Source organism: Bradyrhizobium sp. P3_C3 (assembly GCF_056402655.1).
Genome location: NZ_JBFUGY010000012.1, coordinates 1 through 54,090 on the forward strand (window position 1 = coordinate 1; position 54,090 = coordinate 54,090).

At 64.8% G+C, this 54,090-nt stretch carries 57 protein-coding genes, 2 tRNA genes and 1 pseudogene (1 of these 60 only partly in view); 37 read left to right on the plus strand and 23 right to left on the minus strand.

Annotated elements, in window-relative coordinates; translation table 11 throughout:
* Positions 1-183 (minus strand): annotated as a pseudogene (locus tag AC1DW2_RS15295) (hypothetical protein); the annotation flags it as partial.
* A gap of 350 nt (positions 184-533) precedes the next feature.
* On the opposite strand from AC1DW2_RS15295, the gene AC1DW2_RS15300 reads away from it, so the two are divergent.
* Positions 534-830 carry an HU family DNA-binding protein gene (locus tag AC1DW2_RS15300; RefSeq protein WP_007591377.1) on the plus strand — a complete coding sequence of 99 codons (297 nt, stop codon included), beginning with the start codon at positions 534-536 and terminating at the stop codon, positions 828-830.
* 128 nt (positions 831-958) lie between these two features.
* The gene (locus AC1DW2_RS15305; protein WP_084795141.1) at positions 959-1,135 is read left to right on the plus strand and encodes a DUF2934 domain-containing protein; all 177 of its coding nucleotides are present in this window, start codon (positions 959-961) and stop codon (positions 1,133-1,135) included.
* Positions 1,136-1,430: 295 nt separating this feature from the next.
* On the opposite strand, the gene AC1DW2_RS15310 is transcribed toward AC1DW2_RS15305, so the two are convergent.
* Positions 1,431-1,658: a hypothetical protein gene (locus AC1DW2_RS15310; RefSeq protein WP_354097796.1), complete on the minus strand. Its 228-nt coding sequence runs from the start codon at positions 1,656-1,658 to the stop codon at positions 1,431-1,433.
* A gap of 344 nt (positions 1,659-2,002) precedes the next feature.
* On the opposite strand from AC1DW2_RS15310, the gene AC1DW2_RS15315 reads away from it, so the two are divergent.
* The 3 genes from AC1DW2_RS15315 (at position 2,003) to AC1DW2_RS15325 (ending at position 3,108) form a co-directional block, all read left to right on the plus strand.
* Positions 2,003-2,140: a hypothetical protein gene (locus tag AC1DW2_RS15315; protein ID WP_166096469.1), complete on the plus strand. Its 138-nt coding sequence runs from the start codon at positions 2,003-2,005 to the stop codon at positions 2,138-2,140.
* Positions 2,141-2,428: 288 nt separating this feature from the next.
* Positions 2,429-2,557 (plus strand): hypothetical protein, encoded by a 129-nt coding sequence (locus tag AC1DW2_RS15320; RefSeq protein WP_477006480.1) that lies wholly within the window; start codon positions 2,429-2,431, stop codon positions 2,555-2,557.
* Between the two features lie 353 nt (positions 2,558-2,910).
* Complete coding sequence (locus AC1DW2_RS15325; protein WP_477006481.1) at positions 2,911-3,108, plus strand: hypothetical protein; 198 nt, start codon at positions 2,911-2,913, stop codon at positions 3,106-3,108.
* Here the strand turns inward: AC1DW2_RS15325 and AC1DW2_RS15330 are convergent.
* A complete protein-coding gene (locus AC1DW2_RS15330) occupies positions 3,105-3,230 on the minus strand; it encodes a hypothetical protein (RefSeq protein WP_085965803.1) in 126 nt (41 codons plus the stop codon). The two genes, AC1DW2_RS15325 and AC1DW2_RS15330, sit on opposite strands and share 4 nt — an antisense overlap.
* Positions 3,231-3,308: 78 nt before the next feature.
* Positions 3,309-3,647: a hypothetical protein gene (locus tag AC1DW2_RS15335; protein WP_245344071.1), complete on the minus strand. Its 339-nt coding sequence runs from the start codon at positions 3,645-3,647 to the stop codon at positions 3,309-3,311.
* Between the two features lie 174 nt (positions 3,648-3,821).
* Here AC1DW2_RS15335 and AC1DW2_RS15340 point away from each other — a divergent pair, with 174 nt between their 5' ends.
* Positions 3,822-4,106, plus strand: coding sequence for a hypothetical protein (locus AC1DW2_RS15340; protein ID WP_477006482.1), 285 nt, complete (start codon positions 3,822-3,824; stop codon positions 4,104-4,106).
* 69 nt (positions 4,107-4,175) lie between these two features.
* On the opposite strand, the gene AC1DW2_RS15345 is transcribed toward AC1DW2_RS15340, so the two are convergent.
* On the minus strand, positions 4,176-4,340 hold the full coding sequence (locus AC1DW2_RS15345; protein WP_166096472.1) for a hypothetical protein: 165 nt from the start codon (positions 4,338-4,340) through the stop codon (positions 4,176-4,178).
* A gap of 284 nt (positions 4,341-4,624) precedes the next feature.
* Between AC1DW2_RS15345 and AC1DW2_RS15350 the strand changes: the two genes are divergently transcribed.
* The 4 genes from AC1DW2_RS15350 (at position 4,625) to AC1DW2_RS15365 (ending at position 6,993) form a co-directional block, all read left to right on the plus strand.
* The gene (locus tag AC1DW2_RS15350) at positions 4,625-5,386 is read left to right on the plus strand and encodes an SIR2 family NAD-dependent protein deacylase (RefSeq protein WP_477006483.1); all 762 of its coding nucleotides are present in this window, start codon (positions 4,625-4,627) and stop codon (positions 5,384-5,386) included.
* A 199-nt stretch (positions 5,387-5,585) separates the two neighbouring features.
* Positions 5,586-6,218 (plus strand): cold-shock protein, encoded by a 633-nt coding sequence (locus AC1DW2_RS15355; protein ID WP_028150990.1) that lies wholly within the window; start codon positions 5,586-5,588, stop codon positions 6,216-6,218.
* A gap of 123 nt (positions 6,219-6,341) precedes the next feature.
* The gene (locus AC1DW2_RS15360; protein ID WP_038959501.1) at positions 6,342-6,824 is read left to right on the plus strand and encodes a DUF192 domain-containing protein; all 483 of its coding nucleotides are present in this window, start codon (positions 6,342-6,344) and stop codon (positions 6,822-6,824) included.
* A 92-nt stretch (positions 6,825-6,916) separates the two neighbouring features.
* A tRNA-Pro gene (locus AC1DW2_RS15365) sits at positions 6,917-6,993 on the plus strand.
* 155 nt (positions 6,994-7,148) lie between these two features.
* Here the strand turns inward: AC1DW2_RS15365 and AC1DW2_RS15370 are convergent.
* Entirely contained in the window at positions 7,149-7,370 is a 222-nt protein-coding gene (locus AC1DW2_RS15370; protein ID WP_063983451.1) for a hypothetical protein, read from the minus strand.
* A 988-nt stretch (positions 7,371-8,358) separates the two neighbouring features.
* On the opposite strand from AC1DW2_RS15370, the gene AC1DW2_RS15375 reads away from it, so the two are divergent.
* Positions 8,359-8,550, plus strand: a complete 192-nt coding sequence (locus AC1DW2_RS15375) for a hypothetical protein (RefSeq protein WP_028150987.1) — start codon at positions 8,359-8,361, stop codon at positions 8,548-8,550.
* A gap of 65 nt (positions 8,551-8,615) precedes the next feature.
* Here AC1DW2_RS15375 and AC1DW2_RS15380 read toward each other — a convergent pair whose 3' ends face one another.
* Positions 8,616-9,794 (minus strand): OpgC domain-containing protein, encoded by a 1,179-nt coding sequence (locus AC1DW2_RS15380; RefSeq protein WP_477006484.1) that lies wholly within the window; start codon positions 9,792-9,794, stop codon positions 8,616-8,618.
* 259 nt (positions 9,795-10,053) lie between these two features.
* Between AC1DW2_RS15380 and AC1DW2_RS15385 the strand changes: the two genes are divergently transcribed.
* The 3 genes from AC1DW2_RS15385 (at position 10,054) to AC1DW2_RS15395 (ending at position 11,691) form a co-directional block, all read left to right on the plus strand.
* On the plus strand, positions 10,054-10,359 hold the full coding sequence (locus AC1DW2_RS15385) for an ETC complex I subunit (protein WP_477006485.1): 306 nt from the start codon (positions 10,054-10,056) through the stop codon (positions 10,357-10,359).
* 312 nt (positions 10,360-10,671) lie between these two features.
* Positions 10,672-11,163 (plus strand): Lrp/AsnC family transcriptional regulator, encoded by a 492-nt coding sequence (locus tag AC1DW2_RS15390; protein WP_063983448.1) that lies wholly within the window; start codon positions 10,672-10,674, stop codon positions 11,161-11,163.
* Between the two features lie 240 nt (positions 11,164-11,403).
* Positions 11,404-11,691 carry a DUF3551 domain-containing protein gene (locus tag AC1DW2_RS15395; protein ID WP_063983447.1) on the plus strand — a complete coding sequence of 96 codons (288 nt, stop codon included), beginning with the start codon at positions 11,404-11,406 and terminating at the stop codon, positions 11,689-11,691.
* Positions 11,692-11,782: 91 nt separating this feature from the next.
* Here the strand turns inward: AC1DW2_RS15395 and AC1DW2_RS15400 are convergent, their stop codons facing one another.
* On the minus strand, positions 11,783-12,811 hold the full coding sequence (locus AC1DW2_RS15400; protein WP_477006486.1) for an AraC family transcriptional regulator: 1,029 nt from the start codon (positions 12,809-12,811) through the stop codon (positions 11,783-11,785).
* A gap of 147 nt (positions 12,812-12,958) precedes the next feature.
* Between AC1DW2_RS15400 and AC1DW2_RS15405 the strand changes: the two genes are divergently transcribed.
* The 4 genes from AC1DW2_RS15405 to AC1DW2_RS15420 are packed head-to-tail and all read left to right on the plus strand — an operon-like array spanning position 12,959 to position 18,636.
* Positions 12,959-14,086, plus strand: coding sequence for an isovaleryl-CoA dehydrogenase (locus tag AC1DW2_RS15405; RefSeq protein ID WP_477006574.1), 1,128 nt, complete (start codon positions 12,959-12,961; stop codon positions 14,084-14,086).
* Positions 14,087-14,110: 24 nt separating this feature from the next.
* A complete protein-coding gene (locus AC1DW2_RS15410; protein ID WP_071914169.1) occupies positions 14,111-15,715 on the plus strand; it encodes a carboxyl transferase domain-containing protein in 1,605 nt (534 codons plus the stop codon).
* A 4-nt stretch (positions 15,716-15,719) separates the two neighbouring features.
* The gene (locus AC1DW2_RS15415; RefSeq protein WP_477006487.1) at positions 15,720-17,723 is read left to right on the plus strand and encodes an acetyl/propionyl/methylcrotonyl-CoA carboxylase subunit alpha; all 2,004 of its coding nucleotides are present in this window, start codon (positions 15,720-15,722) and stop codon (positions 17,721-17,723) included.
* Between the two features lies 1 nt (position 17,724).
* Positions 17,725-18,636, plus strand: coding sequence for a hydroxymethylglutaryl-CoA lyase (locus AC1DW2_RS15420; protein ID WP_477006488.1), 912 nt, complete (start codon positions 17,725-17,727; stop codon positions 18,634-18,636).
* A 106-nt stretch (positions 18,637-18,742) separates the two neighbouring features.
* Here AC1DW2_RS15420 and AC1DW2_RS15425 read toward each other — a convergent pair whose 3' ends face one another.
* The 4 genes from AC1DW2_RS15425 to AC1DW2_RS15440 form a co-directional block, all read right to left on the minus strand.
* Entirely contained in the window at positions 18,743-19,669 is a 927-nt protein-coding gene (locus AC1DW2_RS15425) for a dihydrodipicolinate synthase family protein (RefSeq protein WP_477006489.1), read from the minus strand.
* Between the two features lie 73 nt (positions 19,670-19,742).
* Positions 19,743-20,726 carry a TRAP transporter substrate-binding protein gene (locus AC1DW2_RS15430; protein ID WP_354096302.1) on the minus strand — a complete coding sequence of 328 codons (984 nt, stop codon included), beginning with the start codon at positions 20,724-20,726 and terminating at the stop codon, positions 19,743-19,745.
* Positions 20,727-20,750: 24 nt separating this feature from the next.
* On the minus strand, positions 20,751-22,016 hold the full coding sequence (locus AC1DW2_RS15435; protein ID WP_028161334.1) for a TRAP transporter large permease: 1,266 nt from the start codon (positions 22,014-22,016) through the stop codon (positions 20,751-20,753).
* Positions 22,016-22,624, minus strand: coding sequence for a TRAP transporter small permease (locus tag AC1DW2_RS15440; RefSeq protein WP_283018865.1), 609 nt, complete (start codon positions 22,622-22,624; stop codon positions 22,016-22,018). The genes AC1DW2_RS15435 and AC1DW2_RS15440 overlap by 1 nt, the downstream gene beginning before the upstream one ends.
* A 231-nt stretch (positions 22,625-22,855) precedes the next feature.
* Here AC1DW2_RS15440 and AC1DW2_RS15445 point away from each other — a divergent pair, with 231 nt between their 5' ends.
* Complete coding sequence (locus tag AC1DW2_RS15445; RefSeq protein ID WP_477006490.1) at positions 22,856-23,548, plus strand: GntR family transcriptional regulator; 693 nt, start codon at positions 22,856-22,858, stop codon at positions 23,546-23,548.
* Positions 23,549-23,674: 126 nt separating this feature from the next.
* Here the strand turns inward: AC1DW2_RS15445 and AC1DW2_RS15450 are convergent, their stop codons facing one another.
* The 3 genes from AC1DW2_RS15450 to AC1DW2_RS15460 are packed head-to-tail and all read right to left on the minus strand — an operon-like array spanning position 23,675 to position 26,603.
* Positions 23,675-25,033, minus strand: a complete 1,359-nt coding sequence (locus AC1DW2_RS15450; RefSeq protein WP_063983437.1) for a TRAP transporter large permease — start codon at positions 25,031-25,033, stop codon at positions 23,675-23,677.
* Positions 25,030-25,584 (minus strand): TRAP transporter small permease, encoded by a 555-nt coding sequence (locus tag AC1DW2_RS15455; RefSeq protein ID WP_063983436.1) that lies wholly within the window; start codon positions 25,582-25,584, stop codon positions 25,030-25,032. Before AC1DW2_RS15455 ends, AC1DW2_RS15450 begins: the two co-directional genes overlap by 4 nt.
* Positions 25,581-26,603 (minus strand): TRAP transporter substrate-binding protein, encoded by a 1,023-nt coding sequence (locus AC1DW2_RS15460; protein WP_063983435.1) that lies wholly within the window; start codon positions 26,601-26,603, stop codon positions 25,581-25,583. Before AC1DW2_RS15460 ends, AC1DW2_RS15455 begins: the two co-directional genes overlap by 4 nt.
* Positions 26,604-26,900: 297 nt before the next feature.
* On the opposite strand from AC1DW2_RS15460, the gene AC1DW2_RS15465 reads away from it, so the two are divergent.
* Positions 26,901-27,143 carry a pentapeptide MXKDX repeat protein gene (locus AC1DW2_RS15465; protein WP_028150975.1) on the plus strand — a complete coding sequence of 81 codons (243 nt, stop codon included), beginning with the start codon at positions 26,901-26,903 and terminating at the stop codon, positions 27,141-27,143.
* A 137-nt stretch (positions 27,144-27,280) separates the two neighbouring features.
* Here AC1DW2_RS15465 and AC1DW2_RS15470 read toward each other — a convergent pair whose 3' ends face one another.
* Positions 27,281-27,628, minus strand: a complete 348-nt coding sequence (locus tag AC1DW2_RS15470) for a DUF6481 family protein (protein WP_071914157.1) — start codon at positions 27,626-27,628, stop codon at positions 27,281-27,283.
* Positions 27,629-27,891: 263 nt separating this feature from the next.
* Here AC1DW2_RS15470 and AC1DW2_RS15475 point away from each other — a divergent pair, with 263 nt between their 5' ends.
* The 3 genes from AC1DW2_RS15475 to AC1DW2_RS15485 all read left to right on the plus strand — a co-directional run bounded on the left by AC1DW2_RS15475 (position 27,892) and on the right by AC1DW2_RS15485 (position 29,381).
* Positions 27,892-28,119 (plus strand): hypothetical protein, encoded by a 228-nt coding sequence (locus AC1DW2_RS15475; RefSeq protein ID WP_028150973.1) that lies wholly within the window; start codon positions 27,892-27,894, stop codon positions 28,117-28,119.
* 70 nt (positions 28,120-28,189) lie between these two features.
* The gene (locus AC1DW2_RS15480) at positions 28,190-28,426 is read left to right on the plus strand and encodes a hypothetical protein (protein ID WP_085401256.1); all 237 of its coding nucleotides are present in this window, start codon (positions 28,190-28,192) and stop codon (positions 28,424-28,426) included.
* A 172-nt stretch (positions 28,427-28,598) separates the two neighbouring features.
* Positions 28,599-29,381 (plus strand): hypothetical protein, encoded by a 783-nt coding sequence (locus AC1DW2_RS15485; protein WP_247310434.1) that lies wholly within the window; start codon positions 28,599-28,601, stop codon positions 29,379-29,381.
* 100 nt (positions 29,382-29,481) lie between these two features.
* On the opposite strand, the gene AC1DW2_RS15490 is transcribed toward AC1DW2_RS15485, so the two are convergent.
* Positions 29,482-29,640, minus strand: a complete 159-nt coding sequence (locus tag AC1DW2_RS15490; protein ID WP_028161343.1) for a hypothetical protein — start codon at positions 29,638-29,640, stop codon at positions 29,482-29,484.
* A gap of 188 nt (positions 29,641-29,828) precedes the next feature.
* Between AC1DW2_RS15490 and AC1DW2_RS15495 the strand changes: the two genes are divergently transcribed.
* Both AC1DW2_RS15495 and AC1DW2_RS15500 read left to right on the plus strand, forming a co-directional pair.
* Positions 29,829-29,981 (plus strand): hypothetical protein, encoded by a 153-nt coding sequence (locus tag AC1DW2_RS15495; protein ID WP_014495428.1) that lies wholly within the window; start codon positions 29,829-29,831, stop codon positions 29,979-29,981.
* A gap of 267 nt (positions 29,982-30,248) precedes the next feature.
* Entirely contained in the window at positions 30,249-30,467 is a 219-nt protein-coding gene (locus AC1DW2_RS15500; RefSeq protein WP_063983431.1) for a hypothetical protein, read from the plus strand.
* A gap of 147 nt (positions 30,468-30,614) precedes the next feature.
* On the opposite strand, the gene AC1DW2_RS15505 is transcribed toward AC1DW2_RS15500, so the two are convergent.
* The gene (locus AC1DW2_RS15505) at positions 30,615-30,845 is read right to left on the minus strand and encodes a hypothetical protein (RefSeq protein WP_354075498.1); all 231 of its coding nucleotides are present in this window, start codon (positions 30,843-30,845) and stop codon (positions 30,615-30,617) included.
* Positions 30,846-31,144: 299 nt separating this feature from the next.
* Positions 31,145-31,221 (minus strand) — tRNA-Arg (locus tag AC1DW2_RS15510).
* Positions 31,222-31,384: 163 nt separating this feature from the next.
* Here AC1DW2_RS15510 and AC1DW2_RS15515 point away from each other — a divergent pair.
* The 7 genes from AC1DW2_RS15515 (at position 31,385) to AC1DW2_RS15545 (ending at position 42,809) form a co-directional block, all read left to right on the plus strand.
* Entirely contained in the window at positions 31,385-31,627 is a 243-nt protein-coding gene (locus tag AC1DW2_RS15515) for a hypothetical protein (RefSeq protein WP_166341529.1), read from the plus strand.
* On the plus strand, positions 31,624-36,828 hold the full coding sequence (locus AC1DW2_RS15520; RefSeq protein WP_477006491.1) for an alpha-2-macroglobulin family protein: 5,205 nt from the start codon (positions 31,624-31,626) through the stop codon (positions 36,826-36,828). Before AC1DW2_RS15515 ends, AC1DW2_RS15520 begins: the two co-directional genes overlap by 4 nt.
* A 95-nt stretch (positions 36,829-36,923) precedes the next feature.
* Positions 36,924-39,032, plus strand: a complete 2,109-nt coding sequence (gene pbpC, locus AC1DW2_RS15525; protein WP_477006492.1) for a penicillin-binding protein 1C — start codon at positions 36,924-36,926, stop codon at positions 39,030-39,032.
* A 50-nt stretch (positions 39,033-39,082) separates the two neighbouring features.
* Complete coding sequence (locus tag AC1DW2_RS15530) at positions 39,083-40,825, plus strand: ArnT family glycosyltransferase (protein ID WP_028151725.1); 1,743 nt, start codon at positions 39,083-39,085, stop codon at positions 40,823-40,825.
* The gene (locus AC1DW2_RS15535; protein ID WP_477006493.1) at positions 40,826-41,671 is read left to right on the plus strand and encodes a phosphatase PAP2 family protein; all 846 of its coding nucleotides are present in this window, start codon (positions 40,826-40,828) and stop codon (positions 41,669-41,671) included.
* A gap of 65 nt (positions 41,672-41,736) precedes the next feature.
* Complete coding sequence (locus AC1DW2_RS15540) at positions 41,737-42,474, plus strand: glycosyltransferase family 2 protein (RefSeq protein ID WP_354075493.1); 738 nt, start codon at positions 41,737-41,739, stop codon at positions 42,472-42,474.
* On the plus strand, positions 42,471-42,809 hold the full coding sequence (locus tag AC1DW2_RS15545) for a lipid-A-disaccharide synthase N-terminal domain-containing protein (RefSeq protein WP_071914138.1): 339 nt from the start codon (positions 42,471-42,473) through the stop codon (positions 42,807-42,809). The genes AC1DW2_RS15540 and AC1DW2_RS15545 overlap by 4 nt, the downstream gene beginning before the upstream one ends.
* Before the next feature lie 9 nt (positions 42,810-42,818).
* Here AC1DW2_RS15545 and AC1DW2_RS15550 read toward each other — a convergent pair whose 3' ends face one another.
* Together AC1DW2_RS15550 and metC are read right to left on the minus strand one after the other, a co-directional pair.
* Positions 42,819-44,507: a Na/Pi cotransporter family protein gene (locus tag AC1DW2_RS15550; protein ID WP_477006494.1), complete on the minus strand. Its 1,689-nt coding sequence runs from the start codon at positions 44,505-44,507 to the stop codon at positions 42,819-42,821.
* A gap of 156 nt (positions 44,508-44,663) precedes the next feature.
* A complete protein-coding gene (gene metC / locus AC1DW2_RS15555; protein WP_477006495.1) occupies positions 44,664-45,848 on the minus strand; it encodes a cystathionine beta-lyase in 1,185 nt (394 codons plus the stop codon).
* A 394-nt stretch (positions 45,849-46,242) separates the two neighbouring features.
* Here metC and AC1DW2_RS15560 point away from each other — a divergent pair, with 394 nt between their 5' ends.
* The 4 genes from AC1DW2_RS15560 to AC1DW2_RS15575 are packed head-to-tail and all read left to right on the plus strand — an operon-like array spanning position 46,243 to position 50,750.
* Positions 46,243-47,259, plus strand: coding sequence for an amino acid ABC transporter substrate-binding protein (locus tag AC1DW2_RS15560; RefSeq protein ID WP_085401451.1), 1,017 nt, complete (start codon positions 46,243-46,245; stop codon positions 47,257-47,259).
* Between the two features lie 19 nt (positions 47,260-47,278).
* On the plus strand, positions 47,279-48,484 hold the full coding sequence (locus AC1DW2_RS15565; RefSeq protein WP_477006496.1) for an amino acid ABC transporter permease: 1,206 nt from the start codon (positions 47,279-47,281) through the stop codon (positions 48,482-48,484).
* Positions 48,481-50,001, plus strand: coding sequence for an amino acid ABC transporter permease (locus AC1DW2_RS15570; RefSeq protein ID WP_477006497.1), 1,521 nt, complete (start codon positions 48,481-48,483; stop codon positions 49,999-50,001). The genes AC1DW2_RS15565 and AC1DW2_RS15570 overlap by 4 nt, the downstream gene beginning before the upstream one ends.
* Positions 50,002-50,012: 11 nt before the next feature.
* Positions 50,013-50,750: an amino acid ABC transporter ATP-binding protein gene (locus tag AC1DW2_RS15575; RefSeq protein WP_063983419.1), complete on the plus strand. Its 738-nt coding sequence runs from the start codon at positions 50,013-50,015 to the stop codon at positions 50,748-50,750.
* Positions 50,751-50,978: 228 nt separating this feature from the next.
* Here AC1DW2_RS15575 and AC1DW2_RS15580 read toward each other — a convergent pair whose 3' ends face one another.
* Both AC1DW2_RS15580 and AC1DW2_RS15585 read right to left on the minus strand, forming a co-directional pair.
* The gene (locus AC1DW2_RS15580; protein WP_477006498.1) at positions 50,979-52,013 is read right to left on the minus strand and encodes a cysteine synthase A; all 1,035 of its coding nucleotides are present in this window, start codon (positions 52,011-52,013) and stop codon (positions 50,979-50,981) included.
* Between the two features lie 96 nt (positions 52,014-52,109).
* Complete coding sequence (locus tag AC1DW2_RS15585) at positions 52,110-53,339, minus strand: SAM-dependent methyltransferase (RefSeq protein ID WP_085401477.1); 1,230 nt, start codon at positions 53,337-53,339, stop codon at positions 52,110-52,112.
* Positions 53,340-53,980: 641 nt separating this feature from the next.
* Here AC1DW2_RS15585 and AC1DW2_RS15590 point away from each other — a divergent pair.
* A protein-coding gene (locus AC1DW2_RS15590) for an efflux transporter outer membrane subunit (RefSeq protein WP_175618078.1) crosses the window boundary here: on the plus strand, positions 53,981-54,090 show its start. It continues 1,342 nt past the right edge of the window; only the first 110 of its 1,452 coding nucleotides appear in the window; its start codon is at positions 53,981-53,983; the stop codon falls past the right edge of the window.

The following is a 54,090-nucleotide window of genomic DNA, read 5'->3' on the forward strand; positions in this document are numbered from 1 at the left end:
GCCGTAGTGACGTTGCGTGACGAGCTTGTTGGTCTCCTCGAATGTCATCCCGGGTGAGAAGCCGAAGATGTCGGATTTCTTGACCTGTGCCAGAGACGCAGGCTTCAAGAACTCCGGCTGGATGGCGACCAGGGCGGCGACCGCAACGACGATCAGGCCGGCGATAACAATGGCAATCTTCATCAGCCCCTCACGAGAAACATCCGACCATATAACAGCCGGCGCGCTCCACCAGGCCTCCAAAAGCGAAAGCCCCGCCTGGGGGAAGCGGGGCTCTCTGATGGGGGTGAAGCTTGGGGACTTCAATTAGTTAGACGCGCCAGCGGCAGAATGGTTCAAAGCCAACGTGGCGCATGCTGCGACACTTTCGCGGGACAGGCTGGAACCCCGGCCGAAGCCATGCTTGTGTTTTGGGCCTCAATGGGTTCTAAGCCCCGTGACTTCATGACCTCCGGCGTGAATCGGCATCACACTTGCGTGGTTCAGCCGCGTCCTGAGCAGGCTCTGCTCACCCGCACAAAAGGAATTCAGACATGGCGAAGATGACGAAAACTCAATTGATTGATGCAATTGCCGAGGGCACGCAGCTGTCGAAGAACGACGTGAAGTCGGTCATCGAGTACATGGCGACGGTCGGTTACAAGGAGCTCAACGAGTCCGGCGAGTTCGTCATTCCCGGCTTCGTCAAGATGTCGGTCGTGAACAAGCCGGCGACCGAAGCCCGCATGGGCGTCAATCCCTTCACCAAGGAGCCGATGCAGTTCGCGGCGAAGCCGGCGAGCAAGTCGGTGAAGGCTTCGCCGCTGAAGGTGGCCAAGGACTCGGTCTAAGCGACCCGCGACGTCGTCGCGGCGGCTCCCAGTCGCGGAGCGCCGCAACGACCGCCGGCTGGTGTGTCGGACACGGACAAGGAACTCTCGGGCATTGTCACGCTTTGCTTCCCAAAGGGAGACGTCACATGGCCAGTCTGAGCGAGGAACAGATCCGGGACCGCGCCTATCATCTCTGGCGGGAAGCCGGCGAGCCCGCGGGGAGAATGGACACCTTCTGGTATGAGGCCGAAAAGTTGCTCCTCGCCGAGAGGGCCGCGCAAGGCGAAGTCCCGCCGGGGCTGAACGACAATCTGCCGGTCTGACGGTCAACAAAGGCCGCACGAAAATTTGCCGTACGCCGGAACGTTGTCCGGCGTTCGGCGGTTGAGATGACGGCGACGGAATCTTGCGCGAAGCTGACAGTCGTCAAAGCAGCCACCCGGTGTAACGCCCGTGTGGCTGCTTTGTTATTTGCTGCTCTGTTGTTCGAGCGCGCGGCAAAGAAAAACCCCGGCGTTGGGGACCGGGGCTTCTCAAAGCTGGACGGCCGCGTCGCACAGCCGCCAGCACCACTGAATTCGACCTGACAACGCGGGGCGGGGACATTCGTTCCGGCCGCTACTCCGTCGGCACYGACACATCGATGATCGCCGGCGGATCGATCTGGCGCTCGCGCCAGACGATGAATTCGCATTTGGGATTGAGCCACTGATATTCGGAGCCGCGCGCCTTGAGGTGCGCAAGCGCCGCATCGTGCGCCGTGGTCTCGTCCGGGGCCTCGACCATGATCTCCACGGTCTCCTCGATCTGACGAACCACCTCGACGGCGTAAAATTTCCTGGTCACGGTCCCTCGCTCCGGAATGGCTAACGGCGAGGGCGACGGCGCGTTCCCAAAAGAAAAACCCCGCGCTTGCGCACGGGGCTCTCTTGGCCGGCGGCGTTGGGATTTCAGCGCCTGGCCGCCAGCGCCTCGAACTTAAGGTTGAAAACCCAAAAAGCAACCCGCCGTGGCGACGGAACATGTTCGTCAGGCCGCGCGGCCAGTGGCCGGGCGCGGAAATCCCCAGCTTTCAGGGGGCCGCGCAGCGCGAGCAAGGCTTGAGGCGATGTGCGTGGGAAATCGCGCGCGAGGGGCTGGACTTTTTGTTCTCAGTTTGTTCTAGTTGGTCATCACGTTGGAGGTGACTCATGACCGTCGAGAAACAGCGCGAAGTGATCAGGCTCTGGAATCAGCTGAGGAAAGTCGAGGGGCCGGCCGCTGAAGAGCTCCGCATCCAGATCCTCGAATGTTTTTCCGAGAAGGCCAACGCCAAGCGAGCGGCGTGAGGACGGCGGCGAGTCACGGCGGCCACCCAGTAAGTGCGATCTCGTCTGCCGTTGAAAATCTTGCCGATGAAGTCGTGACGGCGCGCGCCTTCATCGATCGTTAGGAGTCGCGCCGCGCTGATTTACTCGACTCCGATTCGTTCTTTGCGAACGAAATGGAGTCGGATGCAGAACAAGGCGTGCCTTCTGTGTCGATGCGGGACAGTCCTTCGCGCCGCGCGTGAGCGTGATGCTTCGCACGGTCTCGCCCTCGTGTCCTCGTTACGGAATGAGGCGAGGGAGAGCGACATGGATGCGTGCTGGTTTCTCGTCGAGATCGTCAAAGTGTTCTGGTCCGACAGGCACAAGCGGCTGCGCAAAGGCAGGCCCTCGGTGCCGCAGGTGCCGCCGCCACTGAAGCGAGACGACACGGAGTGATCGGTCCTTCGCTGCGATCGCACGTTCGCTTCGCGACGATCCGCACCACTTGTTAAGAGTTGCTCCGCGCCGATTTTTTCGATTCCGATTCGTTCTTCGAGAACGAAATGCAGGCGAAGCTGGAACAAAGCCGTACCCGCGGCTCCGCCGGAGCGTTTACGAGTTTTGGTGCGGACGTTGTCTGAAGCGGCGTGCCGGGATCTCGAGGCTTGCGCAAACTCCTAACGAAGATTTGCGGGAAAGCCGATAACCCTATTCGGTTAGGTTAAAACCCCAATCGCGTTGCGCTTGCCGCTGCTTGGGATAGGTGTCTGGCAAGGACAAGAAACGACTTTGCCAACGAGCAACTTTGCATGACACCTTTTTCAGAACCATCCTTCTTTCAGGGCGACCGCCACACCTACCGGCGCGTCGCCGTCGTCGGCTCGCTGTTCTGCCTCGCCTTCGTGGTGATCAGCTTCTCGCTGCGGCCGCAGCTCGAGGACACGCACGTCGCGATCAAAGCCGACCGGCTGGTGCGCACGGCAGGCCAGGCGCCCCACACCAATTAGCGCTCGTCACCATAGGTGCGGTCGTCGGCGGAATGGCCCGGGCACGCGGTGCCGCGGCGCGCAAGCGCGACGAAGCCGGCATAGCCGGACAGGTTGAGCAGAACTTCAAGCCACGCGGGCATGTCGGGTCCCTTCTTGCGTGAAGGGGACTCAACGTGCGCGGGAAACATTTGTTCCGTGCTCGCCGGAAACAAACCCGCTTACAGCGGAGAGGAGGGGTCCAGCCGCCGGCCGAGGGTCGCAACGGACGCGCTCGACGGCTGCTCCTTGAGAAACTCGGCGATGGCCCGCGCCAGCTCGCCGTCGCTCATCGGCGTCGGCGGCGGGCGCAGCGCGCCGACACCGAAGTTGCGGACGATCTCGTCGTAATGCTGGTCGCGGGATTTGGGAACGAGCCTGCGGATGCGCCCCAGCAAAGCGGATAGCGGCAATGTGTCCTCCTCGGCATCCGTCCCATTGGCAGCCATTGATGTCTGCCGCCATTTTCTGTCCGCGAAACCAAAAACCCCGCCAGCATCGCGGAGATGCTGACGGGGCATCGTGCTGTCGCCTCAACCGGATAGCGGAGGCTTCCGCACTCGCAGATGCAATTCGCCCGAACCGGCTTTCGTTCCGCTCGTGCCGATATTTTTCTGCCGCCCGGGTTCCACTCCTCGCGCGCAACCATCGCGGGCCGGCGACGTTGTCCCCGCGAGACGCGAAGGAGGAGAGTCATGAAGAAGACACTGGCAGTTCTGGCCACCATTGCGGCCGTCGGCGTGACCGCGGTCGCGGCGCCTGTGCCTGCAGAGGCGCGCGGTCGCGGCATTGGCCCGGGCCTCGCATTCGGCCTCGCCGCCGGCGCGATCACAGCAGGCGCGATCGCTGCGTCCCATCCGTACGGCTATGGTCCGGGCTACGGCTATTATGGCGGGCCCGCCTATTACAGCCCCGGCCCGTATGCCTATTACGGCGATGGGCCGTACTACCCTCGGCGCCACTACTACCGCGGCTGGTAACGGCTGACCAAGTGAAAAGCCCGGAGCGATGCTCCGGGCTTTTTTCATGCGTGGCGATCGGAGGTGCCTTTATGGCCAGAGCGAGGGCCGCTCCACCTTGCGCGCATTGTCGAGCGTCGACACGAAATACTCTTCGCGCTCGCGCTGGAATCTTTCCTGGGTGGCACGGAAGGCGGCGACACGGGCGGCGATCTCTTCGCGTTCGCGGATTTTGCGTTGTTCGTCTTCGGTCATGTCAAATCCCCTCTACACGTCAGTATCTGTGCACTCCAATATGTGTGCACGGCCGAACTCACGCACTGCCGCCGCAATCACGTTGAGTCGCGTTAACACATGCATTGGCGCTTCTGATTGGGGCGTCAATGGGGAGGAGGCATTGCAGGATTGTGATAAGCGAAGGTCGGAAAAAATTGCCGACCGCGCTTGCGCGATTCTCACGCGGCAGTGGATAACAGCGTCAACGGTCTTGTCGCTTGCGCATGGTGCGGCCAGCGCAAGGCCAACACGGGAGGCCGCGAGTGATTGCATCGGATCTTCGCAGCGGCGTCGAACGACTCGGCGACATGATCGCCGAGTCGAGGACCATCGTGCCGTTCACCGGCGCGGGCATCTCCACCGAATGCGGCATCCCGGACTTCCGCTCACCGGGGGGAATTTGGACGCGCAACCGTCCGATCCCGTTCGACGAATTCGTCGCCAGCCAGGAAGCTCGCGACGAATCCTGGCGCCGCCGCTTTGCGATGGAATCTGTCTTTGCCGCGGCCAGGCCCGGGCGCGGTCATCTCGCGCTCGCCTCGCTCTACCGCGCCGGCAAGGTTCCCGCCGTCATCACCCAGAACATCGACAATCTGCACCAGGCTTCGGGCTTTGCCGCCGAGCACGTCATCGAGCTTCACGGCAATACCACTTATGCACGCTGCATCGGATGCGGGCAGGCCTATCAGCTCGACTGGGTGAAGCGCCGCTTCGACGAAGACGGCGGCGCACCCAACTGCACCGCATGCGACGAGCCGGTGAAGACCGCGACGATCTCGTTCGGCCAGATGATGCCCGACGACGAAATGCAGCGCGCGACCGTGCTGTCGCAAGCCTGCGACCTCTTCATCGCGATCGGCTCCTCGCTCGTGGTGTGGCCGGCGGCGGGCTTTCCGATGATGGCGAAGAACGCCGGTGCACGTCTGGTGATCATCAATCGCGAGCCGACCGATCAGGACGACATCGCCGACCTCGTTATCCGCCACGACATCGGCGAGACTCTCGGGCCCTTTGTCGGAAATTGAGGCATCAATTTGATTCGCGGCTGTGCAAGCTGTTCATAGGTTCCGGCGAATCATTTTTTTATCTATGCGCCGCAACCGGGAGTGTTATCTTTTGAGTCGAAAGATTCGCATCGCGTCGAATTGAGAACATTCTCTTAAGACGCGTGATTCGACGCCGCCGCTGAGGCGGGTTGCAATGGGCAGTGTGGGGTCCGGGGTTATGGGGTCGTCGGACGGATTTGAGTCCAAGAAGATCGGAGTTCCCGCTGTGGGCGAGCACGGCGGCGGTCGCGATAACGCGCTAAGCCCGTTCAGCGGACTTGGTGAAGGCAGTGCCAACCTCGTCGAGGTTCACGGCGTCATCAAATGGTTCGACGCTTCAAAGGGCTACGGCTTCATCGTTCCCGACAATGGCTGGCCGGACGTGCTGCTGCACGTCACCGTGCTCAGGCGCGACGGCTTCCAGACCGCCTATGAGGGCGCCCGCATCGTCGTCGAGTGCATCCAGCGCGCCAAGGGCTACCAGGCCTTCCGCGTGGTCTCGATGGACGAGTCGACCGCGATCCATCCGGCGCAGATGCTGCCGCCGCGCACCCACGTCACGGTCACCGCGACCAGCGGGCTGGAGCGGGCCCAGGTCAAATGGTTCAACCGCCTGCGCGGCTTCGGCTTCCTGACCTGCGGCGAGGGCACGCCCGACATCTTCGTGCACATGGAGACGCTGCGCCGCTTCGGCATGACCGAGCTCAGGCCCGGCCAATATGTCCTGGTCCGCTTCGGGCCCGGCTCCAAGGGCATGATGGCGGCCGAGATCCATCCCGAGACGGGATCGCCGGGATTGCAGTCGCACTAGCGGCGATCGCCAACTCCCGCAATCGTGACAAGAGGCGCGCAGGCCGTCCGGCGCGCCTCTGGCTTTTGTCACGATCGCCGCGTAAGGACTGGTCCAGTCCCACGCCCCCTTGAGTACCGTCCCATGAATTTTGACCGAAAGGCCGTCTGGTCCATTGCGAGGGGCTGGCTGGCCGCCATCCTCGTCGTCGGCTGTGCCGTCGGGAGCGCGCCGGTGCGCGCCGCCAGCTTCCAGCCGCTCGAGATCGTCACCAGGAACGGCGTGCAGGTGTTCTCGGTGGAAATGGCGACGACCGAGGAGGAGAAGCAGACCGGGCTGATGTACCGCAAGGAACTGGCTGACGGCAAAGGCATGCTGTTCGACTTCAAACCCGAGCAGGAAGTGTCGATGTGGATGAAGAACACCTACGTCTCGCTCGACATGATCTTCATCCGCGCCGACGGCCGCATCCTGCGCATCGCCGAAAACACCGAGCCGCTGTCGACCAAGATCATCTCGTCCCAGGGCCCCGCGCGGGCCGTGCTGGAGGTGGTGGCGGGAACGGCGCAGAAATACGGCATCCGTCCCGGCGACCGCGTCGGCCACCCGCTGTTCGGCACCAAGTAGGGCGACCTGGCGGGGTTATTGCCGTCTTGCCGGCGGCTTGAAAGCTTGATGGCGCTTTGGGAAGCGTGTATCGACGGGGCTCGCTGGACATTCGGGGTATAGCGCAGCCTGGTAGCGCGGCAGTTTTGGGTACTGCAGGTCGTTGGTTCGAATCCAGCTGCCCCGACCAGTCCCGAGGTTGAAGCTCCTTCAATTCTCTCGATATTGCGCCGCGCTCATCCCATTTCGCTGCCGCCGACCATGGTCAGGTCGGCACCATGATCCGCGCGAAATTGCGCCCGCCTCAACTTTTGCGTGCGCTGCCGTGCCGGCGGCGTTTCAATTTCAGAACAACAGCCAATCGACGAGGCGCCAGGCGATCCAGGCGAGGGCGCAGATCCAGCCCAGCATTGCGATCCCGGCGACGCCAAGCCCGCACAGTGCGAACAGCGAACTTTCAGTCTCCGGTGTGCCCGAGAGCTTCTCGGTCGTATCGATTTGACTCACTGCATCCCCTTGGCTTGCGGCCTGCTGTTCGTTGGTCTCTGCTCGCTCGTGAAAATTCACCGGCCGCGCTCCAGCTCACACGGTCGTGAGACGAGATGACCGTCCGTACATCGCGCGGGCATGGATCGCAGCCACGCGGCTTCCCCGGACAGACGGGAAGGACCTGCAACTCATGGCGCGGTGATTGGTTGCGACCGCAAGGGCGGGAACTGCACGCCGCAGCGACAGACCGACAACGCGCAGGGCACGCTCAGCGCCGTTGCGCAGAGCACGTCGCGCATCTCAGCCGGCGCGATTGTGGGGGCGGGGCAGGCGGCCTGGCGCGACCGGAAGCGCGCGCGAACCTTGCCTGAAGCCTTGCCTGAAGCCTTGGCGCTTGTTCTTCGCCCAACGCCACTTCTGCGCGATTTTTCAAGGCATTGCGCCGGCCGGACCGACCCAGAATTCGCAGAATTGCTTCGAACCTTTGGCTGTCGCCATAGACATATGAACATTGGGGATTTCAGCGCCCAATGCCTAAACGGACGCCGCCAAGCGATGATATTCCGCTTGAGCGGCGTCGCGCTATTCCGGGGATCAGTTCGTCGCGTACCAGCCGAGCGGAAACGGCAGGAACGGCCACGCCAGATGATTGTCGTTGGCCGCCTTCGGCGGTTCAGAGACAGATGTCTTGACTGTCTTGACACGCGGCGCAGGCGGCACCGAGCACACCGCCAGGCGCAAACGTCCACATTGCATATTCATTGTGGTGCCCCAGTCAGCAAGTCATTTGAAAAATGAAAATCAGTTCGCAATTGCCACGCGTCCGAAACGGCGCGCTCATTCTCAAATTGTGCACGCATCATAGAAAGATCGGCGCCGGCTTTCAACGGGTCTTGGCGGGTACCCACGAGGGGTAAGGTTGACCGGTTAGGTTAAGGCCGAGTGGTTGTTGCGGCCGCATTCCTGGCTGATATCAGGTCGGCAAGGCTCGCGATGGGCTGCCTGCAATCGGTGGTCACACAGGTCACAGTTCGTCGCGGCGCTCATATCCTGTGAGTTTTGCGTCATGTCTTTCGATCGCAACGTCCGAACCGTCCATCCGCAGTCGAGCTGGACCGAGATCTGGCACCTTTGGACCGTGATCGTGCCGCGCCGCTCGATCAACGGGCAGCTCGTCTATGGAAAGGTCTGGCGCCGCCACGACGGCCGCGACTGGATCTACAAGAAGTTCACCGAGTACGACAGCGAAGCGGCCTGAGCCGGCTCCACTGCCGCTACTAGAAGCCAGCACCCCGTTCCGATTTCATCGGAACGGAAATGGCTCTAGGCGGCCTTTGCAGGCGAGGCGGCCGCAGGTTTGGGCGGCGGCGGCTTCAACGGCTTGTCCTGCTTTTTCGACCAGGAAATGTAATAGGCCACCGTCGTCATGATCGCGATGCCGGCGATGCTGACGAAGATCTGCGCGAACAGCGAGCCCGAGCTCATCGACAGCTCGAAATGGCCGACGAAGGACAGGAACACGCCGACGCAGAACACGGCGAGCGACTGCTGGCCGCAGACGATCAAGGGATCGAACACCTTCCACTCCAGACCAGGCCAGTCCTTCGGCACGAAGCGGATCACCAGGATCACGATCACGACGAAATGGAGGAAACGGTAGGGCGCGAGATTGGTCTTGTCGTTGGGGTTGAAGGCCGAGAACAGCCATCCCGGGAACATGCCGCCGAGGGTGGGGAAGCGGCCGGCCATGGTCATGACCAGCGCGAAGGCGAGATAGCCGAGGCAAAGCCACAGCGTGATCGGCGAATTGATCACGGCTCCCGAACGCCGGGCGCCGCCCATCGCGCACCAGGCGCCGAACACGAATAGCACCTGCCAAGCATACGGGTTGAAGTACCACTGGCCGGCCGGATAGGCGGTCAGGTTCAGTCCGTAATGGCGGGCGGCGAGCCACAGCACGATGGACAGCGCCATCGTCAGGTCGGGCTTGCGCAACATGAACCACAGCACCGGCGGAAACAGCCCCATCAGCACGATGTAGAGCGGCAGCACGTCGAGATTGAGCGGCTTGAAGCGCAGGAACAGGCCCTGGCGCAGCGTCTCGGTGGCGTTGTCGACGAGGCCGGCGACGTTGAACTCGTTGATCATGTCGGAATCGCCGAAGCGCAGCGCCAGATAGCTGATCGAGGCGATGTAGATCACGAACAGGATGATGTGGGCGACGTAGAGCTGCCAGACCCGCTTGGTCAGCCTCGTGGCGCCGACGATGAAGCCGCGCTCGAGCATCATTCGCGCATAGACGAAGGAAGCGGTGTAGCCGGAGATGAAGACGAACAGGTCGGCGGCGTCGGAAAAGCCGTAGTTGCGGGTGGTGATCCAGTTCACCACGTTGTCGGGGATATGGTCGAGGAAGATCGCCCAGTTCGCGATGCCGCGAAACAGGTCGAGCCTGAGGTCACGGCCCTTTTCGGGAAGCGTGGCGTTGATGTTCAGGAAGGCCATGCGACGGAAGCTTTCGGAGGGGGCGGATACGCTGGTGTCGGCGAGACAGGGCCGCCGGGCGGGATCCCGGCGCGGAAGGCGGGTACGCAATTGTCACGGTGCAGCATAATGACTATACCCGTCGGCAACGCACCCCCGGGGGGACCGGAATCACCGATCAGTTCCCAAAAGGTGTCTCTATACTATGCCCGCGGTTTCCACCAACTGCTACCGTGACGCATCGAAATCGAACGAAAAGACCAAGAGGCCCGGACCACCCATGACCGCACGCATTTTCAAGCCCGCCAAGAACGCGATGCAATCCGGCCGGTCCAAGACCAAGGAATGGCAGCTGGATTACGAGCCGGAGCAGCCGCGTTCGGTCGAGCCGCTGATGGGATGGACCTCGTCCGGCGACATGAAGCAGCAGATCACGCTACGCTTCCACAGCAAGGAAGAGGCGGTCGCCTATTGCGAGCGCGAGGGCATCGCCTACCAGGTGATCGAGCCGCAGGATTCGATCCGCCGCCCGGTCGCCTATGCCGACAATTTCTCGTTCCGGCGCGGCGAGCCCTGGACGCATTGAGGGGCGGCTGGCTGCTCCGACTTCATACGACGTGATTTACTCGTCATGCTTGGGCCTTGTCCCGCCTGCGCGGCCGAAGCCGCTTCGGCGAGGTGAAGGCCCGGGCATCGACGTCTTTTGGGGCCGAGTGAAAGAGCGCGGATGGCCGCGACAAGCCCTGGCATGACGGCGGGGGTACCCCGCCCGCAGACATGACGTCGCGTCCGATGATCCCGATCCACGGACCAGCTGTTGCGCCGGGCTCCGGCCCCTTGGCAGGGATTCCGCCGCGTGCTTCGCTGACGTCATGACGGGATCATGGCGAGGTGGGGGATGGCCGGGCGTGACCAGCTCGACGGCATCGATCTGAAGATACTCTCCGAGCTGCAGCAGGACGGGCGGGTGCGCAACAACGAGCTGGCGCTGCGGGTCGGCGTGTCCGCGCCCAATTGCCTGCGGCGGTTGAAATTGCTGTTCAGCCGCGGCGTGATCCGGGCGGTCCGCGCCGTCATCGACGAGCGGCTGCTCGGCTATGAGGTGGTTTCGTTCGTCTCGATCCAGCTCGTGAGCCAGGCCCAGCCGGTGCTGGAGGCGTTCGAGAGCTCGATTGCCGCGATCCCGCGCATCCAGCAGTGCTGGCGGATTTCAGGCGACACCGACTACCTGCTGAAATGCGTCGCGCCGAACGTCGAAAGCATGCGCCAGCAGCTGCTGCATTTCGCCGCGATGCCTGATGTGAAGAACGTCCGCAGCTTTCCGGTGCTGGGCGTCGCGAAGGATGTGCCGCTGCCGTTACAGGATGTCGTGGCGGCACCCGTCGGATAGGGCGTTCAAGTCTCGCTACTGAAGTTCCGAAGTCGGGGGCGCTTGCGCGCGGTGCGGTCGATTCGGATAGTTATAATAGCTTAGTAACTCACCTAACTGTGACATGTGATTTAGGCAGGACTGCAATGCGCGCAACCGTGATTGTCGGCATCTTTGCGCTGCCTAGATGCAGGGTGTGAACCTCGGTCTGCGTCGCACGCCGGGGATGCTTTTGTGGGACCCTGAGCAGGAAAAGACATCATGACATCGACTTCGAAGACGATCGCAGCCTCTGCTGCGACGCTGTTTGCGTCTGCGTTTTTTGTTCTGTCGGCGCCGGCTGCGAAGGCCGACGATTATTGCATCACCAACGGCGCCCAGGCCGCTCACGGCTGCGGCTATCCGACGATGGAAGCCTGCCGTCAGGCGGCCGGTGGCATCGGCGGCACGTGCTCGCAGGCCGGCGGCGCCAAGACTAGCAACGATGCGCTCGCCTTCCAGCCGAAGCAGACGAAGCAGCCCAAGGCTCGCCAGGGCGCGCAGAACTAACGCCTGAGATCGCGACCTGATCCGAGAGATTGCGTCCTCCGAGAGTGATCTCGGAGGACGTCAATTTATGACAAGCAGGTGATGCCGCGCCTCAGCGATAGCGCTCGCGAAATTCGCGCGGGCTAGCGCCGGTCCAGGTGCGGAAGGCGCGCGAAAAGCTCTTCTCGTTGCGGAAGCCGGCGATCTCCGCGATCCGCTTGATGGGGGCGCGGCCGCGCATCAGCTCCTGCTTGGCGAGCTCGAACTTTGCCTCTTCMTTGAGATCGCGCAGCGAGGTCGCTTCCTCGCGCAGGCGCCGGTGCATGGTGCGGGTCGAGAGCGCCAACTCGCTTGCGACATCCTCGGCGCCGAGAATGCGCCCGCGTGCATTGCGCAGCACGCGGCGGACGCGCTCGACCAGCAGCCGGTCGCGCCGGTAGGGCAGCACGGTGAGCCGCAGCGCGCCCTTGAGCATGCTGTCGAGATCGGCGGGGCTGCGGGTCAGCGGCAGAGAGAGATAATGCTTGTCGAACACGATGCGGGCGCCGTCCGCACCAAAGCTCAAATGCCTGCAGAAGATCGTCGGATAGACCGAGACGTGGCCCGGCTCGGAATAGGGAAACTCGGCCGCACGCAGCGCGATCGCGGAATCGACGGCCCAGCAGGAGAAGCCGAGAACATAGCGGAGCAGGGTGACCAGGCAGAATTCACGCAAGGGGCCGAGGTCGCGCTGTTCGCGAATGGAGATCGTCGCGGTCTCATCACCAAGCGAGAGCTCGAACAGCACGTCCTCGGTCAGCAGGCGATGATGCCGGCACCAGCGTTTTAGCGCGACTTCGAGATTGGGGGCGGTGATCGAGGCGCGGCACAGCATGCCATAGGTTCCCCAAGGCAGCCGGCGCGAGAACCAGCCGAGCGCCTCGTCGTCGAGCTCGCGCATGGCATGGCCGGCCAGCGCCTCGAACTGGGCCGCCGTCACCCGTCCGTCCCGGGATCGAACAAGGTCCTCGGTGACCTGCCCCTTGCCCAAGGCTTCGACCGGATCCCGTCCGTAAAGGGCATAAGCGGCAACCACGCCGCGGACGAAGGCGGCTGGGGTCATGGCGCGGCGGGGCGTCGCGGTCGCGGCTTGAAAGGGCATGAAAAATCCTCGCCAAACTTGGCGGAAAATGCAACCTTTTCGACCGCTGGGACGCCCGGGCGGGGGTAGGTTTGGACCCGACAAGAATACGGAGGAATCGCCTTGAACATCCCGAGCATCGATTTCGATCTGGGCGAAGACATCAGCATGCTGCGCGACACGCTGCGCGCCTTCGTGGAGGCGGAGATCGCCCCGCGCGCCGCCGAGATCGAGAAGGCCAATCTGTTCCCGGCCGACCTCTGGAAGCGCTTTGGCGACCTCGGCCTGCTCGGCATGACCGCGTCGGAGCAATATGGCGGCTCCAGCATGGGCTATCTCGCCCATATCGTCGCCATGGAGGAGATTTCGCGGGGCTCGGCCGCCGTGGGGCTGTCCTACGGCGCCCATTCCAACCTCTGCGTCAACCAGATCCGCCGCAACGGCAACGACGCGCAGCGCGCGCGCTATCTGCCGAAACTGATCTCCGGCGAATATGTCGGCGCGCTCGCGATGTCCGAGCCCGGCGCAGGCTCCGACGTCGTCTCGATGAAGCTGCGCGCCGACAAGCGCGGCGACCGGTACGTGCTCAACGGCTCGAAGATGTGGATCACCAATGGCGGCGACGCCGACGTGCTGGTCGTCTATGCCAAGACCGATCCGGAGGCGGGCCCGCGCGGCATGACTGCCTTCCTGATCGAAAAGGGCTTCAAGGGTTTCACCCACGGCCAGCATCTCGACAAGCTCGGCATGCGCGGCTCCAACACCTATCCCTTGTTCTTCGACGAGTGCGAGGTGCCCGAGGAGAACGTGCTCGGCAAGGTCGGCGAGGGCGTCAAGGTGCTGATGTCCGGCCTCGATTACGAGCGCACGGTGCTGTCGGGCGGCCCGCTCGGCATCATGGCGGCCTGCATGGACGCCGTGGTGCCCTACATGCACGAGCGTAAGCAGTTCGGCCAGCCGATCGGCGACTTCCAGCTGATGCAGGGCAAGCTCGCCGACATGTATGCGACCTGGCAGTCGGCGCGCGCCTATGTCTATGCGGTCGGGCGCGCCTGCGACCGCGCCGATCACGCCCGCACGCTGCGCAAGGATGCGGCGGCCGCGATCCTCTATTCCGCGGAGAAGGCGACGTGGATGGCCGGCGAGGCGATCCAGGCGCTCGGCGGCGTCGGCTACACCTCCGAATTCCCGGTCGGACGTCTCTGGCGCGACGCAAAACTCTACGAGATCGGCGCCGGCACCTCGGAGGTGCGTCGCATGCTGATCGGCCGCGAGCTGATGTCCGAGACGGCCTGAAACCTTCACCTCATTGGAATCAACATGCCGCTCCATTCCAGCATCGATACGTCTTCATCAGACTTTGCGCGCAATTCCGAGGCCATGCGCGGGCTTGTCGCGGACTTGCGTGAAAAACTCAGCCAGGTCGCCGGCGGCGGCGGCGAGGTCTCGCGCAACCGCCACACCTCGCGCGGCAAGATGCTGGCGCGCGAGCGCGTCGACCTGCTGGTCGATCCCGGCACCTCGTTCATGGAGCTGTCGCCGCTGGCGGCGTACGGCCTCTATGGCGGTGACGTGCATTCGGCGAGCGTCATCACCGGCGTCGGGCGCATCTCGGGCCGCGAATGCGTGATCGTCGCCAACGACGCCACCATCAAGGGCGGCACTTACTATCCGATGACGGTGAAGAAGCATCTGCGCGCGCAGGACGTGGCGCGGCAGAACAATCTTCCCTGCGTCTACATGGTCGATTCCGGCGGCGCCTTCCTGCCGCTTCAGGATGAGATCTTTCCGGACGAGCGCCATTTCGGCCGCATCTTCTACAACCAGGCCCAAATGTCGTCGCAGGGCATCCCGCAGATCGCGATCGTGATGGGCTCCTGCACCGCCGGCGGCGCCTATGTCCCCGCGATGTCGGACGAGAGCATCATCGTGCGCAACCAGGGCACCATCTTCCTCGGCGGCCCTCCGCTGGTGAAGGCCGCGACCGGCGAGGTGGTGAGTGCCGAGGAGCTTGGCGGCGCCGACGTGCATTCGCGGCAGTCGGGCGTGACCGACCACTACGCCCAGAACGATGCGCATGCGATCGGCATCGCCCGGCGCATCGTCGGCACGCTGAAGCCATCGGTGCGGCCGAACCTCAACATGCACAAGCCGCGCGATCCGCTGTTTGCGGCGGAAGAAATCTACGGCGTGGTGCCCGTCGATGGCCGAAAGCCGTTCGACGTACGCGATATCATCGCCCGCATCGTCGACGGCTCGGAGTTCGACGAGTTCAAAAAACTCTACGGCACGACGCTGGTCTGCGGCTTCGCCCATGTCTGGGGCTATCCGGTCGGTATCATCGCCAACAACGGCATCCTGTTCAGCGAGAGCTCGCTGAAGGGCGCGCATTTCATCGAGCTGTGCTGCCAGCGCGGCATTCCCTTGGTGTTCCTGCAGAACATCACCGGCTTCATGGTCGGCAAGAAGTACGAGGCCGGCGGCATCGCGCGCGACGGCGCCAAGCTTGTCACGGCGGTAGCGACCGCCTCGGTGCCGAAATTTACCGTCGTGATCGGCGGCTCCTACGGCGCCGGCAATTACGGCATGTGCGGCCGCGCCTACTCGCCGCGCTTCCTCTGGATGTGGCCGAACGCGCGCATCTCGGTGATGGGCGGCGAGCAGGCCTCGATGGTGCTGAGCCAGGTCCGGCGCGACAACATCGAGGCCAAGGGCGATAGCTGGTCGAAGGAAGAGGAAGACAAGTTCCGCGAGCCTATCCGCGCGCAATATGAGAGCCAGGGACATCCGTATTACGCGACCGCGCGCCTGTGGGACGACGGCGTGATCGACCCGGCCGACACGCGCCTCGTGCTCGGCCTCGGCCTTTCCGCGGCGTCGAATGCGCCGATCGAGCCTACCAAATTCGGCCTGTTCAGGATGTGATGCGATGGACCGTTCAATGCTCTACCGGCGTTTTCGCACGCTCCTGATCGCCAACCGCGGCGAGATCGCCTGCCGCGTCATCCGCACCGCGCGAGCCATGGGCCTGCGCACGGTCGCGGTCTATTCCGAGGCCGACCGCGACGCGATGCATGTCGCGCTCGCAGATGAAGCCGTTCTGCTCGGTCCGGCGCGGGCGCGCGACAGCTACCTCAGTGTCGAGCGGCTGATCGAGGCCGCGCGAAAGACCGGCGCGGAAGCCGTGCATCCCGGCTACGGTTTCCTGTCCGAAAATGCCGAGTTCGCGCGGGCGTGCCTGGAGGCGGGCCTGGTGTTCGTCGGCCCGACCGCCGCGATGATGACGGCGATGGGCTCGAAGTCCGGCTCCAAGGAGCTGATGGAGAAGGCCGGCGTGCCGCTGGTGCCCGGCTATCACGGCGAGGCCCAGGACGAGGCCACGCTTTCGAAGGCCGCGGACAAGATCGGCTTCCCGATCCTGGTGAAGGCGTCCGCCGGTGGTGGCGGCCGCGGCATGCGCATCGTGCGCTCGGCGGACGAGCTTGGGCCGGCGATCGTCAGCGCCAAGCGCGAGGCCAAGGCCGCGTTCGGCGACGACCGCATGCTGATCGAAAAATATGTCGACAATCCCCGCCACATCGAGGTGCAGATCATCGGCGACAGCCACGGCAATCTGCTGTCACTGTTCGAGCGCGAATGCACGTTGCAGCGCCGGCACCAGAAGGTGATCGAGGAGGCGCCGTCGCCGACGCTCAATCCCGCCCAGCGCGAGACCGTCTGCGCCGCCGCGCGAAAGGCGGCCGGCGCGGTGAACTATGTCGGCGCCGGCACGATCGAGTTCGTTTCCGACGGCAAGGACGTGTTCTTCATCGAGATGAACACGCGTCTTCAGGTCGAGCATCCCGTGACCGAGCTGATCACCGGCATCGATCTGGTCGAGTGGCAGCTGCGCGTCGCCTTCGGCGAAGCGCTGCCGCTGAAGCAGGACGAGATCCGGCTCAACGGCCACGCGGTCGAGGCGCGCGTCTACGCGGAAAACCCGACCAAGAACTTCATGCCGTCGGTCGGCAGGATCTCGACCTGGCGGCTGCCGGCGGAAACCGGCGGCTTGCGCATCGACGCCGGCTATCGCGAAGGCGATACGGTCTCGCCCTATTACGATGCGATGCTCGCAAAAATGATCGCGTGGGCCCCGACGCGGGACGTCGCGATCGAGCGGCTGAACCGCGGGCTGCAAGAGTCCGACGTCCGTGGCATCGTCACCAACATCCCGTTCCTGTCGGCGCTGATGACGCATCCGAAGGTGCGGACCAATGCGATCGACACTGGCTTCATCGAGCGCGAGCTGGCAGTGCTGACGCAGGCCGCGCCGGCGCCCGGCGAGCTCGAGCTGTGCGCAGCAGTCGCCGCTGTTATCAACGACGAGCGGCAGGCCGCGCAAGACGAGGCGAGTTCGCCCTGGCAGACCTTTGGCTGGATGCCGGTCGGCCGTCGCCAGCGCAGCTTTGCCTTCCGCGTCGGCCATGGGCCGGAGCAGAAGATCACGCTGAACTACGGCAGCGGTCCGTCGACGCTGGTGACCGGCGACCGCGAGTTGGCGTTCACGATCGCGCCGCGTGACGGCGGCTTCGATCTGACGCTCGATGGCGTCAAATCGCAGGTCGCAGCCGTGATCGACGGTCATGAGCTCTATTTGCGCACACGCAACGGCCGCTTCGACCTGCATTGGGTCGATCCGTTCGGCGGGGAGAGCGAAGAGCACGTCGGAGAGGACAAGATCGCGGCGCCGCTGCCGGGCACCGTCGTCGCCGTGCTGGCCGAGGAGGGCGCCAAGCTCGACAAGGGCGCGCCGATCCTCACCCTGGAAGTGATGAAGATGGAGCAGACGCTGCGCGCGCCCTACGCCGGCGTGCTGAAATCGATCAAATGCAAGGTCGGAGACATCGTCCAGGAGGGCGTTGAGCTCGCCGTGGTCGAGCCATCGGGGGAGTGAGATGAGCGATCCCGTCCGCATCATCGAAATGGGGCCGCGCGACGGCCTCCAGAACGAGAAGACGCCCGTCAACGTCGAGGCCCGCATCGCCTTCGTCGAAGCGCTCGTCGCCGCTGGCCTCACCACAGTCGAGGTCGGCGCCTTCGTCTCGCCCAAGGCGATCCCGCAAATGGCGAGCTCGGACGCCGTGCTGCGCGGCGTCGGCCACGTCAAGGGCGCCGAATTCCACGTGCTGGTGCCGAACGAGAAGGGTTATGACGCCGCGCGCGCTGCCGGCGCGCAAGTCGTCTCCGTGTTCGCGGCGGCCTCGGAAGGGTTTTCGCGCGCCAATATCAACTGCACGGTCGCGGAGTCCATCGAACGTTTCAAGCCGGTGCTGGCGCGCGCCAAAGCTGATGGCGTCAAGGTGCGCGGCTATATCTCCTGCGTGCTGGGCTGTCCGTTCGACGGCGAGATCAAGCCGAAGGCGGTCGCCGATCTCGCCAACACGCTGTGGGAGCTCGGCTGCTACGAGATCTCGCTCGGCGACACCATCGGTGTCGGCACGCCTGATAAGGCCAAGGAGATGCTGCGCGCGGTTAGCGCCAATATCCCGCCGGCCAAACTCGCGATGCATTTCCACGACACCTACGGCCAGGCACTCGCCAATCTCTATGCCGGCCTGGAGGAGGGCGTCCGCGCCATCGATTCCGCTGCCGGCGGGCTCGGCGGCTGCCCCTACGCGCCGGGTGCGACCGGCAACGTCGCGACCGAGGACGTCGTCTACATGCTCGAAGGCATGGGCGTCAGGACCGGTGTCGATATGGACAAGCTGCTGGCGGCCACGAACGAGATGAGCGGCGTGCTGGGCAAGCCGCCTGTGAGCCGCGTGGCCTCCGCGCTGAACGCGAAGAAGAAGCGCGCGGCTTGCTAGCTTCGTAGGGTGGGCAAAGGCGCGTAGCGCCGTGCCCACCATCTCCGCGACCGAATTTGCGAATGGTGGGCACGCTTTCGCTTTGCCCACCCTACGAGACCTTCGCCTAGGCCGCCTTCAACCCGACATCCGGCAGGCGCGGCCGGTTCTTGAGTGCTTTGGCCATCATGGCCTCGACCTCGGCCTTCTCCTGCGGCAGCAGGGCGAGGCGGGGCGGGCGGGTCAGCGCGGTGCCGCGGCCCATGATGTGCTCGCACAGCTTGATGCACTGGACGAGGTCGGGGCGTGCGTCGAGGTGCAGCAGCGGCATGAACCACTCGTAGATCGGCATGGCTTCCGCAAAGCGGCCGGCCTTGGCAAGACGAAACAGCGTCTCGCCCTCGCGCGGGAAGGCGTTCGACATGCCGGAGACCCAGCCCACCGCGCCCATGGCGATGCTCTCGACGATGACGTCGTCGAGCCCTGCGAACAGCACGAAGCGGTCGCCGACCATGTTCCGGGTGTCGATGAAGCGCCGCGTGTCGCCCGAGGAATCCTTGAAGCAGACGACGGTCTCGACGTCGGCGAGCGAGGCCAGGATGTCGGGGGTGACGTCGTTCTTGTAGATCGGCGGATTGTTGTAGAGCATCACCGGCAGGTCGGTCGCACTGGCAACCGCGCGGAAATGCGCCGCGGTCTCGTGCGGCTTCGACGAATAGACCAGCGCCGGCATCACCATCACGCCGTCGATGCCGACGCGCGCGGCTTCCTTGGCGGTCTCGACCGCAAAGGCGGTGGTGAATTCGGCGATGCCGCAGAGTACCGGCACGCGGCCTTTCGCGACGGATTTCGCCGTCTCCATGATAGCGACCTTCTCCTTGCGCTCCAGCGAGGTGTTCTCGCCGACCGAGCCGCAGACGATCAGACCGGAGACGCCGTCGCGGATCAGACCGTCCATGACCTTGGCGGTGGCGTCGATGTCGAGCGAGAGATCATTGTGGAATTGCGTGGTGACGGCCGGGAAGACGCCTTCCCAGGAAACGCGGCGGCTCATGAATTGACTCCAAGTGAGTTTGCCGGCGGGGGGCTGGGGCCGCCGGCTGTTGTGAAGAGGATGGCGAATGGGATCAGAGCGTCGCGCCGACCTTGCGCAGCTCGGCGAGGACAGGTGCCTTGGGCAGCCAGATCTTGTCGAACTCGGCGATGACGGCCTCGGTGTCGCCGGCCGGGACCTGGCGGATCGGGATCGGCGCGTTCTTGAAATTCTCGATCAGCGCGGGCTCGTTGGAGGCCAACTCGTCGATCTGCGCGTCCAGCGTCGACTTCACCGTCTTGGCGATCAGCTCGCGGTCGGCTGCGGGGAGCGTCTGCCAGACCCGACCCGAGACCACCGCCGCCATCGGCATGAAGACGGCGTTCATCTGCAGGATCACCTTGGAGACCTTGTCGAAGCGCTGGTTCCAGGAGAATTCGAGATCAGCCTCGAGGCCATCGACCTGGCCGTTGGCCATCGCGTCGAACACCTGCGGCGTCGGGATCGGCGTCGGCGCGGCACCGAGCGAGGAATAGAAATCGCGATAGACCGGCGTCGGGTTGATGCGCAGCTTCATGCCCTTGATGTCGGCGAGCGAGTTCAGGTCCTTGGAGGAGAACACCGCGCGCATGCCGGTGATGCCCCAGCCGAGGCCGATGGTGCCGGTCTCCTGCGGCAGCACATCGAACAGCTTCACGGCCGCCGGATGCCGCACGAATTTCGCGACCGCAGGCGTCGAGCGGACGATGTAGGGCGCATTGATCGCGGCGATGTGCGGCACGCGCGAGCCGAGCTCGGCGGCCTGGATGAAGCCCATGTCGAGCGCGCCGGACTGCAATTGCTGCATCATCGCGGGCTCGTTGCCGAGCTGGCCGGAATGGAACACGGTCAGGGTGAGCCGGCCGTTGGTCGCGGCCTTGAGATCGTCGCCGAATTTCAGCGCCGCCTTGTTCCAGGAATGGCCATTGGGCGTGATCAGGCCGAGGCGGAATTCCTTGGCCTGGGCAAGCGCCAGCGAGGGCGCGAACACCGAGGCGGCGGCGCTGGCGGCGAGAAAGCGGCGGCGTGAAAGCGGCATGGTCGGGCTTCCTTTTGAACGGGCCTATTTGATGAGGATCAGCGAGAGCGAGGGGTAGAGCGAGAGCAGCACCAGCAGGACGCAGGAGATGACGAAGAAGGGCAGCGTCACCATGAACATCTTGCCGGGCTTGGCGCCGGTGACGGCGGCCGCGACGAAGAAGCAGAGCCCGACCGGCGGCGACAACAGGCCGAGCACGAGGTTGATCACCACCACGACGCCGAAATGCCTGGGATCGATGTGGTAGACGTCGGTTGCAACCGGCAGCAGGATCGGCACCGTCATGATCAGGCCGGGAATGCCATCGATCACCGTGCCGATGATCAGCAGGATGACGTTGCAGATCAGCATGAAGCTGACCGGGTCCTTGGCGGCGGACTGGATCCAGCCGGCGGTTTCCTGCGGCACCTTGCCGAAGATCAGGACCCAGGAGAACACCGCCGCGGCCGCCACCAGGAACAGCACGATCGCCGAATAGATGGCGCTGCGCAGCATCATCTGCGGCAGCTGCGAGAACTCGAATTCCTTGGTCCAGTATTTCCCGACAAGGGCGGCGGCGACCGCGCCGACGGCCGCGGATTCCGTCGCATTGGCGAGGCCGCTGAGGATGGTGCCGACGATGACGATCGGAATCAGCAGGGTGGGTGACGTCCGCAGGATCGTCATGACGCGCTGGCGCGGCGTCTGATAATCGGCACGGGGATAGTTGTAGACATATCCCATCAGCGCGATGACGAGGCAGAACATCACCGTGAGGATGACGCCCGGCACGATGCCGGCGATCAGCATGTCGCTGACCGAGACCTGCGCGAGCACGCTGTAGACCACGAACATCACCGACGGCGGGATGATCGGGCCGAGCATGCCGCCATAGGCGGTGAGGCCCGCCGCAAAGGTCTTGTCGTAGCCCTTCTTCTCCATCTCCGGGACCATGATCTGGGCCATGATCGCGACCTGCGCGGTCGCCGATCCCAGGATCGAGGAGATGAACATGTTGGCGAGGATGTTGACGTAGGCGAGCCCGCCCTTGAGCGAGCCGACGAAGGCCATCGCCATGTCGACGATGCGGCGCGTGATGCCGCCACCATTCATGATCTCACCGATCAGAATGAAGAGCGGGATCGCGATCAGGCCGTAGCTGTCGACGCCGCCGAACAGCTGGAGCGGATAGGACTGGAACAGCACCGGATTGCCGGATGCTGCGATGTAGACGAGGCCGGCGAGGCACAGGCAGAGGCCGATCGGCACGCCGACCAGCATGATCGCGACGAAGGCGGCTGACGTGATCATCAGTTGACCCCGTCGAGCTCGGAGAGCGCAAAGCCCTTCGGCGGCGTGCGCGGGACCAGTTCGAGATCTTCCAGAAGGTTGGCGAGGCCGTGGATGGTCATCGAGACCGCGAAGATCGGCAGCGTCAAATAGAGCACCCAGGTCGGCCAGTTCAGCGTCTGGGTGTGCTCGGTGTAGAGGAAGTTGAAGGTCTCGGCCGCGAGCTTGCGCCCGTCGAAGCCGGCGCGCGCAAGGCCAATCGGGTCCATCCAGAGCATGCAGGTCACGATCAGCGCGATTCCGAACGCGACGACCATGCCGGTCGAGATCACCTTTGCGATCTTCTGGTGCCGTGGCGAAAGACGCTCCGTCAGCATGGTGACCGCGAAATCGAGCCGTAGCCGCGTCATCGCGGACGCCCCGACGAAGGTCAGCCAGACCACGCAATAGACCGCAGATTCATCGATCCAGTAGATCGGGAAGCGCGCGTAGCGGGTGACGACGTTCACCAGGATCAGGCCGGTGAGCAGGTACATCAGGCCCATCAGCGCGACGCGCTCGACGGCGAGCAGGGCACTGGACGCGCGGACGACCATGTGTCGAACGCTGAGTGCGCGCGTGGCCGGCATCGTCTGCTCGATCATGAAAGAGGCCCCGACCCCTGAGAAATCTCGTGCTATCGGTAAATGTATAATTTATACATTTTGCGTGTCAAACGGAGATTGCGGTCATTTCGGCGGCAGGACGCGCTTTTGCTGGGCACTGGCTTTTGCCGGGCCGCACACTTTTGTTGGGCCCCTCAACATGCAAGAGAGAGACCGCTTCGGCCGGATGAGTCGGGAAGGACAACAGAAGGTCAGATGAAACAGCCTCTGAAGCATCGCACGCTGTCGGCCGCGATCGTCGACCAGCTCAGGCAGTCGATCCTCGACGGCACCTATCCGGCCGGCTCGCAACTGCGTCAGGACGCGCTTGGCGAGGCCTATGGCGTCAGCCGCATCCCGGTGCGCGAAGCGCTATTCCAGCTCGAGGCCGAAGGCCTGGTACGCATCGTTCCGCAGAAGGGCGCCATCGTCTCGGAGCTGTCGCTGGACGAGATCAACGACGTGTTCGATCTGCGCCGGATTTTGGAGCCGCGCCTCCTGGCGCAATCGGCGCCGCGTTTCACCGGCGATGATTTCGAAGGGCTCGACGACATCCACAAGCAGTTCGAGAAGGCGATCAAGGCGCGCAACGTCAGCGAATGGGGGCAGCTCAACGCCGACTTCCACATGGCGCTCTATGTTCACGCCCCGCAGCCGCGTACGCGCGCGATCGTGCTGTCGCTGCTCCAGACCAGCGACCGCTACACGCGCCTCCAGCTCTCCAACACCAAGGCGATGGGAACCGCCGAGAAGGAGCACGCCCATCTGATCGCGTTATGCCGTGCGGAGAAGGTCGAGGAGGCCTGCCGGTTCCTGGAGCGGCACATCGAGGCCGTGCGCAAGGATCTGTTGCAGGTGGTGGCCGGCAGCACGATCGCGCCGAAGTCACGGCGGAAGGATAAATCGTAGAGATCTTAGGGTTAGCTCGTAGGGTGGGCAAAGCGAAGCGTGCCCACCACTTTTATCGGGATCGAGGAGAGATGGTGGGCACGGCGCTGCGCGCCTTTGCCCACCCTACGGCAATTGCGATTGCCTCTACCTGCTCCCGTCCGGCCCCATCACCAGGTCCGGCAGCCCGGTCGAGATTCCCGGGAAGAAGCACAGCAGCAGCACCGCGAGCATCATCAGCAGCACGAAGGGCAGGGTGCCCCAGATCACCTCGCGCAAGGGAATGTCCGGCGCGACGTTGCGGATGACGAAGATGTTGAGGCCGACAGGCGGATGGATCAGCCCCATCTCCATCACGATGGTCATGACTACGCCGAACCAGATGATGTCGAAATTGGCGGCGCGGAGCGGCGGCAGGATGATCGGCGCGGTCATGAGAATAATGGAGACCGGCGGCAGGAAGAAGCCGAGCACGACGACCATGACGAGGATCGCGAACAGCAGCTCCCAGCGCGGCAGGTGCATCGCGACGATGGATTCGGCGACCGATTGCGAGATGTGCAGATAGCTCATCACGTAGGAATAGAGCAGCGACATGCCGATGATCATCATCAGCATGGTCGATTCCCGGATCGTCGACTTCAAGATCGGGGCGAGGTCGCTCGGCCGCCACACGCTGTAGATCGCCGCGATCAGCGCCAGCGCGAGCAGGCCGCCGAGGCCGGCGGTTTCCGACGGCGTCGCGTAGCCGCCATAGAGCGCGATCATGACGCCGGTGAGCAGCAGCACGAACGGGATCACGCGCGGCAGCACGCTGAAGCGTTCGGCGAGCGTGTATTCGTCGCGGGCCAGGATCGCCGCCTCAGGCCCGCCTTTCTCAAAGATCGCCTGCGCCGCGGCATATTCCTGGCGGAAGCGGATCACCGCATAGGCGCCGAACAGGGACACCAGCAGCAGGCCGGGCCCGATGCCGGCGAGGAAGAGACGGCCGAGCGATTTTTCAGCGGCGACCGCGAACAGGATCATCGTGATCGAGGGCGGCAGCAGAATGCCGAGCGTGCCGCCGGCCGCGATGATTCCGGCGGCAAAGCCGCCGGAATAGCCGCGCTTACGCATCTCGGGGATGCCGGCCGATCCGATCGCCGAGCAGGTCGCAGGGCTGGAGCCCGCCATCGCCGCAAACAGCGCGCAGGCGAACACGTTGGCGACGCCGAGGCCGCCGGGGACGCGATGCAGCCAGGCATGCAGGGCCGAATAGAGATCCTGGCCGGCGCGCGATTTACCGATGGCGGCGCCCTTCAGGATGAAGAGCGGGATCGACAGCAGCGTGATCGAGGCCATTTCCTCGTAGACGTTCTGCGTCACCGTATCCAGGGACGCGGCCGGCATGTAGATGCCCATGAACACGACCGCGACCGCGCCGAGCGCGAACGCGATCGGCATGCCTGAGAACATCACGACCAGCGTCGCGATACCGTAGGCGAGGCCGATACCGAAAACGCTCATGGACGCCTGGCTCCTGCGAAAGGCAGCGCAAGCTGCACGAGGATCTGGATGCAGAGCAGGCTCATCCCGAGCGCCATCAGCGAATAGGGAATGGCGAGCGGCGGCGACCACATCGAGTTTGAGACCTGACCGTCGACATAGGCTTCATGGGTCAGCGTCCAGGACTTCCAGGCGAAAAAGGCGCAGAACAGGAACGTCGCGGCATCGACCAGCCAGAGCCTGATCCGGTTCGCGAGCGGTGACAGCAGGCCGACAAAGGCCTCGATGCCGATATGGCCGCGGTTCTGCTGCACATAGGCCGCCGTCATGAAGGTGGCGCCGACCAGGAGGAATACGGCGGCCTCGTCCTGCCAGTAATTGGCGGCCTTGAACAGGGCGCGGCTGAGCACGCTGTAGCTCAGGATGGCGCAGGCCGCGATCAGCGCGATCGCTGCGAACACGACGATGATGGTGTTGAGGACGGCGAGACCGCGATCGATCGCCGCCGCAAGGCCGGTCCCTGCGGCAGCGTTCGCCTGGTCATCACGATCCGGAAGCGGACCGTGGCTCATGCGCCGACGTCGGAGGCGAGCTTGAGCAGGTTGGCGGCGGTCGCGGTCTTGGCGCCGTAATCCTTCCACGCGGTGTCGCGGGCGATGTCGCGCCATTTGCCGACGGTGGCGGCATCGAGCGCACTGACCTTGGCGCCGGCCTTCTCGTAGACCTTGGCGACCTCGACGTCGTCGTCCTGCGCGCCCTTGCGGCCGAAGGCTTCGAGCTCGGTGCCGACCGCGAGCAGGACGTCCTGCTGGTTCTTCGGCAGCTTGTCGAAGATCGCCTTCGACATCATCAGCGGCTCGAGCATGAACCAGTAGGAGGCACCCGCACCCGAGGTCAGCGACTTCGCGACCTCTTCGAGCCGGAACGAGATCAGGCTGGTCGAGGAGGTGATGCCGGCATCGCAGGCGCCGGTCTGCATCGCCGCGTAGATTTCGTTCGACGGCACCGAGAGCACTGAGGCGCCGGCGGTCTGGAGCACCATGTCCATCTCGCGCGAGCCGCCGCGCACCTTCATGCCCTTGGCATCTTCAGGGGCGACGATCGGTTTGGAGCGGCTGGCGACGCCGCCGGCCTGCCACACCCAGGTGAGCAGGATGATGCCCTTGTCGGCGAGGAAGTCGGTCAACGCCTTGCCGACCGGCGCCTTCTTCCAGCGCATGCCCTGGTCGTAGGTGGTCACGAGGCCCGGCATCAGGCCGATATTGGTCTCCGGCAGCTCGCCACCGGCGTAAGGCATCGGATAGAGGCTGATGTCGAGCGCGCCCTTGCGCATCGCGGAGAACTGCGCGTTGGTCTTGATCAGCGAGGAGTTCGGATAGATTTCCGCGGCGATGTCGCCTTTGCTGCGCTTGGCGACTTCAGCCGCGAACATGCGGCAGAGCCGGTCGCGGAAGTCGCCCTTGTCGATGGTCCCTCCCGGGAATTGATGCGAGATCTTCAGCGTGGTCGCGGCATGCGCGGTACCAGTGCCGAAGCGAAGAATGGCGGGTGCGGCGACGGCGGTCGCGATCAGATGACGGCGCGTGAGCATGGTGTATCCCCTTGGACGGCCCTTGGCCGGTTCTTGTTTGGTGTGAGGTGGGCTGGGTCCTTGAGACCAGCGCATAGGTCCATCCTAGCCGGTCTCTCACCCAATATTCTCTCATCTGATAGTTCGAGACCGAATGCCGGGGCAAGTGCCGGCCTTGCTGCAGTGCACACGGAACATCCTCGCAGCCGGCCCGCAGAAATTTTGTCAGTGGGCGCGTAACAACGCCAGCGGGCAATCCGTCGAGATCAGATAGCGGCGTCCGTCGCTGACAAACACCATCTCGAAGGGAAATCACTCATGACCATTCGCACCCGCATCGTGCTCGGCGTCTCGGCTGCCGCTCTGTCGCTTGGCCTCGCGCTGTCGCCGGCCGCTTTTGCCCAGGACAAGATGGGCAAGGACGACGGCATGATGAAGAAGGACACGATGTCCAAGGACGGCATGAAGAAGGACACCATGTCCAAGGACGACGGCATGAAGAAGGACCACATGTCGAAGGACGGGATGAAGAAAGACGACGGGATGATGAAGAAGAACTGATCTTCCGCCGTCGTCGCGGCGTCTGCGAAGGCAGCCGCGCGCTTGGAAGTCCGAGGGCGGTCACATGGACCGCCCCCAGCGATGTTTCAGTTCAACTTCACTTGAACGCGACGTGAGTTGAACGTGACTTGCGAACGTTACTTCCGCTTAGCCTTTCGGGCAGCGTAGCGGGCGTCGCGCTTGGCCTTTTGCTCGGCCTCGACTTCAGCCTGCTTGGCGATCGCTTCTTCCGCTTCGCGGGCGATACGCGCGGCTTCGGCCGCTGCAGCTTCTTCCGCAATACGCTTCTGCTCGGCCTTCTCGGCTTCGCGCGCGGCCTTTGCCTCTGCGCGCTTGGCCGCGAGCGCCTCGCGCTCAGCACGACGTGCCGCCACCGCCGGATCATCCAGCCCGGGCTGCGACTTGAATTTGTTCAAAAGATTTTTGCGCGCTTCCTGCGCCGCCTTTTGCCGGTCTGAAAACCCGGGTTCCCTAAATCCACTCACGGGCCTTGCCTTCCTCGCTTTCAATCCTACATCGGTGACTGTTGGTACGTCGGCTGGGCATAGCAGGCACCACGCGACGCAGAAGCGTGTACATCGGCGCGCGTCGCGAAGCCACCCATAATCGCAGCCGATCAGGTAGACGAAAAATCGCCACCACCGACGATCTCTCGTAGCCCCGAAAAACTGCCGAATTGTGATGTCCTTCATAGAGGACCACACGGAGCGGCGCCTAGCGTCCGCCCGGTACGAGACGGAGCACGGGCATGATGATCTCAAGACTGAGCCCGAAGGCGCTCGCAATCGCCGTCGCGGTGGTCGCCTTGGCTGGCGTCGCACTGTTGCTCGCCCGCCCTAAGCCGATCGAAAGTGCCGTCCTCGGCGCGGATTGGGAATGCACCCAGACCGCATTCTTGCTGACGACCTGCGCACCTCGGGCCACTCCGGCGGTCGAAACCTCGCGCAAGGATGCGATCCGGCAGACCCGGGGCTGAACGATCGACCGGGATGTGACGCGACGTCGCAGAGGTGGTAAAGCCGGCTCACCCCTGCGATCGGCCAGTCATGTCCAAGTCTGAGTCCAAGCCCGAATCCAAGCCCGAACCGGGCAAAAAGCCCAAATCCCTCGCAAAACCTCAATCCGGCGACAACCGTCGTGGTGCGATTGCCGGATTGATCATCGCGCTCGTGATCCTCGGTGTCGGCTGGTGGCTCGCCCGCGATCTCACCGCGGCCAGCAAGATGCAGGACTGCCTGATGTCGGGGCGGACCAACTGCAATGTGATCGAGCCGGCGCGCTAGAACGGTTCCGCCGCGCCCCAGGGCCGAAAATTGCCGTGATCTTAATCATTTGTAACGGGACTTAGCCGACCAAAGCAGGTCAGTTATGTCCGCCGGCATCAGCCAGGCGCGAGGCGAATCGTCTATCGCGCTAGGCACCACGGCAATCGCGAGAGTAGGGGGTTAAGCACGCATGAGTGCGTCCAGCCGCATGAAGATCATTATTCCCTTGGTTTCGGCCATGTCCCTTGTCGCGCTTTCGGCGCAGGCACAGGACTCATTGCCGCCAAGACCCCAGGCCCAGACGCCTGCGGGGCCCGGCGCGGGCGCGCCGCCCCAGAACAATCAGAACATGCGCAAGGGCCCCCCGCCGCAGCAGGCGGCCCGGCCCGCGCAACAGCCCGGCGGCCAGCCCCACGCCGGCGGCCCCGGTCCCGGCCCGCACGGAGCAGGCGGCCCGCCGCCCGGACGCAATTACGCCAGGGGCCCCGCACCGGAGCGCGACTGGGGCGGACACGCCTATCGCGGCAATCGCGCCTGGGATGGCGGGCGCTGGCGCCACGAGGTCCGCAACGGCCGCTCCGGCTGGTGGTGGGACGTCGGCGGCGTCTGGTACTATTATCCGCAGCGGATGGCCGGCCCGCCGGCCTACATCTCCGAGGATTACTTCGACGACATGCCGGTGGCCTACGCTCCGGCGCCGCCTCCCGTCGCCTACGAACCGCCGCCGCCTCCGCCACCGGCTGATCCCGGCGCAAGCGCACTTGGCGGCGCCATCGTCGGCGGCGTGCTGGGCGGCCTGATCTCGGGCAACGCCTCGGGCGCGGCCGCGGGTGCCGTGATCGGCGGCGCCACCGGCGCGATCGCCGGCGCCACGGCTGCCTCGCGGCCCGGCTATTATTTCGCCCAGGGCAATTGCTACTACCGCTATCCGAGCGGCCAGTATGTGCAGGCCGATCCTCGCGCGTGTTACTGAGGCTTCAGGCAAGGTCTGAAACAGGGRGGCGGGCGCAGGCCCGCCTCTTTTTGTCTGGGTAACGTATTGGTTGCTGAAGCGATACTGATCGCTTCGCGCGTCACACCAGCCAGTTGAAGAACGCGATCGCGGCCCAGACCAGGCCTGCGATCCAGGCCAGCATCACGATACCGATGGTGGCAAGAAACGTGGCGCCGAACAGGTCGGGCCTTGCGCGTCGCGTTGGGACGTGAGCCTCGGCTGCTGCTTCCTGTGTCATGATGGACCACCCATGCCCTCTCGCGGTGGTGCGAGCGGTTGAGTTCTGTTTAGCCGAGACGCCGGTTGCAGGCTGTGACGCACTTCACAGATGCGTCAGGGTGGGTTCGGACGACGCGAAGCCACCCCGCATTCATACGGACGAAATTGCCATCGGTCCGTCCATATCGGTCGGTTAGGTTCGGCCTCATGTGCCCCAAGTACGACCCACAGCACGAAGCCGAGGCGGCGATGAAGCGGGCCGCGGCGTCCGCCGACGGCGCCGACCGGCAGAGACTGATCCAACTGGCTCTGGCCTGGCATCAGCTCGCCCGCGACCGGCGCGACGAGCAGACGGACTAATCGCATCCTCGGCGAGATCTCGCGTCAATGGCCGGACGAGGTCGGGACGCTGGTTGGCCTGCATGAGAAAGCCCCGTGCTCGGGGGGACAAGCACGGGGCCCTTCAAAGCCGACCGGGGCTGGCGGGTCGGCACCACTCCATTTCGTTGCAGCCAACGTGCTGGTCGTGATCTCGTTCGCGGCGCTACGCATTTCGTCGCGCCGTGGTTCGCTGCGACTGACGTTGCGCAGTTAGGAACATCCGTTCCCCGTCGACGTTGGCCGGCTATGACAGACCCCGAATTGCGCGCGCAGTCTTTCGAGATCGCCTGGAAATATCTCGACCAATCCGGCCTGCTCACCGGTGAGCCCAATGATTCAGCCCGCTTCATCCTGAACAGGATCGACCGCTTGATGCTGCGCGGCGAGCGGCGCAGGCTGCTGCTGTCGAACGCCGCGATCGATGCGTACCGATTGCGGCCCGTGCTCGTGACCTCGGATGCATGAACGAACCGAGCCAGCGAAACGCGGCATTAATGAATGCGCGCTGCCGATTTTTGCGATGACGATTCGTGCTTTTGGAACGAAGCGGAGTCGGACCGTGAACAAAAGAAAGGCCGCTTAGGCGTCGGCTGATCTGGTGCTGCGCCTGACTCAATCGATCGCCAGGCAGTGCTCCAAATGTGGCTCCGAGTCCGCCTTCTGGCGGCTTGGACGCGCCCAGGCCTGAATAGCGAAGGCGAGTTGATGCTGACTGGCCGCCGCGTCCGCAATGGAAGCCCGCGCCGTCTCGATGCGCCGTGTGATCACGCTGGAGTTCACGACACCAGCGTCGATTGCCAAATACGACATCGCGATCACGGCAACCGCAGATGCGATAGCCATTCTCGTCCACTCGGTTGGCAACATCGAATTCCCTATCGGGCGCACGTCGCCCGGCGCATAGATAGGGTTCGTCTGTCCGGTTCAAAGACCGGGGCGAGGGTACCCACGTATTCGTGAAGTAATGAGGATTGGTAACTGTGCGTCCGTCACGTCGATCAAGCGGCACCGAAATTCCGGCAGCGCGAATCGAAATCGTCCACGGGATCGACGAGAACAGCGAGGCTCTTGAAGACGTCGCCGGTGAGCGGGCGGCCGATACCGCAAGTCGGCTCCATCGGCCTCGTCAATCCAGTGATGAATGGCGATCCCAGCAGGACTCGAACCTGCAACCCGCGGAGTAGAAATCCGCTACTCTATCCAGTTGAGCTATGGGACCGTCTTGAGGCCAGCCTTGGCTGCCGCCTGCCGGTCTTCTATCACGCCAGATATAAAAAATCCTCGACCCCGCCAAGTCTGAACCGAACCGTTTTCCTCAACGCCGCGACTAAGCGGAACGGTGGGGTGTCAGGGTGCCGGGTTGAGCGGCAGCGGACTGGACGATGGATTACATCGCCGGGAACGCTGGCCAGCTTCCGGGACACGGCCGCCGGTCGATCGGTCAGGTATGGCTGCGCCATCAGGACGGCGTGCGCGGTGATATCTCGATCGGTCTCCTCAGGGCTTGCCTTGTCATGGCGAATGCGACGATTTGCACCTTTGGTTCCATCGCCTTGAGTCCGTCACCTTTCCGCGCATTTCATGCTCACGCGGCGTTCGCCGCGATTTCCGGGAGTCCATTATGATCGGTCTTGTTCGCGCCGTCACACTCTGCGCCACGCTGGCGCTCGGCCTTAGCGCAGCGCTGGCCGCCGACAAGGCGTTCAAGCGCGACGACCTCGCCGATTCCGCGATCAAGCTGGAGGCCCAGATCAAGAGCGAAGCGGGGCCGGTCGCCAAGACCAGCGCGACGCTGCGCACCGACGCCGACGCCGCCTTCCGGCGCAATGATTTCCGCACCGGGCTGTCGGTGCTCGGCCAGATCGCCGCGACCACGCCGGAGGATACCGGCAACTGGCTGCGGCTCGCCAAGGTGATCTTCCAGATCTCGCCGAAAAGCTCGAGCGAGCAGACGTTCCTGCTGGAGCGGGCCTCGACCGCCGCATACATCGCCTACCAGCGCGCCGGCAATCCGGGCGAGGAGGCGGATGCGCTCGCCGTGCTCGGCAAATCGCTGGCCGAACGCAAGCTGTGGCGGCCGGCGCTGGATGCGCTGCGGCTATCGCTCGACATGCGCGAGGTCGCCGACGTCCGCGGCCAATACGAGAAGATGCGCGACGAGCACGGCTTCCGGCTGCTCGACTATACCGTGGACTCGGATTCGGCGAGCCCGCGCGCCTGCTTCCAGTTCTCGGAGGAGCTGGCCAAGCGCACCGACTTCGCGCCGTACCTCGCGCTGGCGGGCCAGGACAAGCCGGCGCTGTCGGCCGAAGGCAAGCAGCTCTGCGTCGACGGGCTGAAGCACGGCGAGCGCTACAACATCAATCTGCGCGCCGGCCTGCCGTCCACCGTGAAGGAGGGCCTGCCGAAATCGGCCGAGTTCAACGTCTATGTGCGCGACCGCAAGCCGTTCGTGCGCTTCACCAGCCGTGCCTATGTGCTGCCGCGGACCGGCCAGCGCGGCATCCCCGTGGTCAGCGTCAACACGCCCGCGGTCAGCGTCAACGTCTTCAGGATCGGCGACCGCAACCTGATCAACACGGTGGTCGACAGCGATTTCCAGAAGACGCTGTCGCGCTACCAGCTCGCCGATCTCGGCGGCGAGCGCGGCGTCAAGGTCTGGACCGGCGAGCTTGCGACTGCGATGACGCTGAACCAGGACGTCACCACCGCATTCCCGGTCGACCAGGCGCTCGGCGAGCTCCAACCCGGCGTCTACGTGATGACCGCCGCGGCCAAGGGGCCGGGCTCGGACGACGATTACCAGCTCGCAACGCAATGGTTCATCGTCTCCGACCTCGGGGTCACGGCCTATTCCGGCAATGACGGCATCCACGTCTTCGTCAATTCGCTGGCCTCGACCGACCCGGTCGGCAAGGCCGAGGTCCGGCTGGTTGCACGCAACAACGAGATCCTGGCGACCCGCAAGACCGACGACAGCGGCCATGTGCTGTTCGAGGCGGGCCTTGCGCGCGGCGAGGGCGGCCTGTCGCCGGCGATGCTGACGGTCACGGGCGAGAAGGCCGACTATGCCTTTCTGAGCCTGAAGACCTCGGCTTTCGACCTGTCCGACCGCGGCGTTTCGGGCCGGGCGGTGCCATCGGGCGCCGATGCTTTCGTCTATGCCGAGCGCGGCGTCTATCGCTCCAGCGAGACCGTCTATCTCACCGCGCTCTTGCGCGACGGGCAGGGCAATGCCGTTGCCGGCGGGCCGCTGACGCTGGTGATCGAGCGCCCCGACGGCGTCGAATTCCGCCGCGCCGTGCTCGCCGACCAGGGGGCCGGCGGCCGTACGCTGTCCGTGCCGCTCAATTCGGCCGTCCCGACCGGGACCTGGCGGGTCCGCGCCTTCACCGATCCGAAGGGCTCGTCGGTCGGCGAAACCACCTTCATGGTCGAGGACTACGTCCCTGATCGGATCGAATTCGACTTGTCTGCCAAGGACAAGCTGATCAAAGCTAACGCTCCGGTGGAGCTTAAGGCGGATGGCCATTTCCTCTATGGTGCGCCGGCCTCCGGTCTCCAGCTCGAAGGCGACATGCTGGTCGCGCCCGCAAGCGAACGCCCGGGCTTTGCCGGCTACCAGTTCGGCGTCGCCGACGAGGAGACCACCTCAAACGAGCGCACGCCGCTGGAGAATTTGCCGGAAGCCGACGCCAACGGCGTTGCCACCTTCCCGGTGACGCTGGACAAGCAGCCTGCCTCGACGCGCCCGCAGGAGGCGCAGATCTTCGTTCGCATGGTCGAGACCGGCGGCCGCGCCGTCGAGCGCAAGATCGTGCTGCCGGTCGCGCCCGCCAACGCCATGATCGGCATCAAGCCGCTGTTCGGCGACAAGAACGTCGCCGAGGGCGACAAGGCCGAGTTCGACGTCGTGTTCGTCTCGCCCGAGGGTGAGAAGCTGCGCCGCGACGGCCTGCGCTACGAGCTCCTGAAGATGGAGTCGCGCTACCAGTGGTATCGCCAGAACAATTACTGGGAGTACGAGCCGGTCAAATCGACGTCGCGCGTTTCCGACGGCGACGTGACGATCGCTGCCGACAAGCCGTCGCGGATTTCGCTGAGCCCGCAGCCCGGCCGCTACCGGCTCGATGTGAAGTCGAACGACGCCGACGGTCCGGTGACCTCGGTGCAGTTCGACGTCGGCTGGTATTCCGACGGCAGCGCCGACACGCCGGACCTGCTGGAGACCTCGATCGACAAGCCGCAATACGCCTCCGGCGACACCATGACGGTGTCGGTGAACGTCCGCAGCGCCGGCAAGCTCACCGTCAACGTGCTCGGCGACCGCCTGCTGACGACGCAGACCATCGACGTCAAGGAAGGTACCGCGCAGGTGCGGCTGCCGGTCGGCAAGGACTGGGGCACCGGCGCCTATGTGGTGGCGACGCTGCGCCGCCCGCTCGATGCGGCTGCGCAACGCATGCCGGGCCGGGCGATCGGCCTGAAATGGTTCGGCATCGACAAGCAGACCCGCACGCTCCAGGTGAAGCTGACGCCGCCGGCACTGGTCCGGCCGAATGCGATGTTGAAGATCCCGGTCAAGCTCGACGGGCTCAATCCGGGCGAGGACGCCAAGGTGGTGATTGCCGCGGTCGATGTCGGCATCCTCAACCTGACCAATTACAAGCCGCCGGCGCCGGACGATTATTATCTCGGCCAGCGCCGCCTGAGCGCGGAGATCCGCGATCTCTATGGGCAACTGATCGACGGCATGTCGGGCACGCGCGGACAGATCAAGTCCGGCGGCGATGCCGGTGCGGGCGAATTGCAGGGCTCTCCGCCCGCGCAAAAGCCGCTCGCGCTCTACTCGGGCATCGTCACGGTCGCCACCGACGGCACCGCCGAAGTGAGCTTCGATATCCCCGAGTTCGCCGGCACCGCGCGCGTCATGGCGGTGGCGTGGACCGCGACCAAGCTCGGCCGCGCCAACACGGATGTCGTGATCCGCGATCCCGTGGTGCTGACCACGACCTTGCCGCGCTTCCTGCTCAATGGCGACCACGGCACGGTCAACCTCGAGATCGACAACGTCGAGGGCCAGGCCGGCGACTACGTCATCAACGTGAAGACCGGCGGCCCGGTGAAGATGACCGGCAATCCCGCAACCACGGTCAAGCTCGCCGCCAAGCAGCGCAACGCGTTTACGCTCGCAATCGACGCGACGGCGGCGGGGCAGGCGACGCTCGACGTGGACATCAAGGGGCCGAACGGCCTTGCGCTGGCGCGTCACTATGCGCTCGACGTCAAGGCAGCGACGCAGGTGCTGGCGCGGCGTTCGATCCGGACGCTGGCGAAGGGTGAAAGCCTGACGCTGACCTCGGACATGTTCTCCGATCTCGTGCCGGGCACCGGCAGCGTCTCGGTTTCGGCCAGCCTGTCGACGGCGCTCGACGCCGCAACGATCCTGAAGGCGCTCGACCGCTACCCCTATGGATGCTCGGAACAGATCACGAGCCGTGCCTTGCCGTTGCTCTATGTCAACGAGCTCGCCGCCGGCGCGCATCTGGCCATGGACACCGAGGTCGACCAGCGCATCCGCGATGCGATCGAGCGACTCCTCGCGCGTCAGGGCTCCAACGGCTCGTTCGGCCTGTGGTCGGCCGGCGGCGACGATGCCTGGCTCGACGCCTACGTGACGGACTTCCTCACCCGCGCCCGCGAAAAGGGCTTTGCGGTGCCGGACGTGCTGTTCAAGAACGCGCTCGACCGCATCCGCAACTCGGTCGTGAACGGCAACGAGCCCGAGAAGGACGGCGGGCGCGATCTCGCCTACGGCCTCTATGTGCTCGCACGCAATGGCGCCGCGCCGATCGGCGATCTCCGCTATCTCGCCGACACCAAGCTCGCCAACCTCGCAACGCCGATCGCGAAGTCGCAGCTTGCGGCGGCGCTCGCACTGGTCGGCGACCGCAACCGCGCGGAACGCGTCTACGGCGCCGCGCTCGACGGCCTCGCGCCGAAGCCGGTGCTGGAGTTCGGCCGCACCGACTACGGCTCGCAGCTTCGCGATGCCGCAGCGCTGGTCTCGCTCGCCAGCGAGGGCAACGCGCCGAAGGCGACGCTGACGCAGGCGGTGTCGCGGGTCGAGACCGCGCGCGGCCTGACGCCCTACACCTCCACGCAGGAGAATGCGTGGCTGGTGCTGGCGGCGCGGGCGCTGGCCAAGGAAAACCTCTCGATGGAAGTCGACGGCCAGCCGGTCAAGACCGCGCTGTACCGCAGCTACAAGGCCGTGACGCTGGAGGGCAAGCCGCTGAAGATCACCAACACCGGCGATGCGCCGGTCCAGGCGGTGGTCTCGGTGTCGGGCTCGCCGGTCATGCCGGAGCCGGCTGCATCGAACGGCTTCAAGATCGAGCGCAATTATTTCACGCTCGACGGCAAGCCCGCCGACATCAGCAAGGTCAAGCAGAACCAGCGTTTTGCGGTGGTGCTGAAGATCACCGAGGCGAAGCCCGAGTACGGCCACATCATGGTGTCCGACTATCTGCCCGCGGGCCTCGAGATCGACAATCCGAAGCTGGTGTCGTCGGGCGACAGCGGCACGCTGGACTGGATCGAGGACGGCGAGGAGCCTGAAGATACCGAGTTCCGCGACGACCGCTTCACGGCGGCGGTCGATCGCGCCTCGGACTCCAAGTCGGTCTTCACCGTCGCCTACGTCGTGCGCGCGGTCTCGCCCGGCAAATACGTGCTGCCCCAGGCCTATGTCGAGGACATGTACAATCCCTCGCGCTACGGCCGGACCGGGACGGGTAACGTCGAGGTGCGGGCGCCGAAGTGAGTGGAGAGATGAGAAACGCGGCGCCTCCTCAAACTCCGTCGTCATGCCCGGGCTTGTCCCGGGCATCCACGGACGTTGGTGCCGCGGCCAAGAACGTGGATGGCCGGGACAAGCCCGGCCATGACGGGGCAAGGGGCAGGGGCTTTCGCGTCCTCTCGGGCCTCGCGCTCACGCTGATCCTCACCATCATCGGCTTCGTCGCCTGGGTCTACGCGCTCGGCCCGCTGCCGCTCGACGAGGCGCGCCAGGTCTCCACCACGGTCGTCGATCGCAACGGAAAGCTGCTGCGCGCTTATGCCATGGCCGACGGCCGCTGGCGGCTGCCGGTCGATGCCAAGGCCAATGTCGATCCGACCTATCTCAAACTGCTGCTCGCCTATGAGGACCAGCGCTTCTACGCGCATAACGGCCTCGATCCGCTCGCGCTGGGGCGCGCCGCGCTGCAGCTCTCGACGCGCGGCCACATCGTCTCGGGCGGCTCGACCATCTCGATGCAGCTGGCGCGGCTGATGGAGCCGCGGCGGCAACGCTCGCTCTATGCCAAGCTGCGGCAGATCGTGCGGGCGATCGAGATCGAGCGCAGCATGAGCAAGGCCGAGATCCTCGACCTCTATCTCGCGCTCGCGCCCTACGGCGGCAATCTCGAAGGCATCCGCTCGGCCTCGATCGCCTATCTCGGCAAGGAGCCGAAGCGGCTCTCGCTGGCCGAGGCCGCGCTGCTGGTGGCGCTGCCGCAATCGCCGGAGACGCGCCGGCTCGATCGCTATCCCGAGGCCGCACGCAAGGCGCGCGACCGCGTGCTGGACCGCATGGTCGAGGAGCATGTGGTCAGCCTTGAGGACGCGAAGCAGGCCAAGGCCGTGCCCGTGCCAAAACTGCGCAAGCCGATGCCGATCCTCGCGCCGCACGCCTCCGACACGGCGCTGTCGACGGTCAAGGATACGCCGGTCATCAAGCTGACGCTCGATGCCAATCTGCAGAAGGTGCTGGAGCCGCTGGCGCGCGACCGTGCCATTGCGCTCGGGCCCAACATCTCGGTCGGCATCATCGTGGTCGACAATGAGAGTGGCGACGTGCTTGCCCGCGTCGGTTCGGCCGATTATTTCGACGAGAGCCGGGCGGGGCAGGTCGACATGACCCGCGCCGTCCGTTCACCGGGGTCGACGCTAAAACCCTTCATCTACGGGCTCGCCTTCGAGGACGGCTTCGTCCACCCCGACAGTCTGATCGACGACCGGCCCGTCCGCTTCGGCTCCTACGCGCCGGAAAATTTCGACATGACGTTTCAGGGCACGGTGCCGGTGAAGAAGGCGCTGCAATTGTCGCTGAACGTGCCGGCGATCGTGCTGCTCGACCGCGTCGGCGCCAGCCGGCTGTCGTCGCGGCTGCGGCAGGCCGGTGGCAATCTGGTCCTGCCCAAGGACGAGGCACCGGGGCTCGCGATGGGACTCGGCGGCGTTGGTGTGACACTGCAGGACCTCACCCAGCTCTATACGGGTTTCGCCCGGCTCGGCACCACCATGCCGTTGCGCGACCTCATGACCGGCCGGGACGATCGGGAACCGCTGCGGCTGCTGGACCAGGTCGCGGCCTGGCAGGTCGGCAACGTGCTTCTGGGCACGCCGCCGCCCGAAAACGCCGCCCATAACCGCATCGCGTTCAAGACCGGCACCTCCTACGGCTATCGCGACGCCTGGTCGGTCGGCTTCGACGGCCGCATGACCATCGGCGTCTGGGTCGGCCGGCCCGACGGCGCGCCGGTTCCCGGCCTGATCGGCCGCGTGGCCGCAGCCCCGATCCTGTTCGATGCCTTCGCCCGCACCGGCAAGACGCTGGCCCCGTTGCCGAAGCCGCCAAAGGGAACTCTGGTCGCCAGCAACGCCAAGTTGCCATTGCCGCTGAAGCGGTTCCGCCCGGTCGGGGACCTGGTGCGGACCGGCAGCGAGCAGGCGCTGCACATCCAGTTCCCGCTGAACGGCTCGCGGATCGATGTCGACCGTTCCGGCGGCGAGGGGAGCGCAGCCATGCCGGTGAAGGTCGCTGGCGGCGTCCTTCCCATGACCATCATGGTTAATGGAACATCACTCGGCGAGATCGACGGGCGCCGCCAGCGCCTGATCGATCCGCCCGGTCCGGGCTTTGCGCGGCTCACCGTGATCGACGCCACTGGCGCCGCGGACACAGTTGTCATTCGAATTCAATGACCCCGCCTTAACCGGTTGTCCGAATGACGGTTTCAGCGTAAGCGGAACCAATGGCCGAGACCTATCCCAGCCCCCGTTTTGGAGCACCCCGCGAGCCGAAAGCGCCCGTGAATCCGGGCAGCCGGCTCGTGCTTATGCTGGACTACGCCACGGCCAGTCACGCCCGCGCGGTCGGCTTCCTGCTGCTGTGTGCGCTGCTGTTATTCCTGCCGGGCTTCTTCACGATTCCGCCCGTTGACCGCGACGAGGCGCGCTTTGCGCAGGCCACCAAGCAGATGGTCGAGAGCGGCGATTATGTCGACATCCGCTTCCAGGAAGACGTCCGCTACAAGAAGCCAGTCGGCATCTACTGGTTGCAGTCGGCCGCGGTTGAAGCCGCATCCGCGCTCAAGCTGCCGAAGGCCGAATTGCGGATCTGGGTGTACCGGCTGCCGTCACTGATCGGCGCAATCGGCGCCGTGCTCATGACCTATTGGGCCGCGCTCGGCTTCGTCACGCGGCGCGCCGCGGTGCTCGCCGCGCTCCTGATGTGCGCCTCGGTGCTGCTCGGCGTCGAAGCACGCCTCGCGAAAACCGATGCGATGCTGCTGTTCTGCGTGACCGCCGCGATGGGCGCGATGTCGCGCGCCTATCTGTCGTGGCAGCGCGCAGAGGATGAGACGCATCCGCCCTGGAGCTGGCCCGCGATCTTCTGGACCGCGCTCGCGGTCGGCATCCTGATCAAGGGCCCGCTGATCCTGATGTTCGCAGGCCTGACCATCGTCGCGCTCGCGATCCAGGACCGCGATGCCTCGTGGCTATGGAAGCTGCGTCCGCTCTGGGGCCTGATGTGGATGCTGGTGCTGGTGCTGCCCTGGTTCGTCGCGATCTTCTGGCGCGCGGGTGATGCCTTCTTCGCCGATTCCGTCGGCGGCGACATGCTGAGCAAAATCGGCGCCCAGGAATCCCATGGCGCGCCGCCCGGACTGTATCTGGCGCTGTTCTGGATCACATTCTGGCCCGGCGCGCCGCTTGCGGCGATGGCGGCGCCGGCGGTCTGGCGGGCCCGGCGCGAGCCCGGGGCGCAGTTCCTGCTGGCCTGGCTGATTCCGTCCTGGATCGTGTTCGAGGCGGTGCTGACCAAGCTGCCGCATTACGTGCTGCCGCTGTATCCGGCGATCGCGATCCTCACCGTCGGTGCGCTGGAGCGCAACGTGCTGTCGCGCTCGTGGCTTGCGCGCGGCTCGGCCTGGTGGTTCGCGATTCCCGCTGCCGCCTCGATCATCGCCGTGGTCGGCGCGGTCATGCTGACCCGGCAACCGGCGTTCGTGGCCTGGCCGTTCATTGCGGCCTCGCTCATCTTCGGTCTGTTCGCCTGGTGGCTGTTCGACACCAACCGCGCCGAGCGCTCGCTGCTCAACGCGCTGGTCGCAGCCCTGATGCTCGCGGTCGTGGTCTACGGCATCGTGCTGCCGTCGCTGACCCCGCTGTTTCCGAGCATCGAGATCGCACGCGCGCTTCGCAACGTCACCTGCGTCGGGCCGAAGGCAGCCGCTGCCGGCTATCACGAGCCGAGCCTCGTGTTCCTGACGGGCACGCAGACGCTGCTCACCGACGGCTCGGGCGCGGCGGATTTCCTGCGGCAGGGGAGCTGTCGCTTCGCGCTGATCGAGCAGCGCTCGGAGCGCAGCTTCGTGCAGCGGGCCGAGGCGATCGGGCTGCGCTACAAGGTAGGTACCCGCATCGACGGCTATAATTTCTCGCAAGGGCGCGCGATCTCGATCTCGATCTTCCGCTCGGAAGGCACTGAGTAGATGCCGGCGCCAGCCGACATCACGCCGCGCCCGGGCTATCCCGCGCAATTGCTCGCGGTGTCGGGCCGTGCCCTGGCGCAGCTCGTCCGTACGCCTTCGCATTCATGCCGCGCCGAAGCCGCGCGAAAGCTGGCGCGGCATTCGCTGTGGCTCAGCGCGGCCGGTGCGGCCTTGATTATCGTGCTGATGCTCGCGTTCGATCAGACCGAGATCCAGCTGATGCCAGCGCGCGGCGCGCCGAGCCTGTGGCCGATCCGCATCCTCACCGATTTCGGCAAGGACGAGTATGTGCTCTCGGTGCTCGGGGGGACGCTGGTGCTCCTGGCGCTCGTTGCAGCGGGATTGCACGGCACCCGTCGTGGGCTGCTGCTCGGCCTCGGTACGCGGCTGCAGTTCATGTTTCTGTCTGTCGCCCTGTCCGTGTTCGTTGCCGAGATCCTGAAATATCTCATCGGTCGCGGACGTCCGTTCGTGAGCGGCAAGGCCGATCCGTTCAACTTCATCCCGTTCGAGGGAACGGGGGCTTATGCCAGCCTGCCGTCGGGTCATGCGGTGACGGCGTTTGCGCTCGCGTTTGCGGTCTCGGCGCTGTGGCCGCGCCTGCGCGTGTTCATGTTCACTTACGCAATCGTGATCCTGCTGACCCGGCTGGTGCTGCTCGCGCATCATCCGAGCGACGTCGTCGCCGGCGCTCTGGTCGGCATGGTCGGCGCCATGGCAGTGCGCTACTGGTTCGCGGCCCGGAGGCTCGGCTTTGCCATCCGCGCCGACGGCACCATTGTGCCTCTTGCAGGGGCGGTCTCGGGCCGTCTCAAAAGGGTTGCCCACGAGGCATCCGCCCCATAAAAGCGGCTGCCTGCCGGGACCGCCGGTTCCCCGGGGCAGGCCAATTCCAACCACGAGCTTTCGATTTGTCGTCGTCCCAGCCTTCGGTTTCCATCGTCGTTCCCGTGCGCAACGAAGCCGACAACATCGCGCCGCTGATCGAGGAGATCGGCGCGGCGCTCGACGGCCGCTGGGCCTATGAAATCATCTACGTCAATGACGGCTCGACGGACGCGACCGGCGAACGGCTCGGCGCGATCATGCAGCAGCGGGACAATCTCCGGCAGCTTCGCCATGCCAGATCAGGCGGCCAGTCGGCAGCAGTGCGCAGCGGCGTGCGCGCAGCGCGCGGCGCGATCGTGGCGACGCTCGACGGCGACGGGCAGAACAATCCCGCCTTCCTGCCGGACCTGATCGCGGCGGTCGAGAAGGGGGCGGGGCGCGTCGGTCTCGCGGCCGGTCAGCGTGTCGGACGCAAGGATACCGGCTTCAAGAAATTCCAGTCGCGCGTGGCGAACGGCGTCCGCAATGCTATCCTGAAGGACGGAACGCGCGATACCGGTTGCGGCCTGAAGGCGTTCCGGCGCGACGTGTTCCTGATGATGCCCTATTTCGACGGGCTGCATCGCTTCCTGCCGGCGCTGGTGCGCCGCGAGGGCTACGAGATCGCCTATGTCGACGTGATCGACCGGCCGCGCCGTTCCGGCGTGTCAAACTATGGTTTCTTCGACCGGCTGTGGATCGGCATCATGGATCTCGTCGGCGTGTGGTGGCTCATCCGCCGCAAGAAGCCGACACCAGATGTGACTGAGGTGAAGGCATGATCATCCAATACGGTCAGGCGTTGAATAACTATCTCTACGACGTCTTCGTCGCCAAGTTCGATTTCTGGCTGGCGTTCGGCCTCGTCGCGCAGCTGTTCTTCACCGCACGCTTCCTGGTGCAGTGGATCGCGAGCGAGCGGGCCGGCAACAGCGTGGTGCCGATGGCGTTCTGGTTCTGCTCGATGGGCGGCGGGCTGATGACGCTGGTCTACGGCGTCGTGAAGCGCGAGCCCGTCATCATCCTCGGACAGGCGCTCGCGACCATCATCTATATCCGCAACATCATGCTGATCATCAAGAACCGCGGCCGCGCCTCGAGGACGCTGGAACGCTGAGACGCGCCGCTAGCGCGGTAACGCCGACGCCGCGCCGGAGGCGGGCAGGGCGGCATCCGCCTCGCTCCTGCGATAAGGCTCGCCGGCGGCATCGAGCACGGGATAGGCGACCGAGCAGATATGCGAGTGGATGCGGCGCAGGTCGCGCAGCACGTCCAGATGTAGCGAGGTGGTCTCGATGGTCTCGGGGCGGCCCTCGCGCAGGCGGTCGAGATGACGCTCTACGGCGGCGAGCTCGGTGTTCTTCAGCGTGGTCTTCTCCACCAGCAGCTTGCGCGCTTCGTTGGCATCGCCCGACATGAAGACGCCGAAGGCGATCCGCAGCGAGTCCATCGTGCGCTTGTGGAAGGCGGCCAGCTCCTCGGCGCCCTCGACCGAGAACTGGAAGCGGCGCTTGATCTTCTTGGTCGCGAGCTCGCTCAGGCTCTTGTCGATGATGTCGCCGATATGCTCGAGGTTGATGGCGAAGGAGATGATCTCCATCGCGCGCCGCCCCTCGCTCTCGTCGAGGCTGCCCCGCATCAGCTTCGTCACATAGAGCTTGATGGCTTCGTCGAGGCTGTCGACGACATTGTCCATCTTCGTGACCTGGTCGACCAGCGCGCGGTCGCCGGTCATCATCGCCGCCATCACCTTGCGCAGCATGACCTCGACGAGATCGCCCATGCGCAAGGTCTCGCGCGCGGCGTCGGCGAGCGCCAGTGACGGCGTCTCCAGCGCGCTCTCGTCGAGATAGCGCGGCCGGGCCGGATCGTCTTCCCGGACGCGATCAGGCAGCAGCCGGATCAGGAGCCGGGACATGATGTCGAGCAGGCCGATGAAGATGACGGCGGTGCCCACGTTGAAGGCGATGTGGAAGGCCGCCGTCATCCTGGCGAGATCGGGCTGCCAGGCGTGCATGTGCTCGGCGATCCCACTCAGGAACGGCAGCACCAGCGCGATCCCGATCACGCGGTTGGCGAGATTGCCGAGCGGCAGGCGGTAGCTCGCGGGATCGTCGCGCCGGGCGCCCTCGAACATGGGATTGATGGCGCTGCCGAGATTGGCCCCCAACACCAGCGCGAGGGCCGCGTAAGGCGTGATGAACTGCGAATAGGCCAGCGACATGATCAGCAGCACGCTGGCGACGCTCGAATGCACCGCCCAGGTGACGAGCGCGGCGATGACGATGCAGAGCACGGGATCGCCCGTGATCGCCGACATCATGACGCGAACACTCGGCGCGTTCTCCGCCGGAGCCAGCGTGTCGAGCAGGATGTGCAGCGACAGCAGCATCAGGCCGAGGCCGATGAAGACGCGCCCGATATCCTTGATCCGCGACCGTGGGCCGGAGCGGAAGGCGACGAGCCCGAGCACGAACAGGACAGGCGCAACGGCTGCGATGTTGAACGACAGCACCTGCACGATCAGCGTCGTGCCGACATTGGCTCCCAGCATGATGGCGAGCGCGGCGGCCAGGCTGACGAGGCCTTCTGCCGCGAATGAGCTGGTGATCAGCGCCGTCGCCGTGCTGCTCTGGAGCAGCGCGGTGAGGCCTAGCCCGGCGGCGAACGCGTTGAATCGGTTGCCGAGCGCCTTGCCGAGCAGCCGCCGCAGGTCCGGGCCGAAGGCGCGCAGAATCCCGCTGTGGACCATGTGCAGGCCCCACAGCAACAGCGCCACGCCGCCCATCAGATCGAGCAGAACCAACGTTCCCATGCTCCGCGTCCGGATTGGAGTCGATTGGTGAGGCTAGCGCCAAACGTCAGCGGTTCAAACCCTTTGTTGGCGCATCCGCGTTAACGTTTGCGGCGGTTGCGCGTTCCCGCGGCGCGCGATTGCCGCGTCCCGAGGCGCGATGCCTTGTGAGCAGGCTCACATTGCCGCCTTGAGGGCAGCGAAGCCGCGATCGAGATCGGACTTGAGATCGTCGACGCTTTCGAGGCCGATGTGCAGTCGCAGGGTCGGGCCGCCCGGCGACCACTTCGTGGCGGTGCGATAGGCGTCGCAATCGAAGGGAATCACGAGGCTCTCGAAGCCGCCCCAGGAGAAGCCCATGCCGAACAGCTTGAGCGTGTCGAGCATGGTGTCGACCGCCTTCTGCGGCGCGGGCTTCAACACGATGCTGAACAGGCCCGACGCGCCGGTGAAATCGCGCTTCCAGATTGCATGGCCGGGATCGGTTTCGAGCGCCGGATGCAGCACGCGCGCGACCTCGGGTCGGGCCGCGAGCCAGCGCGCCATGTCGAGCCCCGAGCGATGATGCTGCGCCAATCGTACCGACAGCGTGCGCAGGCCGCGCAGCGCGAGGAAGACGTCGTCAGGGCCGGCGCAGACGCCGAGCAGGCGGATGCCTTCGGCGATCTGCGGCCAGGCCATGGCGTTGGCCGAGATGGTGCCGAACATGATGTCGGAATGGCCGCCGATATATTTGGTGGCGGCCTGCATGCTGATATCGACGCCCTGGTCGAGCGAGCGATGATAGAGCGGCGTCGCCCAGGTGTTGTCGTCGATGACGAGCGCATCGCGCGCATGCGCGACCTCGGCGATGGCGCGGATGTCCGGCATCTCGAACGACTGCGAGCCGGGCGCCTCCACCAGCACCGCGCGGGTGTTGGGCTTGAACAGCTTGTCGATGCCCGCGCCGATCAGCGGATCGAAATAGCTGGTCTCGATGCCAAGGCGCGCGAGCATGCCGTTGCAGAAATTGCGCGAGGGCCGATAGACGTTGTCGCAGACGAGCAGATGGTCGCCGGTCTTCAGCACCGAGAGCAGGGTGGTGGAGATCGCCGACAGGCCTGACGGCACGATGCCGACGCCGGCGCATTGCGGCCCCTCCAGTGCCATCAGCGTCTCCTGGAACGCCCTGGTGGTGGGGGTGCCGTGGCGGCCGTACTGGAACTCGCCGCGATGGGCGTGCAGGTCCTCGGCGGTCGGATAGAGCACGGTCGAACCGTGAAACACCGGCGGATTGACGAACCCCTTCTGCGCCTTGGTGTCGCGGCCGGAGGTCACCAGCCGGGTTTCGGCATGCTGTTGGGCGGGATGCGAGGAATCCATGCGTCTGCTTTCAAAAAGCGCGTTTCCACCGGGCGCGCCGCGCCCGTGGGCCGGCCGAAGGCCGCTGCCGTTAATAACAGAACACAGAAGAGTCCCGTCAACCCCTTGACCCGGCTCGCCAGTCGTTCTGAGATGCGCGGGTGCTATTCAGTCGCCGCATGTTGAGGGGCTGCCGCGACCTTCGATCCATCGTCTGACCGGACCTTGCGTCACAGCCATAACGGCGGACGCCTGCGGCGGGGATTAAGGTATGGCCTCCCGGGATGGGCGAGTGTTCGGCAAGGTTTTCCAGCATGACTCTTGCAAGGCTAGTCTTGATGCGGCTAGCCCTGGCGGAGACGATCCCAAAGACGCCATTCCTGACCTTGAGACGACTTTGAAAGGCCTTCAGCCCATGAAACGCGTAACCCTGGCTCTCACTCTCGCTGTCGCCGCCGGCCTCTCCGCCCAGGCCGCCGATGCGCAAACGCTCAAGACCATCAAGGACCGGGGCATGCTGTCCTGCGGCGTCAGCCAAGGCCTGCCCGGCTTCTCCTCGCCCGACGACAAGGGTAACTGGACCGGGCTTGACGTCGACCTCTGCCGCGCGATCGCAGGCGCGATCTTCAACGATCCGACCAAGGTCAAGTACGTGCCGTTGTCCGCCAAGGATCGTTTCACGGCGCTGCAATCCGGCGAAATCGACGTGCTCTCGCGCAACACCACCTGGACCATCTCGCGCGACACCTCGCTCGGCGCCAACTTCACCGGCGTGACCTATTATGACGGGCAGGGCTTCATGGTGAAGAAGTCGCTCAAGGTGAATTCGGCGCTCGAGCTCAACAGCGCCTCGGTCTGCGTCCAGACCGGCACCACCACCGAGCAGAACCTCGCCGACTACTTCAAGGCCAACAACATGAAGTACGAGGTGATCGCGTTCGGCACCAACGACGAGACCGTCAAGGCCTATGAAGCCGGGCGCTGCGACGTCTTCACCACCGACCAGTCGGGCCTGTACGCCAACCGCCTCAAGCTTGCCAATCCCAACGACCATATGGTGCTCCCCGAAATCATCTCGAAGGAGCCGCTCGGGCCGATGGTGCGTCACGGCGACGACCAGTGGTTCGACATCGTGAAATGGACGCTGTTCGCCATGGTTACCGCCGAAGAGCTGGGCGTGACCTCGAAGAACGTCGACGAGAAGGCGAAACTGGAAAATCCGGAGCTCAAGCGCGTGCTCGGCAGCGACGGCAATTTCGGCGAACAGCTCGGCCTGACCAAGGACTGGGTGGTGCGGATCGTGAAGGCCACCGGCAATTACGGCGAGGTGTTCGATCGCAACGTCGGCGCCGGTTCGCCGCTCGGCATCAGCCGTGGCCTCAACAATCTCTGGAATAAGGGCGGTCTTCAGTACGCGCCGCCGATCCGCTGATCCCGCCTGATCCGCGGCGATGAGCACCGAGGCTCGAAAACCGCCGGCCCAGATCGCGCTGAAGATCAGGCGCGTTCTGGGCGGCAAGGCAGGCTGGAACGGCGTCGCCGTCCAGTTTGCCTTCGCGGCGATCCTGGGCTGGATTGGCTATGAGATCGTTTCCAACGCCCGGACGAACCTCGAAAACCAGCACATTGCCGCCGGCTTCGGCTTCCTCCGGAACAATGCCGGCTTCGACGTCAACCAGACCCTGATCTCCTACACCGGCTCGGACACATTCCTGCGCGTGTTCGTGGTCGGGCTTTTGAACACGCTCGTGGTCTCTGTGGTGGGCATCTTCTTCGCCACCGTGATCGGCTTCATCGTCGCGCTGTGCCGGCTGTCGCCCAACTGGCTGTTGTCGCGCGTCGGCGAGATCTATGTCGAGATCTGCCGAAATCTGCCGGTGCTGTTCCAGATCCTGTTCTGGTACCTGGCGGTTCTCGCGGCCTTGCCCAATCCGCGGCAGAGCATTTCGCTGCTGGGCATCGCCTTCATCAGCAACCGTGGGCTCGTCATTCCGCGCCCGATCGGTGAGGGCGGCTTCGAGCCATTCCTGGCGATGCTGGTCCTCGGCATTGTCGCTTCGCTGGTTTTGCGCTTCTATGCGCGGCGGGCGCTATTTCAGCGCGGTCAGATGATCCGGATCTGGCCCTATGTGCTGGGCCTGCTGTTCGGGCTGCCGCTCGCCACCATGCTGGTATCCGGTGTGCCCTTCACCTTCGAGGTGCCGCAGCTCAAGGGCTTCAATTTCGCTGGCGGCTCGCGGATCATCCCGGAATTCGTGGCGCTGACGCTGGCGCTGTCGACCTATACCGCGGCCTTCATCGCCGAGATCGTGCGCGCCGGCATCCTGTCCGTCCACTCCGGTCAGATGGAAGCGGGATCCTCGCTCGGCCTGAGCCGCGGCACCACGCTCCGCCTGATCGTCGTGCCGCAGGCGATGCGCGTCATCGTTCCACCGCTGACCAACCAGTACCTCAACCTCACCAAGAATTCCTCGCTCGCGGTCGCGATCGGCTATCCTGACCTGGTGTCGGTGTTCGCCGGCACGTCGCTGAGCCAAACCGGGCAGGCGATCGAGATCATTGCCATGACGATGGGCGTCTACCTCCTGATCTCGCTGCTCACGAGCGCCGTCATGAGCGTCTACGGTTGGCGCGTCAGCCGGAGCCTGGGCGCATGAGCGACATCACCTCGTCCGCCTACGTCCGCCAGGACCTGCTCACTGAGCGGCCTGCGCCGGTGAAGACCACGGGATTCATTGGCCTCGTGCGGACCCGCCTGTTCAATTCGCCGACCAACATTTTGCTCACGATCGTGGGCGCGTTGCTGCTCTGGTTCACCATCATTCCCTCCGTCAAGTTCCTGATGGTCGATGCGGTCTGGACCGGCAAGGATCGCACGGCGTGCCTGACCGAGAATGCCGGCTTTACGGTCGGCGCCTGCTGGCCCTTCATCCAGGCCAAGCTGCCGCAACTGATCTACGGCTTCTATCCCGAGGCCGAGCGCTGGCGGGTCAACCTCTCGCTGATCCTGGCGGCGGCTCTGCTGCTGCCGCTGCTCATTCCGCGCCTGCCGGCGAAAGGACTGAACGCAAGTCTCTTCTTCTTCGCCTTTCCCGTGGTGGCGTTCTTTCTGCTGCACGGCGGCGGCATCACCGGGTTCGGCCTGAGCTGGACGGCCGGCCTGCTGCAATTGTTCGACGACAGCATCATCGGCGCCGGGCAGGCTCTGCTCAGTCTCGCCAAGACCTCAGCCATCGCACCGCTCTTCTGGCTGGCCGGCAATCTCATCGTGCTGGTCGGCACCGCGATCTACTGGCTGATCTTTCCGCTGACCTGGCTGCGTGACCAGCTCCAGGGAACGGGCCAGTCGGTCTGGGCCGATTTCGCCATCACGGCGGCGGTCGTCTCCCTGATCGCCTTCGTCGTCGGTGGCGGCGTTCGCACCGGCGGCCGGGCGCTGACATCCAGCATCGGCACCTTCATCGCGATCGCGGTCGTGATCAAGCTGATGGGGCTCGATCACGGCGGCCTGCCGGTCGTGACCACGAATCTGTGGGGCGGGCTCCTGGTGACGCTGGTGGTCTCCGTGACCGGCATCGTCACCTCGCTGCCGATCGGCATCGCGCTGGCGCTCGGCCGCCGCTCGACCATTCCGCTAATCCGGATATTCTCGATCGCCTTCATCGAGTTCTGGCGCGGCGTGCCGCTGATCACCGTGCTGTTCTTCGCGACCTACATGCTGCCTTTGTTCCTGCCGGGCAATTTCACGGTCGACGGTCTGGTGCGCGCGCTGATCGGCATTTCGCTGTTCACGGGCGCCTATCAGGCCGAGAACGTCCGCGGCGGGTTGGCCGCGATCCCGCGCGGGCAGGGCGAAGCGGCGGCCGCTCTGGGCCTGTCCTGGTGGAAGACGACCTCGCTGATCGTGCTGCCGCAGGCGCTGCGCCACGTCATTCCGAACCTCGTCAACAGCTTCATCTCGCTGTTCAAGGACACGTCGCTGGTCTCGATCGTGGCGCTGTTCGACCTGCTGGGCTCGCTCAGGGCGTCGTTCTCGGATCCGAAATGGTCGACGCCGTCGACCGCGTTCACCGGCTTTGCCTTCGCCGGGATCATCTACTTCATCTTCTGCTTTGGAATGTCGCGCTACTCGCTCTTCGTCGAGCACCGCCTCAACGCTCACCGTCGCAACTGATCGAGGTCATCATGTCCGACCCCATCGTCAAGATTTCCGGCCTCAACAAATGGTACGGCGAGTTCCACGTGCTGCGCGACATCGACCTCGAGGTCAAGAAGGGCGAGCGCATCGTGATCTGCGGCCCCTCAGGCTCGGGCAAGTCGACGTTGATCCGCTGCATCAACGCGCTCGAGGAATTCCAGGAGGGCGAGATCGTCGTCGACGGCATCGAGCTCGGGCCGAACCTGAAGCACGTTGATGCGGTCCGCCGCGAGGTCGGCATGGTGTTCCAGAGCTTCAACCTGTTCCCGCATCTGACCGTGCTGGAGAACTGCACGCTGGCGCCGATCTGGGTGCGCAATATCCCGAAGAGGGACGCCGAGGTCAACGCGATGAAATTCCTGGAGCGGGTCAAGATCCCGCATCAGGCCAACAAGTTTCCGGGACAGATGTCCGGCGGCCAGCAGCAGCGCGTCGCGATCGCACGCGCGCTGACGATGAACCCCAAGGTGATGCTGTTCGACGAGCCGACCTCGGCGCTCGACCCCGAAATGGTCAAGGAAGTGCTCGACACCATGGTCGACCTCGCCGAGGAGGGCATGACCATGCTGGTTGTCACCCACGAAATGGGCTTCGCCCGCGAGGTCGCCAACCGCGTCGTGTTCATGGACGCCGGCCAGATCATCGAGGCTAATACGCCGAACGAGTTCTTCGCCGCTCCCCAGCACGCGCGGACGAAGCTGTTTTTGAGCCAGATCTTGCGGTGATCTTGCGCTGACCTCGTAGGGTGGGCAAAGGCGCCTTAGCGCCGTGCCCACCATCCCTCGGCAATCTCCGGCAGGCATGGTGGGCACGCTTACGCTTTGCCCACCCTACGGCACCGCGGCTCGGCTCGACTTGAGCCGGGCTTCGTCTCGTGCTGACGCTGGCGCTGCTGTTCTGGCCGAGCGACGACCGCCGCGCTTAATAGGGCCAACGGCCGCAACCCTCCCGGCCTAGACGAACGGCGGCTTGATGTTGCTGCGCTTCTCCAGCCATTCCGGCACCGGCAGGTTCTTGGCGCGCATGAAGTCGGCGTTGAACAGCTTCGACTGATAGCGGCTGCCGGAATCGCAGAGCACGGTGACGATGGTCTTGCCGGGCCCGAGCTGTTTCGCGAGTCGTATCGCGCCGGCGATGTTGATGCCGGTGGAACCGCCGAGGCACAGGCCTTCGTGCTGGAGCAACTCGTAGATCACCGTGACGGCTTCTGCATCGGGAACGAGATAGGCGTCATCCACCTTCGCGCTCTCGACGATTGCGGTCGCACGGTTGAGGCCGATACCTTCCGTGATCGAGCCGCCCGGCGTCGCCTTGGCGTCGCCGCTCCGGAAATATTCGAACATGCCGGCACCATGCGGATCGGCGCAGGCGATCCGGACGTCCTTGTTCTTCTCTTTCAGATAGCGGCTGACGCCGGCGAGCGTGCCGCCGCTGCCGACCGAGCAGACGAAGCCGTCGACCTTGCCGCCGGTCTGCTCCCAGATCTCGGGGCCCGTCGACTCGTAGTGCGCCTTCGCATTGTCGAGGTTGTTCCACTGGTCTGCGAACAGCACGCCATTGGGCTCGGTCTTGCGCAGCTCGTCGGCGAGCCGGCGGCCGACATGCTGATAATTGTTGGGATTGGCATAGGGCAGGGCCGGCACCTCGATCAGCTCGGCGCCGCACAGCTTCAGAAAATCCTTCTTCTCCTGGCTCTGCGTCTCCGGGATCACGATCAGCGTGCGGTAGCCGCGCGCGCTCGCCACGACCGCGAGGCCGATGCCGGTGTTGCCGGCGGTCGCCTCCACCACGAGACCGCTCCGCTTGAGCTCGCCGCGCTTCTCGGCCTCCAGGATCATCCATTTGCCGGCGCGGTCCTTCACCGACTGGCCCGGATTCATGAACTCGGCCTTGCCCAGAATGGTGCAGCCGGTCAGTTCGGAGGCGCGCTTGAGCTTGATGAGCGGGGTGTTGCCGATGGCTTCGACAACGTCATTTTTGATGGTCATGTCAGGCAATTACCGGCTGGTTCATAGGGTGGGCGCGACCCTAAAGTAGGGTGGCGGGCCTTACAAGCGACCCTTGCAAGCTGACCCCGCAAACCCTTATTGCTGCTTTGCGAAGATGACTTGCCGGACGTCAATATTCCCGGACAGGAATCCGGCCTCGCAATAGGACAGGTAATACTCCCACAGCCGCCGGAACCGGTCGTCGAAGCCGAGCGGCACGAGGCCCGGCCAGGCCGTCTGGAAGTTATTCCGCCAGGTGGCCAGCGTCTTGGCATAATCTTGCCCGAAGATGCGTTCGCGTATGACGGGTAGGCCGAACCTGTCGCCGAGCGACTTGAGCACGGCGGGCGAGGGCAGCATGCCGCCGGGAAAGACGTAGCGCTGGATGAAGTCCACCTCGCGCCGGTAGCTCTGGAACAGCCTGTCCTGGATGGTGATCGCCTGGATGCCGGCGAGGCCGCCGGGCAGCAGCCGGTCCCGCAACTGAGCGAAATATTTCGGCCAGAACTGCTCGCCGACGGCCTCGATCATCTCGATCGAGGCGATGCGGTCGTAGCGGTCGCATTCGTCGCGATAATCCTGAAGACGGATCTCGACCTTGTCAGCAAGGCCCGCCTCGTGAATGCGCTTCTGCGCAAAATCGCGCTGCTCGGTCGAGATCGTGAGGCCCACCACGCGCGTGCCGAAGGTCTTTGCGGCGAACTCGGCGAAGCCGCCCCAGCCGCAGCCGATCTCGAGCAGCGTCTGGTCGGGCTTCAGGTCGAGCGCCTCGGCGAGCCGGCGGTATTTGTTGGTCTGGGCTGCCGTGAGATCGGAGGTGCTCTCCTCGAACAGCGCCGAGGAATAGGTCATGCCGGGATCGAGCCACGCCGAATAGAACGCGTTGCCGATGTCGTAATGGGCATGGATGTTGCGCCGCGCCTGACGGCGGGTGTTGCGGTTGAACCAGTGCTGCAGCAGCTGGACGAACCGCATCAGCGGCTTGTCGTTCAGCATGGCCTGGATCAGATCGTGATTGACGCAGAACAGGTAGAGGAATTGCGTCAGGTCCGGCGTATCCCAGTCGCCGGCGAGATAGGCTTCCGCGATGCCGATGTCGCCGCTGTTGATGAGGCGCGACGCGAAGCCATAATTGTGCAGTCGCATCGCCGCATTCGGGCCCGGCTCCTGGCCGCCGAGACGGATCACGCGTCCGTCGGGCAGGGTGACGTCGAGCGTTCCTCGCCGCAGCCGCGCGCCAAAACTGAGTGCGAGCCGAACGATGCGCGGCAGATCGGCGAGCACTGTGTCTATGGTGTCTGACGTCACCGAGATGGTATGCGACATCGGCAGATCCATCACCTGAACGGATACTGTCCGACCGCGAGCCAGGCGCCCCCATACGCCTCATATCGCTGGACCCGAGGGCGCCCCGCAAACGGTCAGCGTCGAATCATACGCATGATATAGGTGCGCGCTGCGCCGGTCGCCAAGGGGCTGGCGGGGTACCTCCGGCAGTCCACCGCCGTGTGCACAGCGCAATTGCGGGCCAGCACCCGATCATAGTGCGCTCAGCCAAGGCCGGGGAAGCTGCGGTGCGCCGCGGTGCAGGTTTCGGTGGAGCGCCTGGCGGGACCGGTAGCCCTGGCGTAGGCGTGGCGGCAATATCACATGAAATCTTGGTAAGCTTGAATGCGCCCCGGGCCGAGGTTGGAATACAAAATAGCCCTGTGACACAGGCATATTTTGTATTTGCGTGAGTTCGGCATCGACGCATTCGAGGCCGCATTTCGCAGGTGCGGGACTGTCCCCCTGTTCCGCGCCCCGCTAGTATGAACTTCAGGTTCCGCAGAAAGCATCACGGCTGTGAACGAGTTACATAAACGCCCCCGGCCGTCCCGCCACGAATCGGTTAATCCGGCTCTGCGGTGGCGGATCTATCTGCCCGGCGGGGGGTGGATGTGACACAGGATGGTCCTGCGGTCGCCATGAGGCGATCTCCCGGCCTTACGTTCCGGACGTCGCGCGCGGCGCGATGGGCTGCCGTGGCGTGCCTTGCCGCCAGTTCAGGCGCCTGCGTGCTGACGCAGGATTTGCC

What these genes read in the sequence shown, in the direction of transcription:
- AC1DW2_RS15300 (WP_007591377.1), top strand. Translation starts at nt 534, where the DNA reads ATGGCGAAGATGACGAAAACTCAATTGATTGATGCAATTGCCGAGGGC.
- AC1DW2_RS15305 (WP_084795141.1), top strand. Translation starts at nt 959, where the DNA reads ATGGCCAGTCTGAGCGAGGAACAGATCCGGGACCGCGCCTATCATCTC.
- AC1DW2_RS15315 (WP_166096469.1), top strand. Translation starts at nt 2,003, where the DNA reads ATGACCGTCGAGAAACAGCGCGAAGTGATCAGGCTCTGGAATCAGCTG.
- AC1DW2_RS15320 (WP_477006480.1), top strand. Translation starts at nt 2,429, where the DNA reads ATGGATGCGTGCTGGTTTCTCGTCGAGATCGTCAAAGTGTTCTGGTCC.
- AC1DW2_RS15325 (WP_477006481.1), top strand. Translation starts at nt 2,911, where the DNA reads ATGACACCTTTTTCAGAACCATCCTTCTTTCAGGGCGACCGCCACACC.
- AC1DW2_RS15330 (WP_085965803.1), bottom strand. Translation starts at nt 3,230, where the DNA reads ATGCCCGCGTGGCTTGAAGTTCTGCTCAACCTGTCCGGCTATGCCGGC.
- AC1DW2_RS15335 (WP_245344071.1), bottom strand. Translation starts at nt 3,647, where the DNA reads ATGCCCCGTCAGCATCTCCGCGATGCTGGCGGGGTTTTTGGTTTCGCG.
- AC1DW2_RS15340 (WP_477006482.1), top strand. Translation starts at nt 3,822, where the DNA reads ATGAAGAAGACACTGGCAGTTCTGGCCACCATTGCGGCCGTCGGCGTG.
- AC1DW2_RS15345 (WP_166096472.1), bottom strand. Translation starts at nt 4,340, where the DNA reads ATGACCGAAGACGAACAACGCAAAATCCGCGAACGCGAAGAGATCGCC.
- AC1DW2_RS15355 (WP_028150990.1), top strand. Translation starts at nt 5,586, where the DNA reads ATGGGGTCGTCGGACGGATTTGAGTCCAAGAAGATCGGAGTTCCCGCT.
- AC1DW2_RS15360 (WP_038959501.1), top strand. Translation starts at nt 6,342, where the DNA reads ATGAATTTTGACCGAAAGGCCGTCTGGTCCATTGCGAGGGGCTGGCTG.
- AC1DW2_RS15375 (WP_028150987.1), top strand. Translation starts at nt 8,359, where the DNA reads ATGTCTTTCGATCGCAACGTCCGAACCGTCCATCCGCAGTCGAGCTGG.
- AC1DW2_RS15380 (WP_477006484.1), bottom strand. Translation starts at nt 9,794, where the DNA reads ATGGCCTTCCTGAACATCAACGCCACGCTTCCCGAAAAGGGCCGTGAC.
- AC1DW2_RS15385 (WP_477006485.1), top strand. Translation starts at nt 10,054, where the DNA reads ATGACCGCACGCATTTTCAAGCCCGCCAAGAACGCGATGCAATCCGGC.
- AC1DW2_RS15390 (WP_063983448.1), top strand. Translation starts at nt 10,672, where the DNA reads ATGGCCGGGCGTGACCAGCTCGACGGCATCGATCTGAAGATACTCTCC.
- AC1DW2_RS15395 (WP_063983447.1), top strand. Translation starts at nt 11,404, where the DNA reads ATGACATCGACTTCGAAGACGATCGCAGCCTCTGCTGCGACGCTGTTT.
- AC1DW2_RS15405 (WP_477006574.1), top strand. Translation starts at nt 12,959, where the DNA reads ATGCTGCGCGACACGCTGCGCGCCTTCGTGGAGGCGGAGATCGCCCCG.
- AC1DW2_RS15410 (WP_071914169.1), top strand. Translation starts at nt 14,111, where the DNA reads ATGCCGCTCCATTCCAGCATCGATACGTCTTCATCAGACTTTGCGCGC.
- AC1DW2_RS15415 (WP_477006487.1), top strand. Translation starts at nt 15,720, where the DNA reads ATGGACCGTTCAATGCTCTACCGGCGTTTTCGCACGCTCCTGATCGCC.
- AC1DW2_RS15420 (WP_477006488.1), top strand. Translation starts at nt 17,725, where the DNA reads ATGAGCGATCCCGTCCGCATCATCGAAATGGGGCCGCGCGACGGCCTC.
- AC1DW2_RS15425 (WP_477006489.1), bottom strand. Translation starts at nt 19,669, where the DNA reads ATGAGCCGCCGCGTTTCCTGGGAAGGCGTCTTCCCGGCCGTCACCACG.
- AC1DW2_RS15430 (WP_354096302.1), bottom strand. Translation starts at nt 20,726, where the DNA reads ATGCCGCTTTCACGCCGCCGCTTTCTCGCCGCCAGCGCCGCCGCCTCG.
- AC1DW2_RS15435 (WP_028161334.1), bottom strand. Translation starts at nt 22,016, where the DNA reads ATGATCACGTCAGCCGCCTTCGTCGCGATCATGCTGGTCGGCGTGCCG.
- AC1DW2_RS15440 (WP_283018865.1), bottom strand. Translation starts at nt 22,624, where the DNA reads ATGCCGGCCACGCGCGCACTCAGCGTTCGACACATGGTCGTCCGCGCG.
- AC1DW2_RS15445 (WP_477006490.1), top strand. Translation starts at nt 22,856, where the DNA reads ATGAAACAGCCTCTGAAGCATCGCACGCTGTCGGCCGCGATCGTCGAC.
- AC1DW2_RS15450 (WP_063983437.1), bottom strand. Translation starts at nt 25,033, where the DNA reads ATGAGCGTTTTCGGTATCGGCCTCGCCTACGGTATCGCGACGCTGGTC.
- AC1DW2_RS15455 (WP_063983436.1), bottom strand. Translation starts at nt 25,584, where the DNA reads ATGAGCCACGGTCCGCTTCCGGATCGTGATGACCAGGCGAACGCTGCC.
- AC1DW2_RS15460 (WP_063983435.1), bottom strand. Translation starts at nt 26,603, where the DNA reads ATGCTCACGCGCCGTCATCTGATCGCGACCGCCGTCGCCGCACCCGCC.
- AC1DW2_RS15465 (WP_028150975.1), top strand. Translation starts at nt 26,901, where the DNA reads ATGACCATTCGCACCCGCATCGTGCTCGGCGTCTCGGCTGCCGCTCTG.
- AC1DW2_RS15475 (WP_028150973.1), top strand. Translation starts at nt 27,892, where the DNA reads ATGATGATCTCAAGACTGAGCCCGAAGGCGCTCGCAATCGCCGTCGCG.
- AC1DW2_RS15480 (WP_085401256.1), top strand. Translation starts at nt 28,190, where the DNA reads ATGTCCAAGTCTGAGTCCAAGCCCGAATCCAAGCCCGAACCGGGCAAA.
- AC1DW2_RS15485 (WP_247310434.1), top strand. Translation starts at nt 28,599, where the DNA reads ATGAGTGCGTCCAGCCGCATGAAGATCATTATTCCCTTGGTTTCGGCC.
- AC1DW2_RS15490 (WP_028161343.1), bottom strand. Translation starts at nt 29,640, where the DNA reads ATGACACAGGAAGCAGCAGCCGAGGCTCACGTCCCAACGCGACGCGCA.
- AC1DW2_RS15495 (WP_014495428.1), top strand. Translation starts at nt 29,829, where the DNA reads ATGTGCCCCAAGTACGACCCACAGCACGAAGCCGAGGCGGCGATGAAG.
- AC1DW2_RS15500 (WP_063983431.1), top strand. Translation starts at nt 30,249, where the DNA reads ATGACAGACCCCGAATTGCGCGCGCAGTCTTTCGAGATCGCCTGGAAA.
- AC1DW2_RS15505 (WP_354075498.1), bottom strand. Translation starts at nt 30,845, where the DNA reads ATGGCTATCGCATCTGCGGTTGCCGTGATCGCGATGTCGTATTTGGCA.
- AC1DW2_RS15515 (WP_166341529.1), top strand. Translation starts at nt 31,385, where the DNA reads ATGGATTACATCGCCGGGAACGCTGGCCAGCTTCCGGGACACGGCCGC.
- AC1DW2_RS15520 (WP_477006491.1), top strand. Translation starts at nt 31,624, where the DNA reads ATGATCGGTCTTGTTCGCGCCGTCACACTCTGCGCCACGCTGGCGCTC.
- AC1DW2_RS15530 (WP_028151725.1), top strand. Translation starts at nt 39,083, where the DNA reads ATGGCCGAGACCTATCCCAGCCCCCGTTTTGGAGCACCCCGCGAGCCG.
- AC1DW2_RS15535 (WP_477006493.1), top strand. Translation starts at nt 40,826, where the DNA reads ATGCCGGCGCCAGCCGACATCACGCCGCGCCCGGGCTATCCCGCGCAA.
- AC1DW2_RS15545 (WP_071914138.1), top strand. Translation starts at nt 42,471, where the DNA reads ATGATCATCCAATACGGTCAGGCGTTGAATAACTATCTCTACGACGTC.
- AC1DW2_RS15550 (WP_477006494.1), bottom strand. Translation starts at nt 44,507, where the DNA reads ATGGGAACGTTGGTTCTGCTCGATCTGATGGGCGGCGTGGCGCTGTTG.
- metC (WP_477006495.1), bottom strand. Translation starts at nt 45,848, where the DNA reads ATGGATTCCTCGCATCCCGCCCAACAGCATGCCGAAACCCGGCTGGTG.
- AC1DW2_RS15560 (WP_085401451.1), top strand. Translation starts at nt 46,243, where the DNA reads ATGAAACGCGTAACCCTGGCTCTCACTCTCGCTGTCGCCGCCGGCCTC.
- AC1DW2_RS15565 (WP_477006496.1), top strand. Translation starts at nt 47,279, where the DNA reads ATGAGCACCGAGGCTCGAAAACCGCCGGCCCAGATCGCGCTGAAGATC.
- AC1DW2_RS15570 (WP_477006497.1), top strand. Translation starts at nt 48,481, where the DNA reads ATGAGCGACATCACCTCGTCCGCCTACGTCCGCCAGGACCTGCTCACT.
- AC1DW2_RS15575 (WP_063983419.1), top strand. Translation starts at nt 50,013, where the DNA reads ATGTCCGACCCCATCGTCAAGATTTCCGGCCTCAACAAATGGTACGGC.
- AC1DW2_RS15580 (WP_477006498.1), bottom strand. Translation starts at nt 52,013, where the DNA reads ATGACCATCAAAAATGACGTTGTCGAAGCCATCGGCAACACCCCGCTC.
- AC1DW2_RS15585 (WP_085401477.1), bottom strand. Translation starts at nt 53,339, where the DNA reads ATGTCGCATACCATCTCGGTGACGTCAGACACCATAGACACAGTGCTC.